This window comes from uncultured Hymenobacter sp. (assembly GCF_964243305.1).
Lineage (GTDB): Bacteria > Bacteroidota > Bacteroidia > Cytophagales > Hymenobacteraceae > Hymenobacter.
Window position 1 is genome coordinate 1 of sequence record NZ_CAXTEF010000030.1, and the last position, 55,429, is coordinate 55,429.

55 protein-coding genes and 1 tRNA gene are annotated in these 55,429 nt (G+C 61.0%); 29 read left to right on the forward strand and 27 right to left on the reverse strand.

Features of this window, described 5'->3' with window-relative positions:
* The first annotated feature begins 70 nt into the window (after nucleotides 1–70).
* Entirely contained in the window at nucleotides 71–736 is a 666-nt protein-coding gene (locus ACFE70_RS15180) for a DUF4159 domain-containing protein (RefSeq protein ID WP_375418615.1), read from the forward strand.
* A 96-nt stretch (nucleotides 737–832) separates the two neighbouring features.
* Here the strand turns inward: ACFE70_RS15180 and ACFE70_RS15185 are convergent, their stop codons facing one another.
* The 4 genes from ACFE70_RS15185 to ACFE70_RS15200 all read right to left on the reverse strand — a co-directional run bounded on the left by ACFE70_RS15185 (nucleotide 833) and on the right by ACFE70_RS15200 (nucleotide 4,564).
* Nucleotides 833–1,405 (reverse strand): 1-acyl-sn-glycerol-3-phosphate acyltransferase, encoded by a 573-nt coding sequence (locus ACFE70_RS15185; RefSeq protein ID WP_375418616.1) that lies wholly within the window; start codon nucleotides 1,403–1,405, stop codon nucleotides 833–835.
* 199 nt (nucleotides 1,406–1,604) lie between these two features.
* Nucleotides 1,605–2,405, reverse strand: a complete 801-nt coding sequence (locus tag ACFE70_RS15190) for a patatin-like phospholipase family protein (protein ID WP_375418617.1) — start codon at nucleotides 2,403–2,405, stop codon at nucleotides 1,605–1,607.
* A 248-nt stretch (nucleotides 2,406–2,653) separates the two neighbouring features.
* Nucleotides 2,654–3,502 carry an MBL fold metallo-hydrolase gene (locus tag ACFE70_RS15195; protein WP_375418618.1) on the reverse strand — a complete coding sequence of 283 codons (849 nt, stop codon included), beginning with the start codon at nucleotides 3,500–3,502 and terminating at the stop codon, nucleotides 2,654–2,656.
* Nucleotides 3,503–3,616: 114 nt separating this feature from the next.
* Nucleotides 3,617–4,564: an acetyl-CoA carboxylase carboxyltransferase subunit alpha gene (locus ACFE70_RS15200; protein ID WP_375418619.1), complete on the reverse strand. Its 948-nt coding sequence runs from the start codon at nucleotides 4,562–4,564 to the stop codon at nucleotides 3,617–3,619.
* Between the two features lie 325 nt (nucleotides 4,565–4,889).
* Here ACFE70_RS15200 and ACFE70_RS15205 point away from each other — a divergent pair.
* From ACFE70_RS15205 to ACFE70_RS15230, 6 genes are all read left to right on the forward strand, one after another.
* Nucleotides 4,890–4,963: transfer RNA gene (locus ACFE70_RS15205), tRNA-Asp, on the forward strand.
* Nucleotides 4,964–5,148: 185 nt separating this feature from the next.
* A complete protein-coding gene (locus tag ACFE70_RS15210) occupies nucleotides 5,149–5,763 on the forward strand; it encodes an RNA polymerase sigma factor (RefSeq protein ID WP_375418620.1) in 615 nt (204 codons plus the stop codon).
* Complete coding sequence (locus ACFE70_RS15215) at nucleotides 5,760–6,200, forward strand: hypothetical protein (protein WP_375418621.1); 441 nt, start codon at nucleotides 5,760–5,762, stop codon at nucleotides 6,198–6,200. The genes ACFE70_RS15210 and ACFE70_RS15215 overlap by 4 nt, the downstream gene beginning before the upstream one ends.
* 61 nt (nucleotides 6,201–6,261) lie before the next feature.
* Nucleotides 6,262–6,696 (forward strand): hypothetical protein, encoded by a 435-nt coding sequence (locus ACFE70_RS15220; RefSeq protein ID WP_375418622.1) that lies wholly within the window; start codon nucleotides 6,262–6,264, stop codon nucleotides 6,694–6,696.
* Nucleotides 6,697–6,905: 209 nt separating this feature from the next.
* On the forward strand, nucleotides 6,906–9,401 hold the full coding sequence (locus ACFE70_RS15225; RefSeq protein ID WP_375418623.1) for an outer membrane beta-barrel protein: 2,496 nt from the start codon (nucleotides 6,906–6,908) through the stop codon (nucleotides 9,399–9,401).
* A 170-nt stretch (nucleotides 9,402–9,571) separates the two neighbouring features.
* The gene (locus ACFE70_RS15230; protein ID WP_375418624.1) at nucleotides 9,572–9,712 is read left to right on the forward strand and encodes a hypothetical protein; all 141 of its coding nucleotides are present in this window, start codon (nucleotides 9,572–9,574) and stop codon (nucleotides 9,710–9,712) included.
* Nucleotides 9,713–9,969: 257 nt separating this feature from the next.
* Here ACFE70_RS15230 and ACFE70_RS15235 read toward each other — a convergent pair whose 3' ends face one another.
* The 5 genes from ACFE70_RS15235 to ACFE70_RS15255 form a co-directional block, all read right to left on the reverse strand.
* Nucleotides 9,970–11,397 (reverse strand): alpha-amylase family glycosyl hydrolase, encoded by a 1,428-nt coding sequence (locus ACFE70_RS15235; protein WP_375418625.1) that lies wholly within the window; start codon nucleotides 11,395–11,397, stop codon nucleotides 9,970–9,972.
* 82 nt (nucleotides 11,398–11,479) lie between these two features.
* Nucleotides 11,480–13,510 (reverse strand): glycoside hydrolase family 97 protein, encoded by a 2,031-nt coding sequence (locus tag ACFE70_RS15240; protein ID WP_375418626.1) that lies wholly within the window; start codon nucleotides 13,508–13,510, stop codon nucleotides 11,480–11,482.
* A gap of 168 nt (nucleotides 13,511–13,678) precedes the next feature.
* Complete coding sequence (locus ACFE70_RS15245) at nucleotides 13,679–15,070, reverse strand: alpha-amylase family glycosyl hydrolase (RefSeq protein ID WP_375418627.1); 1,392 nt, start codon at nucleotides 15,068–15,070, stop codon at nucleotides 13,679–13,681.
* Nucleotides 15,071–15,125: 55 nt separating this feature from the next.
* Nucleotides 15,126–15,419, reverse strand: coding sequence for a T9SS type A sorting domain-containing protein (locus tag ACFE70_RS15250; RefSeq protein WP_375418628.1), 294 nt, complete (start codon nucleotides 15,417–15,419; stop codon nucleotides 15,126–15,128).
* A 302-nt stretch (nucleotides 15,420–15,721) separates the two neighbouring features.
* Nucleotides 15,722–16,483, reverse strand: a complete 762-nt coding sequence (locus ACFE70_RS15255; RefSeq protein WP_375418629.1) for a T9SS type A sorting domain-containing protein — start codon at nucleotides 16,481–16,483, stop codon at nucleotides 15,722–15,724.
* Between ACFE70_RS15255 and ACFE70_RS15260 the strand changes: the two genes are divergently transcribed.
* The 5 genes from ACFE70_RS15260 to ACFE70_RS15280 all read left to right on the forward strand — a co-directional run bounded on the left by ACFE70_RS15260 (nucleotide 16,430) and on the right by ACFE70_RS15280 (nucleotide 18,740).
* Nucleotides 16,430–16,582, forward strand: coding sequence for a hypothetical protein (locus ACFE70_RS15260; RefSeq protein WP_375418630.1), 153 nt, complete (start codon nucleotides 16,430–16,432; stop codon nucleotides 16,580–16,582). The genes ACFE70_RS15255 and ACFE70_RS15260 overlap by 54 nt on opposite strands.
* A complete protein-coding gene (locus ACFE70_RS15265) occupies nucleotides 16,579–17,088 on the forward strand; it encodes a hypothetical protein (RefSeq protein WP_375418631.1) in 510 nt (169 codons plus the stop codon). The genes ACFE70_RS15260 and ACFE70_RS15265 overlap by 4 nt, the downstream gene beginning before the upstream one ends.
* Before the next feature lie 167 nt (nucleotides 17,089–17,255).
* Entirely contained in the window at nucleotides 17,256–17,384 is a 129-nt protein-coding gene (locus ACFE70_RS15270) for a hypothetical protein (RefSeq protein WP_375418632.1), read from the forward strand.
* Between the two features lie 66 nt (nucleotides 17,385–17,450).
* Complete coding sequence (locus ACFE70_RS15275) at nucleotides 17,451–17,687, forward strand: hypothetical protein (protein WP_375418633.1); 237 nt, start codon at nucleotides 17,451–17,453, stop codon at nucleotides 17,685–17,687.
* Nucleotides 17,688–17,933: 246 nt separating this feature from the next.
* The gene (locus ACFE70_RS15280; RefSeq protein ID WP_375418634.1) at nucleotides 17,934–18,740 is read left to right on the forward strand and encodes a hypothetical protein; all 807 of its coding nucleotides are present in this window, start codon (nucleotides 17,934–17,936) and stop codon (nucleotides 18,738–18,740) included.
* A gap of 268 nt (nucleotides 18,741–19,008) precedes the next feature.
* Here the strand turns inward: ACFE70_RS15280 and ACFE70_RS15285 are convergent, their stop codons facing one another.
* The 3 genes from ACFE70_RS15285 to ACFE70_RS15295 all read right to left on the reverse strand — a co-directional run bounded on the left by ACFE70_RS15285 (nucleotide 19,009) and on the right by ACFE70_RS15295 (nucleotide 22,646).
* A complete protein-coding gene (locus tag ACFE70_RS15285) occupies nucleotides 19,009–20,475 on the reverse strand; it encodes a GH1 family beta-glucosidase (protein ID WP_375418635.1) in 1,467 nt (488 codons plus the stop codon).
* A gap of 120 nt (nucleotides 20,476–20,595) precedes the next feature.
* Nucleotides 20,596–21,618: a glycosyltransferase family protein gene (locus tag ACFE70_RS15290; protein WP_375418636.1), complete on the reverse strand. Its 1,023-nt coding sequence runs from the start codon at nucleotides 21,616–21,618 to the stop codon at nucleotides 20,596–20,598.
* 104 nt (nucleotides 21,619–21,722) lie between these two features.
* Nucleotides 21,723–22,646, reverse strand: a complete 924-nt coding sequence (locus ACFE70_RS15295) for a UDP-2,3-diacylglucosamine diphosphatase (protein ID WP_375418637.1) — start codon at nucleotides 22,644–22,646, stop codon at nucleotides 21,723–21,725.
* 442 nt (nucleotides 22,647–23,088) lie between these two features.
* On the opposite strand from ACFE70_RS15295, the gene ACFE70_RS15300 reads away from it, so the two are divergent.
* Nucleotides 23,089–23,736 (forward strand): hypothetical protein, encoded by a 648-nt coding sequence (locus ACFE70_RS15300; protein ID WP_375418638.1) that lies wholly within the window; start codon nucleotides 23,089–23,091, stop codon nucleotides 23,734–23,736.
* A 51-nt stretch (nucleotides 23,737–23,787) separates the two neighbouring features.
* On the opposite strand, the gene ACFE70_RS15305 is transcribed toward ACFE70_RS15300, so the two are convergent.
* A complete protein-coding gene (locus tag ACFE70_RS15305; protein WP_375418639.1) occupies nucleotides 23,788–24,300 on the reverse strand; it encodes an NUDIX domain-containing protein in 513 nt (170 codons plus the stop codon).
* 312 nt (nucleotides 24,301–24,612) lie between these two features.
* Between ACFE70_RS15305 and ACFE70_RS15310 the strand changes: the two genes are divergently transcribed.
* Together ACFE70_RS15310 and ACFE70_RS15315 are read left to right on the forward strand one after the other, a co-directional pair.
* Nucleotides 24,613–26,058, forward strand: a complete 1,446-nt coding sequence (locus tag ACFE70_RS15310) for a DEAD/DEAH box helicase (RefSeq protein WP_375418640.1) — start codon at nucleotides 24,613–24,615, stop codon at nucleotides 26,056–26,058.
* Between the two features lie 277 nt (nucleotides 26,059–26,335).
* Nucleotides 26,336–26,845, forward strand: a complete 510-nt coding sequence (locus ACFE70_RS15315) for a hypothetical protein (RefSeq protein ID WP_375418641.1) — start codon at nucleotides 26,336–26,338, stop codon at nucleotides 26,843–26,845.
* Between the two features lie 137 nt (nucleotides 26,846–26,982).
* Here ACFE70_RS15315 and ACFE70_RS15320 read toward each other — a convergent pair whose 3' ends face one another.
* The 3 genes from ACFE70_RS15320 to ACFE70_RS15330 form a co-directional block, all read right to left on the reverse strand.
* Nucleotides 26,983–27,159 (reverse strand): hypothetical protein, encoded by a 177-nt coding sequence (locus ACFE70_RS15320; protein ID WP_375418642.1) that lies wholly within the window; start codon nucleotides 27,157–27,159, stop codon nucleotides 26,983–26,985.
* Nucleotides 27,160–28,120: 961 nt separating this feature from the next.
* On the reverse strand, nucleotides 28,121–28,957 hold the full coding sequence (locus ACFE70_RS15325; protein ID WP_375418643.1) for a helix-turn-helix domain-containing protein: 837 nt from the start codon (nucleotides 28,955–28,957) through the stop codon (nucleotides 28,121–28,123).
* 308 nt (nucleotides 28,958–29,265) lie between these two features.
* Nucleotides 29,266–31,071 (reverse strand): murein L,D-transpeptidase, encoded by a 1,806-nt coding sequence (locus ACFE70_RS15330; protein ID WP_375418644.1) that lies wholly within the window; start codon nucleotides 31,069–31,071, stop codon nucleotides 29,266–29,268.
* A 930-nt stretch (nucleotides 31,072–32,001) separates the two neighbouring features.
* Between ACFE70_RS15330 and ACFE70_RS15335 the strand changes: the two genes are divergently transcribed.
* The 6 genes from ACFE70_RS15335 (at nucleotide 32,002) to ACFE70_RS15360 (ending at nucleotide 35,217) form a co-directional block, all read left to right on the forward strand.
* Nucleotides 32,002–32,331, forward strand: coding sequence for a hypothetical protein (locus ACFE70_RS15335; RefSeq protein WP_375418645.1), 330 nt, complete (start codon nucleotides 32,002–32,004; stop codon nucleotides 32,329–32,331).
* Nucleotides 32,332–32,658: 327 nt separating this feature from the next.
* Nucleotides 32,659–32,877 carry a leukotriene A4 hydrolase C-terminal domain-containing protein gene (locus tag ACFE70_RS15340; RefSeq protein WP_375418646.1) on the forward strand — a complete coding sequence of 73 codons (219 nt, stop codon included), beginning with the start codon at nucleotides 32,659–32,661 and terminating at the stop codon, nucleotides 32,875–32,877.
* A gap of 175 nt (nucleotides 32,878–33,052) precedes the next feature.
* Nucleotides 33,053–33,940, forward strand: a complete 888-nt coding sequence (locus ACFE70_RS15345) for a cyanophycinase (protein WP_375418647.1) — start codon at nucleotides 33,053–33,055, stop codon at nucleotides 33,938–33,940.
* Between the two features lie 6 nt (nucleotides 33,941–33,946).
* Entirely contained in the window at nucleotides 33,947–34,147 is a 201-nt protein-coding gene (locus tag ACFE70_RS15350) for a type II toxin-antitoxin system HicA family toxin (protein WP_375418648.1), read from the forward strand.
* 79 nt (nucleotides 34,148–34,226) lie between these two features.
* On the forward strand, nucleotides 34,227–34,607 hold the full coding sequence (locus ACFE70_RS15355; RefSeq protein WP_375418649.1) for a helix-turn-helix domain-containing protein: 381 nt from the start codon (nucleotides 34,227–34,229) through the stop codon (nucleotides 34,605–34,607).
* 115 nt (nucleotides 34,608–34,722) lie between these two features.
* Entirely contained in the window at nucleotides 34,723–35,217 is a 495-nt protein-coding gene (locus tag ACFE70_RS15360; RefSeq protein WP_375418650.1) for a toxin-antitoxin system YwqK family antitoxin, read from the forward strand.
* 4 nt (nucleotides 35,218–35,221) lie between these two features.
* Here the strand turns inward: ACFE70_RS15360 and ACFE70_RS15365 are convergent, their stop codons facing one another.
* Nucleotides 35,222–36,169: an isoaspartyl peptidase/L-asparaginase family protein gene (locus ACFE70_RS15365; protein ID WP_375418651.1), complete on the reverse strand. Its 948-nt coding sequence runs from the start codon at nucleotides 36,167–36,169 to the stop codon at nucleotides 35,222–35,224.
* A 398-nt stretch (nucleotides 36,170–36,567) separates the two neighbouring features.
* Between ACFE70_RS15365 and ACFE70_RS15370 the strand changes: the two genes are divergently transcribed.
* The 4 genes from ACFE70_RS15370 to ACFE70_RS15385 all read left to right on the forward strand — a co-directional run bounded on the left by ACFE70_RS15370 (nucleotide 36,568) and on the right by ACFE70_RS15385 (nucleotide 39,826).
* The gene (locus tag ACFE70_RS15370; RefSeq protein WP_375418652.1) at nucleotides 36,568–37,002 is read left to right on the forward strand and encodes a DUF3127 domain-containing protein; all 435 of its coding nucleotides are present in this window, start codon (nucleotides 36,568–36,570) and stop codon (nucleotides 37,000–37,002) included.
* A 127-nt stretch (nucleotides 37,003–37,129) separates the two neighbouring features.
* Nucleotides 37,130–37,753 carry a helix-turn-helix domain-containing protein gene (locus ACFE70_RS15375; RefSeq protein ID WP_375418653.1) on the forward strand — a complete coding sequence of 208 codons (624 nt, stop codon included), beginning with the start codon at nucleotides 37,130–37,132 and terminating at the stop codon, nucleotides 37,751–37,753.
* Between the two features lie 205 nt (nucleotides 37,754–37,958).
* The gene (locus ACFE70_RS15380; protein ID WP_375418654.1) at nucleotides 37,959–39,125 is read left to right on the forward strand and encodes an SDR family oxidoreductase; all 1,167 of its coding nucleotides are present in this window, start codon (nucleotides 37,959–37,961) and stop codon (nucleotides 39,123–39,125) included.
* Between the two features lie 83 nt (nucleotides 39,126–39,208).
* Complete coding sequence (locus ACFE70_RS15385) at nucleotides 39,209–39,826, forward strand: hypothetical protein (RefSeq protein ID WP_375418655.1); 618 nt, start codon at nucleotides 39,209–39,211, stop codon at nucleotides 39,824–39,826.
* 76 nt (nucleotides 39,827–39,902) lie between these two features.
* On the opposite strand, the gene pckA is transcribed toward ACFE70_RS15385, so the two are convergent.
* Complete coding sequence (gene pckA / locus ACFE70_RS15390) at nucleotides 39,903–41,543, reverse strand: phosphoenolpyruvate carboxykinase (ATP) (protein ID WP_375418656.1); 1,641 nt, start codon at nucleotides 41,541–41,543, stop codon at nucleotides 39,903–39,905.
* 198 nt (nucleotides 41,544–41,741) lie between these two features.
* Between pckA and ACFE70_RS15395 the strand changes: the two genes are divergently transcribed.
* Nucleotides 41,742–43,343, forward strand: coding sequence for a peptide MFS transporter (locus ACFE70_RS15395; protein ID WP_375418657.1), 1,602 nt, complete (start codon nucleotides 41,742–41,744; stop codon nucleotides 43,341–43,343).
* A gap of 118 nt (nucleotides 43,344–43,461) precedes the next feature.
* Here the strand turns inward: ACFE70_RS15395 and groL are convergent, their stop codons facing one another.
* The 8 genes from groL to miaB all read right to left on the reverse strand — a co-directional run bounded on the left by groL (nucleotide 43,462) and on the right by miaB (nucleotide 51,612).
* Nucleotides 43,462–45,111, reverse strand: coding sequence for a chaperonin GroEL (groL, locus tag ACFE70_RS15400; RefSeq protein WP_375418658.1), 1,650 nt, complete (start codon nucleotides 45,109–45,111; stop codon nucleotides 43,462–43,464).
* Between the two features lie 52 nt (nucleotides 45,112–45,163).
* Nucleotides 45,164–45,454: a co-chaperone GroES gene (gene groES, locus ACFE70_RS15405; protein ID WP_375418659.1), complete on the reverse strand. Its 291-nt coding sequence runs from the start codon at nucleotides 45,452–45,454 to the stop codon at nucleotides 45,164–45,166.
* A 312-nt stretch (nucleotides 45,455–45,766) separates the two neighbouring features.
* Nucleotides 45,767–46,177: a preprotein translocase subunit SecG gene (gene secG, locus ACFE70_RS15410; RefSeq protein ID WP_375418660.1), complete on the reverse strand. Its 411-nt coding sequence runs from the start codon at nucleotides 46,175–46,177 to the stop codon at nucleotides 45,767–45,769.
* A 5-nt stretch (nucleotides 46,178–46,182) separates the two neighbouring features.
* Nucleotides 46,183–47,589 (reverse strand): hypothetical protein, encoded by a 1,407-nt coding sequence (locus tag ACFE70_RS15415; RefSeq protein WP_375418661.1) that lies wholly within the window; start codon nucleotides 47,587–47,589, stop codon nucleotides 46,183–46,185.
* 185 nt (nucleotides 47,590–47,774) lie between these two features.
* On the reverse strand, nucleotides 47,775–48,365 hold the full coding sequence (locus ACFE70_RS15420; protein WP_375418662.1) for an LptE family protein: 591 nt from the start codon (nucleotides 48,363–48,365) through the stop codon (nucleotides 47,775–47,777).
* The gene (locus tag ACFE70_RS15425) at nucleotides 48,346–49,656 is read right to left on the reverse strand and encodes a sigma-54 interaction domain-containing protein (protein WP_375418663.1); all 1,311 of its coding nucleotides are present in this window, start codon (nucleotides 49,654–49,656) and stop codon (nucleotides 48,346–48,348) included. The genes ACFE70_RS15420 and ACFE70_RS15425 overlap by 20 nt, the downstream gene beginning before the upstream one ends.
* A 26-nt stretch (nucleotides 49,657–49,682) precedes the next feature.
* Nucleotides 49,683–49,904 (reverse strand): type II toxin-antitoxin system HicB family antitoxin, encoded by a 222-nt coding sequence (locus ACFE70_RS15430; protein ID WP_375418664.1) that lies wholly within the window; start codon nucleotides 49,902–49,904, stop codon nucleotides 49,683–49,685.
* A gap of 271 nt (nucleotides 49,905–50,175) precedes the next feature.
* Entirely contained in the window at nucleotides 50,176–51,612 is a 1,437-nt protein-coding gene (gene miaB, locus ACFE70_RS15435) for a tRNA (N6-isopentenyl adenosine(37)-C2)-methylthiotransferase MiaB (RefSeq protein ID WP_375418665.1), read from the reverse strand.
* Between the two features lie 59 nt (nucleotides 51,613–51,671).
* On the opposite strand from miaB, the gene ACFE70_RS15440 reads away from it, so the two are divergent.
* Nucleotides 51,672–51,821, forward strand: a complete 150-nt coding sequence (locus tag ACFE70_RS15440) for a hypothetical protein (protein WP_375418666.1) — start codon at nucleotides 51,672–51,674, stop codon at nucleotides 51,819–51,821.
* A gap of 266 nt (nucleotides 51,822–52,087) precedes the next feature.
* Here the strand turns inward: ACFE70_RS15440 and ACFE70_RS15445 are convergent, their stop codons facing one another.
* Complete coding sequence (locus ACFE70_RS15445; protein WP_375418667.1) at nucleotides 52,088–53,656, reverse strand: alpha/beta hydrolase-fold protein; 1,569 nt, start codon at nucleotides 53,654–53,656, stop codon at nucleotides 52,088–52,090.
* A 153-nt stretch (nucleotides 53,657–53,809) separates the two neighbouring features.
* Here ACFE70_RS15445 and ACFE70_RS15450 point away from each other — a divergent pair, with 153 nt between their 5' ends.
* Together ACFE70_RS15450 and ACFE70_RS15455 are read left to right on the forward strand one after the other, a co-directional pair.
* The gene (locus ACFE70_RS15450; RefSeq protein ID WP_375418669.1) at nucleotides 53,810–54,514 is read left to right on the forward strand and encodes an alpha/beta fold hydrolase; all 705 of its coding nucleotides are present in this window, start codon (nucleotides 53,810–53,812) and stop codon (nucleotides 54,512–54,514) included.
* Between the two features lie 106 nt (nucleotides 54,515–54,620).
* Nucleotides 54,621–55,429, forward strand: an 809-nt coding sequence (locus tag ACFE70_RS15455; protein WP_375418668.1) for a RimK family alpha-L-glutamate ligase, incomplete at its 3' end; no start/stop codon positions are given.

Consider the following 55,429-nt stretch of genomic DNA (forward strand, 5'->3'; position numbering starts at 1 on the left):
GTATTAAAATCGTAATTGATAATTACAACCTCACCCTTGTTTAGACCACCGCCCCTAATTAATACAAGTTATGCTCAAATCCTTGCTGCTCACCGCCGCTCTACTTTTCTCCCTCACCGCCGCCAGTCCGCCCGCGCCCAGCTTCCGCCTAGCCAAGTTGCACTACGGCGGCGGGGGCGACTGGTACGCTAACAAAACCAGCCTGCCCAACCTCATCAGCTTCTGCAATCAGGCGCTGAAAACCAACATCGCGCCCGACGAGGCGACCGTGGAGCTGGACGCGCCGGAGCTACTCACCTACCCCTTCCTGCACATGACAGGGCACGGCAACGTGAGCTTCACCGACGCTGAGGCGCGCAATTTGCGGCGCTATTTGACGGGCGGCGGCTTCTTGCACATTGATGATAACTACGGCCTGGATAAATTTATCCGGCCCGAAATGAAGAAGGTATTTCCCGAGCTGAGCTTCGTGGAATTGCCCTTTTCGCACCCAATTTATCATCAGAAATACCAGTTCCCCAGGGGGCTGCCCAAGGTGCATGAGCACGACGGCGGGCGTCCACAAGGCTTCGGCCTGCTATATAAAGGCCGTTTGGTGTGCTTTTACACCTACGAGTGCGACCTGGGCAACGGCTGGGAAGACGTGGGCACCTATCCCGAAGACACGCCGGCCACCCACGAGGCCGCCCTGCGCATGGGCGCCAACCTAGTGGCGTATGCGCTGACGCAAGACTGAATTTCAGTTAACAATTAACAGTTAGCAGTGAACAGACCACTTATCGGCGCAGTAATGCGGTCTGTTCACTACTAACTGTTAATTGTTAACTGAAAATTACCTGACTCCCTTTTCCGGGAAGCGGCCGGTTTTGGTACGGTAAAAGGCCTTAATTTGGGCCTCGTCGACTTCGTAGTTGCCGGTGGGGTACACGGCCTCGCCGATGCCGGCTTCCTTGTTGGCGTAGTCGAGGTAGCCCAGGCGAATGGGCACGTGAGCACCGAGGGCAGCGAAATAATAGCCCTTGCGCCAGCGCGACTGGTAGGCGCGGGTGCCTTCGGGCGTGATGAGGATGACCAGCTCGTCGTGCTCGTCGAAGAGCTTGACCATGCCCTCGACGAGGCTGTTGTTTTTGCGGCGGTCGACGGGCAGCCCGCCCACGGCGCGCACCAGGCTGCCGAGCAGCCAGTGCTCGGTCCACTCCTTTTTGACGGTGAAGCGCACCGGCACGTCCATAAGGTAGAAGGCGGCCCGCGCCAGAATCAGGTCCCAGTTGCTGGTGTGGGGGGCCGCAATCATCATGCTTTTCTTGATATCGCGGTTATGAATTTCGCCCAGGTGCCAGCCGGCGACCCAGAAAACGAATTTGGCCGAGTAATACCAGAACGTGGAGGTTTTGCGGGCGGGCATGAAGGGAGGGGGTAGGCGAAAGATTGCGGGGCGAAATTGGGTAATTGTTCGGGAAGTTTCGCACAATAGAACGTCCTGCTGAGCCCCGCGAAGCATCTCGCTCGCAGCACTAATCAGCTTGACCTCACAATTGGATTTCTCAAGCAAGGTGCTTCGCGGGGCTCCGCAGGACGTTCTTTTAATGGCTCACGCACCCACCTTACAGCAGCGCCCGCAGCTCGGCGGCGCGGCTCAGGGTGTGGCGGTAGCCGATGTCGAACAGCTCCTGGCCGCGGCGGTAGCCCAGGGGGCGGTAGTGGCGCAGCTCGGGCGGCTCCAGCAGCAGGTGGCACTGGGTTTGGCGCTCCTTGGTGTTGGCGTTGATGGCCAGTTGCAGCGTGCGCTCGATGAGGCGGCGAAAGGTGTTGATGTGGGCGGCCGGGTTGATGGGATTGCAGTGCACGCCCACCACGCGCAGGCCCGGCCGGCCCAGCAGGGGCTCGACGGGCAGGTTATTAAGCAGGCCGCCATCGACGAGCTGCCGACCTTGATACTCGACGGCGCGGTAGAGAATGGGCACCGCCGACGAGGCCAGCAGCGGGGGCAGCAGCGGCCCTTCCGAGAAGTAAACCGACTCGCCGGCGCCCAGGTCGGTGGCGACCAGCGTGAGGGGCAGGCGAAGGTCGGCGAAGGTGGGGTTGCCGCCCAGGTGCGCGGCCAGCAGCCGCTCCACGGCGTCGAGGTGCAGCAGGCCGTAGCGGCTGAAGGCCGGGCGCGTGAGCCGGGCCAGGTTGGTGGCCAGCAGGAGCCGCAGAATCTCGCGGGGGGCGAAACCAGCCGCATAAAAAGTACCGGCAATGGCTCCCGACGAGACGCCCGCCAGCCGCGCCACCGGCAGCGCCAACTCGTCAAATGCGGCCAGCACCCCCAGGTGCGCAATGCCCCGCGCGCCCCCGCCCGACAAGGCCAGGCCGAGCTGCTGCTGCTGGGGTTGGGCCGGGAGGGGGGGGTAGGGAGTCATAGGGTAAAGAAACCGGCGAGAACGACCAACTCCCCTCCTTTTTTAAGGAGGGGACGCTCCTGCAAAGCAGGAGCTGGGGTGGTGCACCCCGTGGAACGACTTAGGCGGCAAACAGGGGGGTAGGGGAATTGCGGGGCGTAATCGTTCCGGCCTCGTTCAACGACGCGCACCACCCCAGTAGCCGCCGCGCGGCCACGTCCCCTTCTTAAAAACGGAGGGGAGTTGGTCGTTTAACAATTCCCTACCCCCTATAAATCCGCCAGGCCGAACGTCTCGGCCACGCGGATGCCCTTCTCCGTGTGCTGCACGGTGCAGCACTCGTGGGCCGGGTCGTGCTGGAGCACGAGCACCCAGTTTTCGTCGGCCGCGCGGCGCAGCACAACTTCTTTTTCGGCCATCGTCACCAGCGGACGCATGTCGTAGCTCATCACGTAGGGCAGGGGCACGTGCGCCGCGCTGGGCAGCAAATCGGAGAGGAAAGCCAGCGTGCGCCCTTTGTACTGGAGCACCGGCGCCATTAGCTTTTCGGTGTGGCCGTCGGCGTAGATAATCTCGCGCAGCGGTGAGAGGTCAGCGGGCAGGCCACTGGCCGGGTCAATAAATTTCAGCTGCCCACTCTCCTGAACAGGCAGAATATTCTCCTTCAGAAAGCTGGCTTTTTCGCGCGGATTGGGCTGCACGGCCCAGTTCCAATGGGCCTCGTTGCTCCAGTAGGTAGCGTTGGGAAAAGCCGTTTCCAACTTACCATCCGGAGTGCGGCGCACCGCGCCGCCGCAGTGGTCGAAGTGCAGGTGCGTGAGCAGAACGTCGGTGATGTCGGCGGCCGTGAAGCCGGCTTTTTGCAGCTCGCTTTCCAGCGTCGCGGCGCCGTGCAGGTAGAAATGCGAGCGAAACTTCTCGTCCTGCTTATCGCCAATGCCGGTGTCAATCAGCAGCAGGCGGCTGCCGTCTTCGATGAGCAGGCAGCGCAACGCCCAGGTGCACATGTTGTTGGCGTCGGGCGGGTTGAGCTTCTGCCACATGCTCCTGGGCACCACGCCGAACATGGCGCCGCCGTCGAGCTTGAAAAGGCCGGGATTGATGGTGTGCAAGTTCATATTTCATTTCACGCAGTGTCCCGCAGTGTTAAAATACGCAGTGTTCCGCAGTGTCTGACGCCCGTGCACTGCGGAACACTGCGTATTTTAACACTGCGGGACACTGCGTGAAATTTATTCGACCACAACTCCCATCGCCGAAAACTTGTCAATGCGCTGCGAGATGCGCTCCGTCGCTGGAATGGCGGCCAGCTCATTCAAGGTTTTGAGCAGCGTCTTTTTCAGCGTCTTAATCATTTCCTCGGGCGCCGTGTGGGCCCCACCGAGCGGCTCCTTGATGATACCATCAACGAGGCCCGCTTTCTGCATATCCAGGGCCGTGAGCTTGAGGGCCTCGGCGGCCTGCTCCTTGTAGTCCCAGGAGCGCCACAGGATGCTGCTGCACGACTCCGGCGAAATCACCGAGTACCAGGTATTTTCCAGCATCAGCACCCGGTCGCCGATGGCAATGCCCAGGGCGCCGCCGCTGGCGCCCTCGCCGATGATGACGCAAATCACGGGCACCCGGAGCATAAACATTTCCTTGAGGTTGCGGGCAATGGCCTCGCCCTGCCCGCGCTCTTCGGCTTCGAGGCCCGGAAAGGCGCCGGGCGTGTCGATGAGCGTGATGATGGGCACATTGAACTTCTCGGCCAGCTTCATCAGGCGCAGGGCCTTGCGATAGCCCTCGGGGTTGGGCATCCCGAAGTTGCGAAACTGCCGCTGCTTGGTGTTGTGCCCCTTTTGCTGGCCGATAATCATCACCGGCTGCCCGCCCAGCTCGGCAAAGCCGCCGACCATCGCCTTGTCGTCGGCCACGGTGCGGTCGCCGTGCAGCTCGACGAACTTGTCGGTCATGCCCTCCACGTAGTCGAGCGTGTAAGGGCGTTCGGGGTGGCGCGAGAGCTGCACCCGCTGCCAGCGCGTGAGGTTGGCGTAGGTTTCTTTCTTGAGGGCCTGAATCTTGGCCTTGAGGGCCGCGACGGCCTCCGTAACATCGACCTGGCTTTCGTCGGCCAGTTTCTGCATTTCTACGAGCTTGCCTTCGAGCGAGGCAATGGGTTGTTCAAAATCAAGAAGCATGTAGTATCGCAGATGAGGCTGATAAGGCAGATTACGCGGATGTTGGATGGGCTGGCCCGCGGGCAAGGAGCAGGAAATTGGCAATCCCTACCCCCCCGCGCCGGCCCAAGGCCGTCATACCAGGGGCGGGCGGCGGCGGGCAAAGGTAAAACATCCGCTGCGGGAGCCAGTCACGAAAACCAATCAGGCTGAAAAACAAGCCGCAAGCTCAGGAACGGGGCTGTTTTTCAGAAAAATTCTGGTAGCGGCTTGCGGCGCGGCCCCTCCCTACCCTACCTTTGCAGCACCAAAGCGGAAAACAGTCGTGTTTTTCGCCTCGGCAAACGGTTTGGTAGTTCAGTTGGTTAGAATGCCGCCCTGTCACGGCGGAGGTCGCGGGTTCGAGTCCCGTCCAGACCGCAACCGCTTAGTAAGGCGCCCATCCTGTCAGCAGGGTGGGCGCTTTATTTTTTATCTGGGTGTATCTATTGGCAGTATTGCCGCGCATCCCTGAGCTGAGTTCACAAGCGCCTTTCGGAACACGGAACCACCGCCGAACAGCGCCCTGGTGCAACATCATTTCGGCTGACTGGTCTCATGCTCCGATGAGCTACCCGCCTACCCCCCCCGCCACCGACCAGCAGCTTGTGGCGCAGGTGCTGGGGGGAAACACGGCGGCTTTTGGGCAAATCGTGCGACGCACGGAAGGGCTGGTGACGCAGCTGGTATTCAAAATGATTCGGCATCCCGCCGACCGCCCGGATATTGCGCAGGAGGTGTACTTGAAGGTTTTCAAGAGCTTAGCCGGGTTTAAGTTTCAAGCCAAACTCTCCACCTGGGTCGGCCAAATTACCTATAATACGTGCCTGCACTACCTGGAAAAGAAGCACCTGGTGCTGGTAGACCCCTCGGAGCCCGCGCCGGATGACCCGCCAGCAGAGGGCCGCCGGGCCCCGCCCGCGCTGGTCGCCAGTACGGATTACGACCCCGAAACAGCCCTGTTCGGCCAGGACCTGGCCGGCATTTTGGGCACGGCCATCGAGCAGCTGCCCCCGCTCTACCGCACCCTGGTTTCCTTGTATCACCAGCAGGAACTGAGCTACGAGGAAATTGCCCAGATAACCTCCCTGCCGGACGGAACCGTGAAAAACTACCTCTTTCGGGCGCGGAAACTGTTGAAGCAGCAACTACTGGCCCGCTATCAACGCGACGACTTATGACGAGCCCCCATCTTTCCGAACGCGCCCTTCAGGAGGCCGCGGAATCCACTTCCCGGCTGCCTACCCCCCAGGCGGCTCATTTGCGCGGCTGCCGCCAGTGCCAGGGCCGGGTAGCTACCTACCAGCAGCTGTTTACGGCCGCGGCCCGCCTGCCGCCGCCGGCTTTTGATTTCGACCTCACGGCCACCGTCCTGGCGCAGTTGCCCAGGGCCCGGCCCGCTTTTCCCTGGGTGCTCAGCGGGGTGACCGCCCTCGTGCTGGGGGTGGTGGCCGCGTTTCTGGCCCTGTTCGGTGGCGTGCTGGTGCAGGCTTTCCAGAGCTTGTCAACCGGGCCAGGGGCCGGCCTTACGGCAGTGGCTGGCGTCATCGTGGCCGGGCAATGCCTGGAGTTGCTGGCCCAGCACCGCCGGCAAATGCGCCGGCTGGCTTTTTCGTAATTTTTTTGCAACCCGAACGGCTCCGGCCGGTCACATGCGGTACTACCCCCTGGCCCGAATTATGAAAAGGTTTTTGCTGCTCCTGCTTTTCTGCCTGACCGCCTGGGGAGCTTCGGCCCAGCCTGCTCTGCTACCGGCCCTTGATGCAAATGCAGTGGAGATTGCGCGACGGGTCATTTTTCCCGCCATCGCACTTTTCCTGCTCGGCTACTTCATTTTGGCGGCCATTAAGCTGCTACTGAATTACTTATTAAAAAATAAGATAATTGATACAGCCATCATTTCGGAAAGCATTGTCGAGCGCTTGCTGCCCGGCCCGCAGGACGAACAAAACAAGGTAGTGAAATGGGTCGCGCTGCTCCTGAGCAGTGGCACGGGACTCACGGTATGCAGCTGGTACCTGCCCCTGGGCATTCACTCCGTCATCATCTTGATTTTCAGCACCGCCCTTGGCTTTCTGGCCTACTACCTCTTCCTGCGCCGCCAAACGAAGTAACCCCGCGCAACGCCTTTCTGCCTACCCCTTTTCAGCGCCTTCCTAACCACAAAGGTTGCCGCTGGCCGGGAGAGGCTCCTACCCCGACCGTCTTCCTTTTTCTATCACCTTATCTCCAAAATCCGATGAATCAGTCAGGATACTCAGCACAAGCTAATAGGTATTGCCTGGTAATTTGCATTGCACTTAACTTTATTAATCATATAGTTATGAAACAAATCAGAGAGATAGGCGCTCGGCTCCTCCTCCAGATTTTCGGACGCTTTCTGATTGCGCACCGGGGTAGGCGGCTTTGGTGGTCCGGGCTGATGGCGGTTGGCTTGTTGCCCGGTACGCTGTCCGCCCAGGCCTTGGGCGAAGTGTCCGGCACGCTGCTGGACCAGCGCACGCGCCAGCCGCTCCCTTTTGCCAACGTCTTGCTGCTGCGTCTGCCCGACTCGACTGTGGTAGCCAACACCCAAACGGCCGAAAATGGCACCTTTGTGCTGGCTAACGTCATGCTGGGCAATTACCTGCTGCGGGCCGAGGCCCTGGGCTACCGGCCCGCCCGCCGGCTCGCCACGCTGAGCGCAACTAGCCCGGCGGCCCGCCTGGGCGAGTGGCTGGTGGCCCCGGCGGCCGTGCAGCTCGGCAGCGTGGTGGTGCAGGGTGAAAAAGCAGCGATGGTCAACGAGCTGGGCAAAACCATCCTCAACGTGGGCAAGGACCTGAACAGCGCGGGCGGCACGGCGGCCGATGTACTGCAAAAAGTACCCTCCGTGGCCGTGGATGAGAACGGGCAAGTCAGCCTGCGGGGTAGCGCGGGCGTCACGCTCTACCTCGACGGCAAGCCCGCGCCCAGCAGTCTGCGCCTCGACCAGCTGCCCGCCAGCCGCCTCGAAACCATCGAGGTCATCACCAATCCGGGGGCCCGGTATTCGGCCCAGGGCGCGGGCGGCATCATCAACCTGGTGCAGAAAAAACAAACCCAGGCCGGCTGGAACGGCGACGTGCTGGCCACAGTGGGTACTCGTAATAAGTATACCGCGTCCCTCAACCTCAACCGGCGGGTAGGCAAAGTCAATTTTTACAGCAACGTAAACGGGCTAAATAATGCGTTCCAAGGCAGCTCGGCCTTGCAGCAGGTGGCCGCGGCCGACGGCCGTACCACCGGCACCGTCCAGACCGGCCGCACCGCCCGCCACCAGGCCAACGAGGCCCTCCGCCTGGGCGTGGACTATGCCTTACGCCCCGAGCAAAGCCTGACTTTAACCACCGAGTTTTACAAGAACGACCTGCGCCAGACCAGTAATTTCACGACCTTGCTCACCCGCGGCGCCGACCCAACCATCACCCTGCAAAATCAGAACTTGGAAACCGACGACCTCTACACCATCCGGGTTTCCAGCAACTACCGGCACACCTGGGCTGCCCACCCTAGCCGCGAACTGACCGCCAGCGCTACCTATACCCTGGACGGCGGCACCGTGACGAGCGAGCAGCGCGTGCTGGACGGGCCGGCTAGCTACGCCCGACAGGCGCGCCAGCAGTTCCTCGACGTGACCATTCACTTGCCCTCCGCGCAGGTGGACTATGTGCAGCCGCTGGACGAAAAGCGCCGCTGGGGGGCAGGCTTTAAGACCGACCTCATGGTGACGCCCGGCACGGCCGACTATTTGGTGCAGCCGGCAGCCGGCGCAGAATTCATTCGCCAGGAAGCCGGCTCGTACCGCTATCACTACCAACAGGTTATCCCGCAAGCCTACGGCACTTACCAGCAGAAAGCTGGCCTGTGGGACTACCAGGCGGGTCTGCGGGCTGAGTTCACGGGGCTGCAAGCCCAGGTTCGGCCTACCGGCTCGGCCAGCCAACGCATTTTCAACGTGTTTCCCTCGGCCACGGTGGCGCGCACGCTGCCCCACGACCAGCGCCTGCAGCTCAGCTACTCGCGCCGCCTGAACCGGCCCAATTTTCTGCAAATCATTGCCCTGCCTATCTATTCCGATGCTCGCAATTACGTGGTCGGCAACCCCGACCTGCGCCCCGAGTACGTCCACGTCGCGGAGCTGGGCCACCAGGTAGCGTGGCAGGCCACCACGCTCAGCACAACCTTATTTGGGCGCTTCGCCAGCCAAGCCATTCAAAGCCTGCGCACGATTGATACGCTGGCGACCCACCGCAGCGGCCAGCCCGATTTCATCGTCCGCACCAGCTACGCCAACCTGGGCCGCACGGCCAGCTACGGGCTGGAACTCTCGCTGACGCAGACCATGACGACATGGTGGAAGCTCCTGGCCAACGGCTCGTTCTACCGCAACCAGGTGACCAGCTACTCCGGCGACGGCACCCGCGCCAACTTTACCGGCACGGCTTATATCCTGAATACTTTTAGCCCGACGAAGACGCTGGCTGTGCAGCTCAGCGGCAACTACCGCGCGCCACTGGTGGTGCCGCAGGGTCGCTTGCTGGCCTTTTACGGGATTGATGTGGCCCTGCGCCAGCGCTTGCTCCACGACCGGACGGCCCTCACCCTGCGCGTCAGTGACCTCTTCAACACGCGCCGTCAGCGCACCCAACTGGGGGCCGCAGGGCTCACTGCCGACTTCCAGACCAAGTACGAAACGCGCGTAGGCTACCTGGGATTTACCTGGTTTCTGGGCACGAACAAGCCGGCCAGCACCATCGACAACCAGCCGAAAGGCGACACGGGTGGTTTCGGGGGGTAGCAGTGGAGAAAACGCGGTGCTCACTGACTTACGTGCCGGACGAGGCCTACCGGCGGCGCATCCGGCGGCGCATCCTGGTGCCTCTCAACCACAGCGAGGGCCGCGCCGTCTTCCACGGCAAGAAAGAGGGCCAGCTGCACTAATGCTACCGTGAAGGCACGGAGAACCAGTTGAGCGCGCTGGTACTGGCCGTGAACGCCTTGGTGCAGCGGCCCCTGGAGCAGTGGCAAGAAGCGGGAGGGGGCCTGAGCCCAGAGGGCGGGCGCCGCCTCTCGCCCTTGCTGCACGAACACGTCACCATGCTGAGTTAACACGAGTTCACGCTGCCCGAAGCCACCGCGGCGGGGCAACTGCACCCGTTGTGCACCCTCACCAACTGGGAAGCAGCACTCAGCAAATTGGCCCGGCGATATTTTCTGTTTCCATTCCCACCTCTGGAAGCCGGCGAGTTTGGGCTGCGCGTGGCCGACCAGACCGAGCGGATTAGGCGGATTAGGGTGACCGAGTAAGTAGGCCGCCCCGGCGGGGCAGCCTTCACGGAGCTGATTTATTCAATCCCTACCCCCCCCTATTTCTTCAGCACCACGTAGGCATAGGGGGCTAGGGAAACCTGGCTGCCCAGTGTGACGGCCCCGCCCCGCAAGGCATTGGTCCAGTTGGAGTTGGCCAGTGCAGGCGGCAGGGTATACTGAACGGTGGCGTTGCGCGTATTAACCATGACAAAGGCCTGCTCGGTGCCGGCGGTTTTGGTGAAGGCGCACACGGCGGCCGTGCTGTAGGCGGTGGGCGTGCCGCGGCGCAGGGCGGCGCTGCCGGCGCGGGCCGTGAGCAACTGCTGATAGGCCTGCGTGACGGCGGGGTTGCCATCAAAATTTATCTTCACGGAAGTAAAGGGGAAAGGAATGGCCTGCTTCATGCCGGCTTCCTGGCCGTTGTACACCATCGGCACACCCTTGTAGAGTGCTGCCACCACGAAGGCCGACATGGCGCCCGCGTCGCCGCCATACAAAGTGAACGGCGTTCCTCCGTCTTTAGCGCCGTTTTTGTCGTGGTTGGTAGTGTAGCGCACCACGTGCTGCCCGTTGGTGGCGCCAATGTACTCGCTGTTGTTGAACGCGTCGAAGCTGGTGGCGGCAGCGCCGTTGCGGTACACGGCCTGCAGGGCTTCGTAAAATGCAAAGCCGAAGGTGTAGTCGAAGCCCTCCTCCTCGTAGTGCTCTTTGCGGGTGCCTTCGGCCAGCAGCAAGAGCTTGTGGGTCTTGATATTGCGCAGCGTGTCCACGGTTTGTTCCCAGAAGTTGACGGGCTGGAAGTCGGCGAAGTCGCAGCGGAAGCCGTCCACGTTAGCCGTGAAAACCCACGATTTCATGGCCGAAATCAGGGCCTGACGCATGGGCGTACTGTCGAAATTGAGCGCGGCGACGTCATTGTAGACTTCGGTACCACTGGAGGGCGAGATAATATTGCCGGCGGCATCTTTCTGGTACCAGTCGGGATGCTCCGTAATCCAGGGGTGGTCCCGGCTCGTGTGGTTGGGTACCCAGTCCAGCATCACGCTCAGGCCGCGGGCGTGGGCCGCATCGACCAGCGTACGCAGGTCGGCCAGCGTGCCGAACTCGGGGTTCACGGCGCGGTAGTCCTGCACGGCGTAGGGCGAGTTGACAGCCTTGCTGTCCTTGCCAACCGGGTAAATCGGCATCAGGTACAGCACGTTCACGTTCAGCGCCTTAATGGCGTCGAGCCGGGCCGTGACGCCCGCGAAGTTGCCGCCCTGGCTAAAGGCACGCATGTTCACCTGGTAGATGACCGCATCCTGCCGGTCGGGCACGGCGGCGAAGGGCGTGCCGTACTGCGGGGGGGTAGGGATGCCGGGCACGACCACGACCGGCGGCAGCGGGGCGGGTGCCTCCGGCACGTCGGGCCGGCAGGCGTTCAGCAGGCCGGCGGCCAGGGCCAGGGCGAAGCTGTTTTTGATAGCGGAATGAAAAAAAGACATCAGGGGGAAGTTAAGCAGTGATTATAAATAGAAAATGATGGGGTCGCCGGGCGGTCCGGTCCGACCGCCTGCCGGCGCGCTTTCAGGCTTTTATTTTTCCTACCGGCTTGAAGCTCACGGCCGCGCCGCCGCCGGGCGCCAGCTTCAACGTCAGACTGGACTTGCTGGTGACCTTGAGCTTGCGAATCTGATAGGCCATTGGGTTCTGGTCCCAGCTCGCGCCGGGGCCGTCGGCGTAGATGGTGGCCTCGTAGCGCCGGCCGGGGGGTAGGAAATCGAGCCGGACGGTCTGGGTGCGGGCTTGCTCGTCGGTGATGCTGCCCAGGTACCACTCGGCTTTGCCTTTGGCCTGGCGCGCGGTGGTGAGGTAGTCGCCGGGCTCGGCCAGCAGAATGCGCGTGTCGTCCCAGTCGACGGGCACGTCTTTAATAAACTGGAAGGCGTCGGGGCGCTGCTCGTAGGCTTCGGGGAGGTCGGCGGCCATTTGCAGAGGGCTGTACATGGTTACGTACAGGGCCAGCTGCTTGGCCAGGGTGGTGTGGACCTGCTTGCCCTGGTTGCGGGCGGCGTTCCAGCCTTCGAGCTTGATTTGGAAGATGCCGGGCGTGTAGTCCATCGGCCCGCCCATCAGGCGGGTGAAGGGCAGGATGGTTTCGTGCTCGGGCGGGTTGCCGGTGCTCCAGGCGTTGAACTCGTTGCCGCGGGCGGCCTCCGAAGCCAGCCAGTTCGGGTAGGTGCGGTGCAGGCCGGTGGGCCGCACGGCCTCGTGCATATCGACCATAATCTGCTGGCGGGCCATGTTTTCGGCGGTGCGGTTGAAGTGGTTCACCATCCACTGCCCGTCGTGGTGCTCGCCGCGCGGGATAATGCGGCCCACGTAGCCGGTTTTCACGGCGTCGTAGCCGTGCTGCTTCATGAAGCGCAGGGCCGCATCCTGCCGCCGCTCGTAGTTCGTGACCGAGGAGCTGGTTTCGTGGTGCATCATCATTTTCACGCCCTTGCTGGCGGCGTAGGCTTGCAGCTCTTGCACGTTGAAGTCGGGGTAGGGCGTCACGAAGTCGAACACTTCCTCTTTCCAATTATTGGCCCAGTCTTCCCAGCCCACGTTCCAGCCCTCGACGAGCACGCTTTGCAGGCCGTGCTTGGCCGCGAAGTCGATGTAGCGCTTCACGTTGGCCGTGTTGGCGCCGTGGTGGCCGTTGGGCTTGAGCTTGGTCCAATCAGTATTTGCGAGCTTGATGTTGGTCGTGTCGGCGTAGTTCCAGGTGGCTTTGTTGACGTGCATCTCCCACCACACACCCACGAACTTCTGGGGCTTAATCCAGCTCGTTTCGGCGATTTTACTCGGCTCGTTCAGGTTCAGAATCAGCTTGGAGGCCAGCACGGCGGGCGCGTTGTCGGCCACCACTATCGTGCGCCAGGGCGTGTGCTCCGGCGCTTGCAGGTAGGCGGCGTTGCCGGTGGCGTCGGGCACGAGCTGGCTCGTCAGGCCAAAGGTTTTGGGGTTGACGTTCAGCATCATGGCCGGGTAGTTCACCAGCGCGGCCTCGTGGATATTGACGTACAGCCCAACATCCGACTTAAGCATGAGCGGTGTTTGCACCGTGGTGGGGGCGGCCTTGAGTTGAATCGGCTCGATGCCGGCCGTGTTCACCGCGCTCAGGCGGGAGGTAGTGTAGGTGTACTCGTTTGAGTCGTAGTCGCCGGGAATCCAGAACGCTTTATGGTCAGCCGGCAGGTTAAACTCGGTGCGCTCATCTCTGACGACGAAATACGTCAGGCTAGCCTGCTGCGGAAACTCGTAGCGAAACCCCACCCCATCGGCAAACACCCGGAACACCACGTCGAGCCGGCGCCCGTCGGCGGCCGGCTGCCGCAGGTGCACGGTGAGCTGCTGGTAGTGGTTGCGAATGTTCTTGACTTCGCCCCAGACCGGCTGCCAGGTTTCGTCCACGTCCTTGGTCTCGCTGCCCGTCACCACCAGCGGGCCGTCGAAGCCGCCGCCCCCGGCCAGCGTCAGGCCCAGGCGCGAGGGCTGGATGACCGGCTTTTGCTGGTAGGTCACGGCGTAGGTGGGCTGCCCGTTGGCGGCCAGCGCAAACGTCAGGCTCACCCGGTCGAGCTTGGCCGTCAGGGGGGGGGGTAGGGAGTTGGGCCGGGGCCCGGACGCTGGTAGCCAGCAGCCCCAGCAGTAATATTCCGCGCATGAATCAAGGTGTGGTCCGGGGCCGGCACTACCGCCGGCTTCGGTAAATAGTGCCCGAAGGCCACTTTTAAGCAATTATTTTCGCAAAACCAGGTACTGGTAGGGCTGCAACGTGAGTGGGCCGCTCACGGCCGGGGCTTGCCCGCCGAATGCGTTGCGCCAGTTCGCGCCGGCCAGGCCGGCGGGCACCGAGAACGGCTTAGGCGAGCTGCGCAGATTGACCAGCACCAGCACCAGCACCTGCTCCTTGCCCGCCGTTTTGGTAAAGGCGCACACGTCGTCGCTGCTGTAGGAAGTCAGCTCGCCGTTGCGCAGCGCGTTACTGGCGTTGCGCAGGCGAATGAGCCGCTTGTACTCGGTAGTCAGGGCTGGGTTCAGGCTCCAGTCAATGGCCTTGCGGGTGCCCATGAACGGGATTCGCTCCGGGAAACCAACTTCCTGGCCGTTATAAATCATCGGCACCGCCTTCATGTAGGCGGCCACCACGAAGGCGGCCAGCGCGCCCGGCCCGCCGCCAAACAGCTCCTGCGGCGTGCCTTCCCAGGCGTTGAGGTCGTGGTTGGTGACGTAGCGCAGCATCCGGGCCGTGGGCGGGGCGCCGCGGTAGTTGGCCGTGTTGACGGAATCTATCAGCTTGACGCTCTTGCCCTGGGCGAAAATGTCGTGCTTCATGACGTTAGCGAAGCCGAAATCGTAGCACAGCTGAAAGCCGCCTTGCAGATAATATTTCTTCTTGTCGCCTTCGGCCAGCAACAAGAGCTTGTGCTTGGGAATGGCATTCAGGCTTTTAAAGGCTTCGGCGAAAAACTCGGGGGTAGGGCCGTCGGCGTAGTTGAAGCGGTAGCCGTCAATGTTGGCGGCCAGCACCCAGTAGCGCAGGGCGCTGGTCATGGCCTGGCGCAGCTCGGGCTTGCTGAAATCGAGCTGCACGATGTCCTTCCACTCCGGGATGGGGTTGCGCATGTTGCCCTGGGCGTCGCGCACGTACCAGTCGGGGTGCTCCGTAATCCAGGCGTGGTCCCAGGAGGTGTGGTTGCCGACCCAGTCCAGCATCACGGCTAGGCCACGGGCGTGGGCACCATCCACCAAGGCGCGCAGGTCGGCTAAGGTGCCGAACTCCGGGTTCACGGCCGTGTAGTTCTGCACCGCAAACGGCGAGTCCACGGCCTTGAGCTTGCCGATGGGGAAAATTGGCATCAGATATACCACGTTCACGCCCAGCGCCTTGATGGAATCGAGCCGGGCCATCACGGCCCGGAAGGTGCCTTCCTTGCTAAAGCCGCGCATGTTGACCTGGTAAATGGTCACATTCTGGCCCTGCGGCACGCTGGTGAAGGGCCGGCCGTACTGGGCCGGGTCGCGGGAGGGGGGTAGGGATTTGACTGCGGCCGTCTGGCCGGGCAGCGGGCCGGCCACCGCCAGCCAGGCCAGCGTGAGCAGCAGGGCAGGAAGAGCTGTTTTTTTCACTAAAAAGGTAGATTAATCAGCCGGGCAATACCAAGTGCTGCCCGGCCGGCAGATGTTATTCGATGGCTACTTTGCCCGTGTAGACCCCGCCGGGCGTTGTGGCTTGCAGCAAGTAGAGCCCGGCCGCGAGGCCGCGCACGTCCAGCCCGGTCTGGCCGCTGGTCAGGGTGGCGGCGCGGTCGAGCACCACGCGGCCCTGTCCGTCGAGCAGGCGCAACCGGGCGGAACTGGCAGTGCCGGGCAGCAGCAGCGTCAGGGCGCCGTCGCTCACCGGGTTGGGGAAGATGGCGAGACGGTTAACGGAAGCCGTGGTGCTAGGAGCGGCCAGAACGCCGCAGCTCTGCGGCACGGTCTGCAAGGTCCAGTGGCCGCAGCAGGGCCACGGCGGCCAGTAACTTGACGGCTGGCTTTTTCATGGGGTGGGAGTTTGGGTGAGGAAGAAAGCGTAGGGAAGCGGTCACGAAAGGACCGCCGATGCCCGGCTGGCCAGTGCCGGCGGCGCGTTGCGGGCGCGTGGGAGCTGGTCCGGTTCTTTCTGGTAAGCGCCGGGCAGCTTAGTCGGGACCAGGAGGATTGGGCCGCCGCAGGGGGGTAGGGAATTTAGTGCGCTGGGTAAATTCCCTACCCCCCCTACTAATTGGTAAAGCCGGCTTAGCGGGTCACGGCCAGGCGGCGGGTAGCAATCCGGTCGCCAACCTGCACCTTCACCAGATAAGCGCCCGCGGCCAGCGCGCCGGTGCCGACTTTCAGCTCGTGGAAACCGGCATTCTGCCGGGTATTGAGCAGGGTGCGCACTTCACGACCCAGCAAATCAGTGACCTTGACCGCCACAGCCTGGCCGCGGCCCTGCACCTGGTACGAGATGGTCGATTCGCCCTGCGAGGGGTTGGGGAAAACGCTCATCGCCACCACGGCCTCATCGGCTTTGCGGCTGCTAAGCACGACCACGTTGATGGTAGCGGCCTGCACGCCCGGAAATTTTACCTGGTCAGTGAAATTGGGGCTAAACTCAATGTTTTTGTTGCCGTTGCCAGCAATTTCCGGAATCACGTCCGACGACCAGAAAGCGTCGCCGCTCACGTAGGCGGCCATCACGCGCACGATGGACGCGCCGGAGGGCAGGCCCAGCGCCGCGCGGTCGAACTCATACTCTAAGCCGTAGGAGCCGGCCCCGCCGCCGTTGTCGTTGCCGGGGTTGGTGGTGATGTTGCCGGTCGGGGCCAGGTAGGCTACGCGGGTGCCCGCAAACAGGCTGTACGCGCCCGTGGTTTGGGCGCCGCCCAGGGTGCTGGGTACGCCGTCGGTGGTGCTGGCGGCGCTCAGGCCGTCGCCCAGCGACTTGGCCTCGCCGGTTGTGGCGTGAGCCAGGACCCGACCCTGAACCAGCCGCAGTACGCGGCCACGCTCAACCAATCGACGCTGCGCGAAACCAACCTCAACGGCTTTGCGGCCCAGCGCGCCGCGCGCCGGGGCTACTCGGCCTTCGCCGGCCCCACCCGCCAGCAGGTGTGAACGAGGACGCTGACGGCTTCGTGGACGTGCCCCGCGTGCGCAGCCTGACCGTACATCCGCGCTTGTTTTACTACCCCTCGGCCCACGGCCAACTCGCTGCCGGCTACACCGGCAATGTGGAAAGCCGCCGCGCCGGCGCCCGCCAGGCCCTGCGCGACGAGGCCCGCAGCCTCTACTTCGTCGGCAACCGCACTCAGCGCCACACCTTCGATGCGGTTTATACCGACGACAGCGTAGCCACTGGGCGCCTCACGCTCAAGGGCACCATCACGAACTATACCCGCGCTGTTGAAACGAATAACACCGCCTTCAAGGCCCATCAAACCACCTATCACACCGAGGCCAGCTACCTGCACACCCTGGGCGCGCAGCACACGCTGGTAGCGGGCCTGAATCTGAACGGCGAGCGCCTGGGCTCCGCCGCCCTACCCCCCTGCGCAGCCTCTACATTTACCAAACCCTCGGCGCCTTCGCCCAGGACGACTGGCACCCCGCCCCGCGCTTAAACGTGCAGGCCGGCGCCTCGACCACCACAACTGCTCCGGCAACTTCCTGCTGCCGCACCTGGCCCTGCTGCTGAAGGCCAGCCCGGGACGACACCCCGCCCGGCAGCGCGCCGCTGAGCTGGCGCAACGCGCCGGCCCCTGTCGTCACGCAGGGCCTGGAAACCTACGTGCGCCTGCGCGCCGACGAAACCGAGCTGTATTTGGGCTACGTTTTCGCCGCCGCCTGCCGCCGCTACGCCCCCGCAACCCCCACGTCGAGCTGGCCGCCCGCCACAAGTTCGCCACCGTGGCCCTGACCGAGCTGAACAAGCACCTCGGCGGCGGCATCGAAGCGTCTTACACCGGCCGCCAATTCCTCTCCGATGGCCGTTCCACGCCCGGCTACTCCCATCGCCGCGGCCCTGGTCCGCTACCGCACCGGCCCCTGGACCGTGGTGCTCAACGGCGAAAACCTCTTCGACTACCATCAGACCCGCTGCGAGCAAGTCGTCCTACCCCCCTTCGGCAATCCCATCTTCCGCGAGCTGTGGGCCCCGGTCGAGGGCCGCGTATTCAAACTTTCGCTGAACTGGCGCTACAGCGGGGGTAGAGATGGATAGGAATGGCACGGGTTTCGGAGCGCTACTTCTCTACCGCAACAATCCGCGAAACAGCTCGTCCATCACCGGCCCTACCCCACCAGACCTTGGCCCCAGCAGCGCCTGACGAATATAGGTCGGGCGCGACCACCGTGCTTTTCAGTTAGTTTCTCTTTTCCCTGCCAAGCCGACGGCCCCGGCTAAAAAAGCGCTCCGTTTATATATTGGCGGCACCTACGGAACCAGCCGTAGCTATTGCCCATTTCCGTGAATAAGCAAACAATCGGTCTGCTCCTACTCGTTTTTCTAGGAGCATGTTCCCCGGATAAACCGACCGAACAACCGGCACAAACCCTAACTCCACCTTCTCAAGTAACCCTTCTGCCGTCGGCAAAGGCCATGCCTGCGGATACGCTGGCTGCCTATTCATGGGAAACGGAATTGTGCCATCACAGCGGGCGCTATAACCCGCGCAAGTATTCTAAAGAAGAGTTGGACAACGTCCAGAAGCTGCTATTTGGCAATGCGATGCTCAACACAAACACCACTGTTTACAGGCCGGATGACTTGGGCAAGGCAAACACTGACACCCTGACTGCAGAGTACACGCGCCAAATTCGGCTTTACCGCACCATGCGCGTTGTGCCGCAACCGATGTGGCTCATGCTGAAGCGACAGGCCATTCAGGAGGTGGAGGACGATTATAAAGTTCACAAATTATACGTTGCCGCTGTTGCAAATCCCGCTATTCTGCTCAACGCCTCTCCCAGCAGCTGCAAAAAATACATTGAAGGCTTGGCCACCAGCAATGACAGCCTGACGTTGAGAAATTGGCGGGGTTTTGTCGAGGAGCAGAAGCTGCGCAGTGGCAGCTCCTCGCCTTACACTGAGCGATATAACCGAGAATCCAATAGTCCTGACCACCTGCGTTACGCGAAAGTTGAACTGCTAACTTTTGGGTGGTTTAACTGCATGAACACATCTACCCAACGCGTAAAACCGACGGAGGAGATGTATCGGCAATTCTCTCAATTATTTAGCGATGTTACCACTAAGTGCGATGATGTAGAATAGCTCCTAGCGGTGGAGCACCACTTTTGACATACTTCCTACCCCGTATAGCTACTACTAATCAGCTACCTCCTACTTCCTTTCACTTCCTGTATTGCCTGCGACTTCCCCTTGCACGAAGGACGACTCGAAGCCTTTAGTGATGGTGTGCTGGCCATCATTATTTAAAATAACCAGGACCACGGGCCGGCCGACCTGAATGAGCAGGTTGGCCTTCGCCGCCAGCAGGGGGCAGGAGTTTGCCCGGCTCCTTGACTAGTGGGGCAGTTGGTCACTTTACCACGGCCGCCCTAGGAGCAGCGGCGGCCGGCACGGGCTGCCCGCTCAAAAAGTCCCGGTACCAGCGCCCGGAGTCCTTCACCGTGCGCTGCTGGGTTTCATAGTCCACCCGAATCAGCCCAAACCGCGGGCCGTAGCCTTCGGCCCATTCAAAATTATCAGTCAGCGACCAGTAGAAATAACCATCCACGGGCACGCCCTCGCGGCGGGCGCGCAGCACCTGCCCGATGGCAGCCTGCAGATAAGCCCGGCGCGCTACGTCGGGCACCTGTCCGGCCTGGAGGTGGTCGGGAAAAGCGGCGCCGCTCTCGGTCAGCACCAGCCTTGGCGCATTTGGATAAGCCGCAAATTTTTTTAACATTTGGTAAATACTCTCTGGATATACTTCCCAGTTCATTTCGGTATGCGGCACCTGCCGGCGGCGGGCCGAAACCAGCGTGGCCCACTGTAAGGGCAGCCAGGGCGTGAAGCGCACCACCTCGCGGGTGTAGTTCTGCACGCCCCAGAAGTCGAAGTCAAACTTCAGCCGCTCTTCGTCGCCGGGCCGCTGGTAGCGTGCCAAGAGCCAGCCCAGCGGCGGCAGCTCAGCCACCGGGTAGCCCAGGCCCAGGACGGGCTCCACGAAAAAGCGGTTCAGCAGGGCGTCGGCGCGGCGGGTAGCGGCCTCATCATAGGCGTTGCCGGGGCGGTGAGGCGTGAGCTGCGAGCACGAAAAGGTGGTGCCCACGCGGGCCGCGGCGGGCAGCGCGGCCCGCAACGCCCTACCCCCCTCGGCCTGGGCCAGCGTGGCGTGGTGGGCCGCCGCCAGAAACGCCCCCAGGCTGCGGCGGCCGGGCGCATGAATGCCCAGCAAATGCCCCGCCCCCACGAACACCATCGGCTCGTTGAGCACCATCCAGTGGCTCACCCGGTCGCCGAGGCGGCGGGCCAGCACCTGGGCATACTCGGCCAGCCAGCCCGTCACGTCGCGGTTGGTCCAGCCGCCGCGGGCCTGCAAGGCGGCCGGCAAATCCCAGTGAAACACCGTGAGCCAGGGGCGCAGGCCGCGGGCCAGGCAGCCATCCACGAGGCGGTCGTAGAAGTCGAGGCCGGGCTGGTTCACCGGGCCGGTGCCGGCGGGCAGCACCCGCGCCCAGGCCGCCGAGAAGCGAAAATCCGTCAGCCCCAGCCCGCGGGCCAGGTCCAGGTCCTGGGGCCAGCGGTGAAAGAAGTCGGGCCCGACGCGGGCGTGCTCGCCGCGCCGGATGGCGCCCCGGCGGCGGGTAAAGTCATCCCAGACACTCGGGCCCTTGCCCTGCTGCTGCCAGCCGCCCTCCACCTGGTAGGCGGCGCAGGCCGCGCCCCAGTGAAAATCAGCCCCAAAGTCCGCCCGCGAAAAAGGCGTCGGCGCCGAAGCCGGAAAAAAGGCGGACGCCAGCTGGCCACTAGCATTGGTCGTAAAGTCGTTGGAAGTCGGCATAAAGCAAAAAGCCGGGGCCGCGCGGCCCCTACCTCCCTGTAAGTTGGCAAACGCGACAAACTGCCGCCGGGCCGCCTGTTTCCGGTCCGGCGAACCTGGCCACGGGGTCAGAAAAACGGGTTAGCGCGGGGAGCGGGGGCTACCGCCGGCTTGCTGCTCACTCAGCAGCTGGTGAATGATAGCGGCCGTCTGGTCGGGGTAGTCAACGGGCACGGGCTGGCCGTGCCTGAGCCAGTCGGCCACGGGGTCGAGGTGCTTGTCGCGCAGGCTCTTGATTACAGGTATGCCCATTTGGGCAAGCGCAGCGGCGTTGCACTGCTGCTCATACTGGTTTTTCATGGGCACAACCAGCAGCTTCTTGCCCAGAAACAAGGCCTCGGCGGGCGTCTCGAAGCCGGCCCCGCAGAGCACGCCCGCCGAGCGGGCCAGGCTGTCGAGAAAGGCGGCCCCGCTCACCGGCTGAATCTGCACGTTGCCGTAGGTGGCCGGCTGCGGGCTGTGCTTGCTGAACACCTCCCAGCGCACCTCGCGGCTGAGGTAGCGCAGGCGCTCGACCAGCATTTCCTCTTCGTAGGCCGGCAGGTACACGGTGTAGTGGCCCTCATTGGTGGGTCGGAGCTGGCGCACCTGCTGGCGAATGACGGGCGTGCTGACCCCTGGCCCGTAGGCCTGAAAGTGAAAGCCATACTGGGCCGTGGTGGGCGCGTAGTGGCGCAGCACGGCGCGGCCGGCGGGGTCTTCCACGTCGGGGCGGGGGGCGGCGGGGTGCAGCACGGCGCTTTGGTGGCTCAAGCTCACGCAGGGCACGTGGCGGCGCTTGCAGGCCCAGGCCGATACCGGCTCGAAGTCATTGACCACCAAGTCATACTCCTCGACCGGCAGGCGCCGGATTTCCTTGATGAAGCGCGCCGAGTTGAACTGCCAGAGCGTTTTTACGAAGTCGATGCCGCCCTTTTTACCGAACACGAAGCCCATGCCGCGGGCCCGGTAGCGCATCTCGTAAGGCAGGGGCAGGTCGGCAGGCGGGCCGCTCACGAGCAGGTCGAGGCCGCCGGTGGCCTGCGCCTGGAGCAGCGGAATAACGTCGAGGGCGCGGCTGAGGTGGCCGTTGCCGGTGCCTTGAATGGCGTAGAGCACCTTCATCAGAAGGAAGAATGAGATAAGAGAAACGAGGAGTTGCCGCGCGGGAGCGCACGCGCCACGAAGGTACTCGCGCGAATGCTACGCTTCAGCCCCGGCGCTGCTCCCTACCCCCGGCCGGGCGGCGAGCCTGCTTCCGGCGCCCGCATCTCGTGCAGCAGGCTTTGCAGCAGGGCCGCCGCGTCGGCATCTACCACCTGCTCTTCCGGGCCGTCGGCGGGCGGCACATCTTGCATTCGGGCGTCGAGGTGGTAGTGGTAGAGCTGCCAGCCGGCGGCAGACGTGTACTCCAGGGCCGTCAGGTTTTCAACCCAATCGCCGGAGTTCAGGTACGTAACCACGCCCCGCGTCGTCGGCAGGGCTTTGATTTCGGGCTGGTGAATGTGGCCGCAGGCCACGTAGCGGTAGCCCTGGTCGGCGGCGATAGTGATGGCCGTCTGCTCGAAATTACTGACTACGCTCACCGCCTGCTTAACCCGGTTCTTTACCATTTTGGATAAAGCCACGCGGGGCCTTCCTAATCTGTACAACAAGAAATTAACGAGTCGATTTATTAAAATGAGTAAATCGTATCCCTTACCTCCGAGCTTGGCCAGCCAGCGCGAGTGCCGCATAGTAACGTCGAAAACATCGCCGTGAAAAAGCCAGGTGCGGCCGTGGGGCAAGTCCAGCACGAGCTTGTTGGCGAGGTGGAAGTTGCCGATTTTTAAGTCCGCGAACTTGCGCAGCAATTCGTCGTGGTTGCCGGTGAGGTAGTGGATGCGAGTGCCTTTGGCAGCCAGGCCGGCCAGGTAGCGCACCACGCGCATGTGGGCCGGCGGCCAGTAGTGTTTGGAGAACTGCCAGATGTCGACGATGTCGCCGTTGAGCACCAGCACCTGCGGCCGGATGCTCTTGAGGTAGCGCAGCAGCTCGGCGGCGTGGCAGCCGTAGGTGCCCAGGTGCACATCGGAGATGACGGCGACCTGCACCCTGCGCCGTTTGCGGGCGGCGGGGTAGGCCGGGGTCTGCTCACACGGGGCGGCGGGCACAGCAGGAGGTATGGGCAACGTAAATTCTGCTTGGTTAGAATTTTATTTTCTAGGCCCCCACCCCACGGCAGCCGCCGTGCGCGTCCTGGCCGCTGCTCCCGCGAAACGCGGAGCCCAGACTCAGAAGCAGATGCAGCCCGCCCGCCCGCCACACCATCAGCCCGAACCACTCACAGACCAGGTACTGCGCGCAGCGGCGGCAACGGGTGAGCAGGGCCGGGAAATACCTGGGCCAGGTGCGCGGGATACTCGAAAGTGCTGCCTCAAAGCTCGTTGCCGCCCGTGACCCCCACGTTACGCGCGTTTTATGATTTTACTAGGCGTGCCGCGCCCGGCCCCCTACCCCAACTTATTATAAACATAGTACAAATATGAATCTTTTGATTATAACACTAAAATACCGTCCTTTGTGTCGTATTAGCTCATTTCTACATTTTTACCCATGTCTATTTTTACCCAGTCGGCCACTTTTCTCCTATTTTGCCTGACGGCAGCTACCCGTGTTTCAGCGCAGGCCCCCGCGCCGCCGGCCAGTGCCTCACCAGCGGCGGCCACTGCGGCGCCGGTGGCGAGCGTGCCGGCTATTCCCGACTTCAAAACCGGCGTCGCCCGCAAGCGCTACCTGTTTCCGCAGAAGGAAGCCCAGGGCACCAACGTGCTGAACGTGACCAAGAACACCGACGAGGACGCCGAAAAGGACGGCACCTACACCCGCCTGAGCTACCTGCCCTACCCCCTGATGCTGACGCAGCTCGACGAGATGCGCAAGATTTACTACTGGGCCGACTCGACCTACCAGCGCCGCCTCACGGCCCTGCCCGCTGGCGGCGCATTGCAGCTGACCATCTACCGCCGGGGTGCCGCCAATGCCGACCCCTCGCTGCTCGTGCTGCAAGCGCTGACCAAAGGCGGCCAGGAAGTGTGGCGAGCCGCTCCGCGTGCCGGCAACGGCCGCTTCTGGAACCGCGACCTCTACAAGGCCGAGCAGCAGATGTCATTCGTAAAGAGCGCTGACAATCAGCCGCTCACGGTCAAGATATACGACCCGCGTCAAGGCCAGACCTACGAGTACGTGGTGCAGATGCCGTAGCGTAGCCGGGCTCCTGGCCCTTCGTCCTGCTGACGAACGACAGGGCAGGTGCTACTTGCTGAGTTGCAGCCACTGCACGGCCAGCAGCGTCTTGGCATCGCGCAGAGGCTCGGCAATGAGGGCGTCGCGGCGTAGCTCGATGCGCTTGATGCGCTCGTTTTCTTCGGCCAGCCCGCCGCCGGGGCCGGTCTGCCGGCTCACCTCGGCGTAGTACACAGTGATGACTTCGGAGCTGGTGCCGGGCGAAGGCCACAGGGCCACGATTTCTTCGAGTGTATCGACTTCGTAGCCCAGTTCTTCGTGCAGCTCGCGGCGGATGGCGGTTTCGGGGGCTTCGTCGCCGTCTATCATGCCGGCGGCCAGCTCCAGCAACTCGGCTTCGGGGCCAATGCGGTACTGCCGGGTCAGCACGTACACTTGCCGGAGGGTGTCGAAGACGAGCGCGGCCACGGCGCGGCCGGGCTCAAACCGCTCACGCTTCAACTCCACGTCGCCATCGAGCACGGTGAGCTGGCTGAGCTTGAAGTGGCCATCGTAGGCGCGGCGGCGGTCGGTAATCTGCATGGGGGTAGGGAATCGGGTAGTGAAAGGGTCAGCAACGGGCTATTTGAACTTAACCGCACAGAAAGCGGTATCTTTGCCCCAGAGGAGCCGCTGTCGGTGCGGCTCCCGGCCCGCGCTTCGGCGCTCTTATACGGGCCGGCCGTGCCCGGCGCTGCCTGCTGAGTAGCCTTTAACAAGCAAATTCCGCAGCCGCTTTTTCTCTTTTCCCGTTCGGGTTTCGCAGGTTTGCCGACGGCTGCCCCGCCCGCTGGCCGCTTTGGGTGCTCTTTTAACTTAAGAGCCTGAAGCGGTGACTACCCCCTTTATTTTTTCATGCTGTTTTCCGACCTCAATCTGATTGAGCCGTTGCTGCGTGCCCTGCACGACGAAGGCTACACCTCGCCTACCCCCATTCAGGAGCAGGCCATCCCGCACGTGCTCGATGGCAAAGACCTGCTGGGCGTGGCCCAGACTGGCACCGGCAAAACGGCGGCCTTCACGGTGCCCATCCTCCAGAACCTGCACCAGACCGCCCAGGTGAGCCGGCAGGCGCCGGGCCGCATCCGCTGCCTCGTGCTCACGCCCACCCGCGAGCTAGCCATCCAAATCGGCGAAAGCTTTACCGCCTACGGCCGCCACTTGCCCCAGCTGCGCAACACCGTCATCTTCGGCGGCGTCGGCCAGGCGCCCCAGACCAGCGCCCTGCGCCGCGGCGTGGAGGTGCTCATTGCCACGCCCGGCCGCCTACTCGACCTGATGAGCCAGGGCTTTGTCGATTTGCGCTCGGTCGAAGTATTCGTGCTCGATGAGGCCGACCGGATGCTCGACATGGGCTTCATCAACGACATTAAGCGCATTCTGCCCAAGCTGCCAGTGGCGCGCCAGACCCTGTTCTTCTCGGCCACCATGCCGGCTGCCATTCAGGAGCTGTCCTCGACCATTCTGCGTCCCAACCCGGTGCGCGTGGCCGTCACACCCGTGTCGAGCACTGCCGATACGGTGACGCAAAGTGTGTTTCTGGTCGATAAACACGACAAGCCGGCTTTGCTGGAACACTTGCTTAAGGACCAGAGCATTAAGCGGGTACTAGTGTTCAGCCGCACCAAGCACGGCGCCGACCGCGTGGTGAAGGGCCTGGCTCAGGCTCGCATTCCGGCCGAGGCCATTCACGGCAACAAGTCGCAAAACCACCGCCAGCGCGCGCTCAGCAACTTCAAATCGGGCGAAACCCGCGTGCTCGTCGCCACCGACATTGCCGCCCGCGGCATCGACGTGGACGAGCTGACCCACGTCATCAACTACGAAATTCCGAACGAGCCCGAAACCTACGTGCACCGCATCGGCCGCACCGGCCGGGCCGGGGCGTTTGGCACCGCATTTTCGTTTGTTGAAGACGAGGAGCGCGCTTATCTGCAAGATATTCAGAAGCTTATTCGCCGCCAGATTGACTTGAACGCCGACCATCCGTGGGCGAAGAACGACATCCGGCCGGTGAGCCTAAACGGCAATGAGCGCATCGTGCGCCCGAAAGGACCGGCCGGGCGCCCGGCGCGGCCCGGCCGCGCAGGCAACAGCGGCGGGAGTAGCGGGCGCAGCCTGCGCCCCGGCGGCGAAGCCGGCAGCGGTCGCTCCGGCGGCCAGAGCCACGCGCGGCCCGCAACGGCGCCGGCTGGCAGCCGCAATGCCGGCGGTGGCAGCAGCTCTGGTGGCGGCGGACGCTCTTCGGGCAGCTCCGGCAGCCGCGAGAGTGGCCGCGGCGGGCGGGGATTCTCCCGTTAAGCTTAGGTTCGGTGTAAACAGCTTTATAGCCACATAGAAGCGGCAGGCCTGGGTGCAACACCGGGGCCTGCCGCTTTTTAGTTACTCCCGCCGCCTACCCCCTCTTTCAGAAACACAGGGCGTAAAACAACACCTGACTTTTAAGCCATTATTCCACTGCCTCAGCTCGCTTTTAAGAGTGACTGCTGCTTTCAACATCGCCATAAGCTTAAACAAAATGCCTGGCTGCCGGCTTATTTGATCGCTGCTATCGTCTCACCCCTAACCTGCTATCGCCGTGGCTCAAAGCACCCTTCCCGTCATTCAGGCCCTGCGCCAGACTGCCCAGCGTCTGGCTACCGTAGCCCCCTACCAGTGGGGCCACATGGGTAGCTGCAACTGCGGCCACCTCGCTCAAACCATCACCCAGCTCACCAAGGCCGAAATCCACGCCCGCGCCATGCAGCGCTACGGCGACTGGGAGCGGCAGCTCATCGACTACTGCCCTACCAGCGGCCTGCCCATCGACCAAACCATCGATGAGATGCTGGCCCTGGGTTTTTCCCGCGCCGACCTCACGCATCTTGAGCGCCTCGCTGACCCTGCCATTCGGGCAGCCATTCCGTTCGAGCGCCGCAACGCCCTGCGCCACAACCAGCGCGACGACGTTGTGCTCTACCTGCGCGCCTGGGCCGACCTGCTAGAGCAGGACCTGCTGGCCGGCATCGAGCTGCCGGACTTCACTGCCCCCGCTCCAGCACCAGCCCAGCTACTATCACGAGAGCAGACCTTAGTGGCAGTAAGCTAGTTCCTCAGTTACGTTTCTCACACGAAGGCCCCGCCGACTATTGTAGTTGGCGGGGCCTTCGTGTGAAGAACGTAACTGGCCTGGTTCCGAGTCTGCGTTGCCAGTCTGGATCATAAGGCCCGCAACGAAGGAGTCAGCTAGTAGTTCACGTTGCTGCGCTGGGCCTCCCGATACCCTTCCGTGCGGTGAGTACGCTTGTATTCGGCATCAGCACTAGGGTTTTTCTCAGCGTCGGGAGCCTGCGAACAAGCAGAGGCAAGCAACAGCACCACACCAGCGGCTATTTGCCCGAAAAAGCGGAAAGTCATTTTCATAATGCAAAGGTAATCAGGGGGGCTTGTTATGGCAAGCATCATCCCCGTGACTACCACGACAATCCTCAGCGGCGCTAGAAGTGACGCTGGCACTACTCAGTACAGCTTGCGGGTTTAAGGGTTACAATTGTTAGTGCCTTTCACTGTTTTCTGGCTCAAAGATTGATTAAAGCAATTAAGAATAAGGAATAGTACTTATTTAAGTAAACAAGTTTGGAGTGGGTTCCTACCCACCGTAGCTGGCCTAAGTTCATTAGCAGATTTTTAGTGTTTGTCGAATAATAGATTGATTTATTGGAGTGCGCCACTGTGACAACCAATTTAGCCTGGAACCTAGCTGGCACCCTGTCTAAACAGCACAACGAGCCTTAGGAGTAATTAGAATTAAAAAAATGATTAGCCACCTCATGTTTTGAGACTATTCATGTTATACTGTCACTTCCAATTCTACTATTTAATCTGCTGATTAAAAAGTTTTTGCGTTTGAGAGTACGGGTAGGTTCGAATGTGCAGAGCACGCTTAAAAAGTATTGCACTCTACTCATCTCCTAGAGAACTTCCACTAGCGGGCTTCTTCATTCCTAGCATGGCTAAGCTTTGATTGATCGTAGTAGAGAATTCTGGTCTGCCAAACAGTATATTTCCAATAAGTCCGCTTCCAGCTGTTGCAATACGAAGACCATCCATTGGCATTCTTGACTCAGCGCAAAAGGGGCATTGCGGCTCGACTGTCTGGCCAGGAAAGATGCTTCCAACTTGCATCGCGGTCGTGAACTAAGCGCTTTGCTTACCCCTACGTACGCACACTAACAACCGGGTGGATGACCCAACCGGCACAGTAAGCTTACGCTGATACCTTAAGAAAGAGTTGAGCAGACACTGGCTACGCCAATCAAAGAGGCTTTGTATAGCGTTACTCTACGCAGTGCCAGCAGACCAGACACCAGGTAACAGGGTGGCTTCAGCTCTCGGGCTGAAAGTCAGCAAAGGAACCGTCGTGGTAGAATAATATGATGCGCCGAATAGGCTTGTCAGCTCCCCCTCGTGAGGTTGCCGGCCAGGCCGCTGGCGTGACGGACACCCTACTGGGGGGGGTAGGGAGCGGCGGGATGCTTTGGGGCTGCTGAGGTAAGCTGATGCCCTCGGGCGGCGCAGTGGGTGTAGAGACGAGGCCTGCTGGCTGCTCTGCCGGCATATTGGTCACCAGAGCGTCTGCCGCCTGCACCTCCTGGGCCGGTGAAGTAGCGCTAACGGCCTCTGCTGGGAAGTTGGCGGGTGAAGGGTTGGTGAGTGATTTTCCGGGACTGCGTGGCGTCTGCTGGCTATCAGTTGCCGGATTCGTAGTACCTGCTCGAAACTTTCGGGGCTGGCTGCTGCCGATAGGCCTGAGCAGTTGAGCCGCAGGGCCAGAAGTAACTGGGCTTACTTTAATGGCTTTAGCAATGGATGCGGGTGAGCTACCACTCTGAGCAGGCTTGTTGGCAGCCGCAACTGAGCGTTCGCCGGTCGGCGCTAAACTAGCTGCCCTGGACAACTCATCCCTACCCCCCTGATTTGAGACGAAGTCGTCGTAAAATCTTTCCTCTGAGTTATTTAGCATCGAGCCGGTTCCGCTTAGCAGCCACGGCAAAGCAACCTCCGGTAAGGCCGCCATAATGCGTTGCACTACCTCCAGACTGGCTTTGTTGCGGCCACTAAGTATATGGCTAATGATGGGACGCCCGACCTGAATGAGGTCCGCGAACTGCGTTGGCGTTAATTGCCGGAGCGCCAATAAGGCGCGAATACGCTCTACCATATCTACATTTTTCTAACTCACAAATGTAGGTCGTCAGAGGTGAACGATTCTTCGCTACCACAGTGATAACATTTGTATTAGCTATCCTAAGCTAAACAAATGTGTTGTATAATTGTAAACAGTATTCTATTGTCAACACCTTCGCGCTTATCATCCTTAGAGCGTATGCGGTGGGATTAAACACACAAAAAACCTGGCTGCGCTTGGCAGCCAGGTTCTTAGTATTGTACTCAAAAAATTGCACCTCGCGAAGACTGAGCAGCTAAAGTGGACGTTAACAATACCCAGCCAGCAACTGGCTCCAGGCTTTAGTTGAAGTACTCCCGCGCGAGTGTTTTATCGTGGCCGTAGATGTCGTCGCGGAAGTGTACGCGGCCATCGGGAGTGGCCCAGGCGGTGAAGTACACCAGGTATACGGGCAGTTTCTCCTTGACCAGAACGTACTTCTCCCGGCGTACGGCGATGGTGTCCAGAATAGTTTGCTTATCCCAGTTCGGCTTGTCGCGCAACAGGTAAGTGGCCAGTTTGATGGGCTCCTCGACGCGCACGCAGCCGTGACTGAAGTCGCGTTTAGCCTGGGCGAAAAGCTGGTCGTGCGGCGTGTCGTGGAGGTAGATATCGTTGGAGTTGGGAAAGATAAACTTCACGTCGCCCAAATCATTTTTCGGGCCTGGCCGACGGCGCACGGTGTACTTGAAATTTTTATCCGTCACCCCCGCCCAATCGATGGAAGCCGGGTCGACCGGCACCGCTTTGCGGCCCGAACCCTTGACCACCTCCATATCGAGCCGGTCGAGGTAGCTGGGGTCGGCAATAAGCTTGTCGCGCAATTCCTTATCGATGATGCTGTAGGGCACGTTCCAGTAGGGCGACAGCACCACGTATTCGAGCTTGTCGCTGAACACCGGCGTCTCGTTGAGCACCTTGCCCACGATAACATTCATGCTCATCACCTCCTTGTTCTGCTCTACTACGTGCAGCTTGTACTCGGGAATATTGACAAGTAGATAGTTTGGCTCGAAGCGCTTGGGCAGCCAGCGCCAGCGCTCCATATTAAGGATAACCTGGTCAATCCGCTCATCAATGGGCACGTTGAGCTGACGCAATGTTTCGCCGCCCACTAGACCATCGGCCTTCAAACCGGCGTCCTGCTGAAAGGACTTGACGGCGGCTACGAGGTCCGGGCCATACGCTTCGGCCCCCGCAGCGGACGCCTGGTTGCTGACGGTCCGCACGGGGGTAGGGGCACCCGCCGGGCCCACCTTCGCCGCGGCAGAAGCGGGCACTGATGCCGGGCTTTCACTGCCCATCAGGCGCTGCCGCAGTAGCGGCACCATCGCCGAGACGGTGCCAGGCTTGAGCTTGGTAGTGGCTGGCAGCACCGGCCAGCCGCCGCCGGCCTGCTGCTCCCGAAGCCCCGCCAAAGCCTTTTTCAACTGGTCATATTCGGGGTGCAGGGGTGCAAACTCATAGTAAGGATAGGTGCTCTCGCGCTCCCGCAAAATGGTCATCAAGGCGTGGTGCAGCTTGATTTTATTGTGCTTCACATCCCAGGCAATACCCTTGTTATCGCGCGGATTGGCTAGCCCCCGATAGAAGTCCGACGCCCAATTGAAGTACGTACCCGACAAGGCCACATCAATTTCGCGCTCCAGCTTGTTGCGCCGGGTGGTATCGCTGCGGACCTGCTCTAAGCTAGCAAACAACTTTGTAAAGTCCTTGACCTGGTAATCTTTAGGGTCCAGCCCCTCATCCTTGGCTTTGGCTATCACGCTGAGCATGGTCTGCGCCTGAGGCACCAGCTGGTGGTGCCGAAACCAGCCGAGCCTGAATTGCCGCTCCCGGTAAAACTTGCGGGCCCAGAGAGTCTGGTCCTTGAAGCTAGGCTCAGCCTGCATCTGCCGGATAATGTACACACTGTCGAGCCGGGGGTCCGGGTCGCCGGCCAAGCCGACCTGCACGGCCGGCGTAGTGCCGTCGCCTGCCAAGTCGGCTCCGGCCTGGGCAGTACCCGACCCCTGGTCGGTGCCGCAGGAAACCAGCGCCATCGGCAAGCTAAGCAGGCTGGCGAGCAGCAAGGTCAGCAAGGAGATGTAACGAGAGAAAAAAGACATGGAGAAAAGTCGATTATGGGAAGGGCCCTGGCGCCGCCAGCGGCCGGGCCTTGTACTGCCCGGCTGTGGTGGAGGTTGCCTTGGTCTCTAAAGAAACAGGCAACAAAAAAGCGGGCAACGCCGGTCGGAGCCGAGGGGCAAGTTACAAGAATTCAAGCTGGCTGACGCGACTCACTAACGAATTAGTCACCGCGGCCGGTTCAATTGCCGCTCACGCGCCCCCGCCCGGCAAATGCCGCTATTGTGTAGTGCTTGTCGGCAACGCCGCTGCTTCTGCATCACAGTTAGCTAGCGCCCGGCGCGGCAACCTGGCAATGGCTGGGTCCAACTCAGACCACCGGCCACCAGCCGTTTTTGTTTACCCAGTCGCAGGCCATCCTGGCGCGCACCAGGCTGCCTTGTCCAGATTCGCCCGGTAGTCACTTCACGTATGAGGCCACGGTGCAGGTGCCAGCCGGGCTACTGACGCTGATGAGCGCCAGTAGCCCGGCAGGCGCCTGCTGCCGATGGCCACCACCGCCAGCCGCGCGCCACTCCAGCTTACTTGATAACCCTAGCCGTGGGCGAGTTGGCCTTTACGCCGCTAAGTTCGCACACGGGAATACTCGCCGATTCAGCAACGATTTCCCTGGCAGCCGCCGAATTTGCTGACTTGGATAAAATGATGGTTGTGGCCGAGGAACTGTGCGGCCCCTACCAGTGGGGCCGCTACAGTCTGCTAATCCTACTCCCCTTGTTTCCTTTCAATAGGATGGATAGCCCTTGTGAAACATTTATAACATTCATTATTCTCACTGTTGCCCGCAGTCTGACCAGCATGGTAGTGCACCAGCTAACACATTTGTATTAAGAGAATGTGATTACAAATGCAAATTATAACAGCTTTTGGTTGAACGAGGGCCTCATGGTGTATCTTGAGCGCCGCATCATGTGGAACAGCTCTACGGCTGCGACTACGCCGATATGCTGCACGTGCTGGGCCGGGCGGCACTACGGCACACTATCGAGGAGCCAGGCCTTACTTCGCCCGACACCTATCTGCGGCTGCACCTCACTGGCCGCGACCCCGACGAAAGCCTAACCGAAATTGCCTACGAGCAAGGCTGCACCGCCATGCTCCTGGCGTTGGAGAGCCTGGTTGGCCGTGCCCGGCTCGACACCTTTATAGAGGAGTACTTCGCCCGGTCCCGCTTTCAGGCAGTGGACACGAATACCTTCATTGGCCACCAGCACGCTGCGCGCGGAGCTGCATGGCCCTGAGCCCGGTCTGGAGGCCCACCTAAAACTCGGCGCCTGAATTGACGGTCCCGGCCGGCCAGCCAACGCACTACCCGTCGCCTCGGCCCGGTTTGCGACCGTCGATGCGGCGCTTTCGCAGCTGGCCGCCGGCACCGCCCCCGATTTCCTACCCCTCACTGCCAATTGGAGCAGCCGAGTGGGGGCGTTTTCTGAACGGCTTGCCCGCCACCTTATCATCGGCCGACTTGGCCCGGCTTGATAATGCTTTTCACTTCACCAGTTCCTTCACCAGTTCCTTCACCAACTCCTTCACCAGCTCTGGCAACGCCGAAATCCTGGTGGCCTGGCTTGCCCCCACGCTGCGGGCGGGCAAGCCAGGCCGATGCGGCCCTGAAGCAGTTTCTGCTGCACGTGGGCCAGCGCAAATTTCTGGTGCCGCTGCGTCGGGCGCTGCTGGCGGCGCCAGGCGGCGAGCCGGCGCGGGCCAGAAAAATTTATGCCCGCGCCCGGCCCAACTATCACTCTGTGGCGACGGGTATGCTGGATGCTCTACTGGCGCAGGCTTAGATTACAAGGGGGGGTAGGGAAGTAGCGCGGACTTTATAGCCCGCGAGTTGAAAGATAACGTTAGACTAAATCTACTCAATTCGCGGACCACCAAGTCCGCGCTACTTCCCTACCCCCTCTTCTCCTGGTTCGGCGGCCCGGCTCTAGTTTTGTACTTCACCCGCTGATTTCCGTTTTGACGACTTCCTCTCCTACCCCCCCGCCGCTGGGCAAGCTCCTGGCCGTAGGCGGCAACGAAGACAAGGGCACGTACCCCAACCCACGCACGCAGCGCAAATACAACCTCAACTTTTTCGAGCTGGGCATCCTCAAGCGCATCGTGCTCGAATCGGGCAAGGCCGACCCGCGCATCGAGGTCATCACCACGGCTTCGATGATTCCGCACGAAGTGGGGCCGGTGTACGTGGCCTCCTTCGCCATGCTGGGCTGCCGCAACGTGGGCGTGCTGGACATCGGCACGCCCGACGAGGCCCGGCGGCCGGAGTACCTGACGCGGCTGCAAGCGGCCGACGTGGTGATGATGTCGGGCGGCAATCAGTCGCGGCTGCGCGAAATGTTCGGGACCACCGAGTTTCTGGAATTACTTACCCGCCGCTACTTTCAGGAGCCGGACTTCATCATCGCCGGCACGAGCGCCGGGGCGATGGCCATGTCCGAGCGCATGATTCGGGGCGGCTCGGTGCCCGACTCGTTGCTGAAAGGCGCCGTGAAGATGGGCGCCGGCCTGGGTTTGCTGCCGGCGGCCATCATCGATTCGCACTTCGTGAAGCGCGGGCGCTTCGGCCGCCTCATCGAGGCCGTGGCCCTGCACCCGCAGCTCATCGGCATCGGCCTGGGCGAAGACACCGGCGTGCTCATCACGGCCGGCAACATAGTCGAAACCGTCGGCTCCAACCTCGTCATCATCCTCGACGGCCACGACATTCAGCACAACAACGCCGCCGCCGCCAAGAAAGGCACCCCGCTCTCAGTCGAAGCCGTCAAGCTGCATGTGCTGGCCAAGGGCAACGTGTATAATATGGCAGAGCGGAAGTTTTACGCGGGGAAGAGCGTAGCGAACTAAGCTGCTATGAAAAGCAGCGAACTGCTCCGCCGCCTGTTAGCCGATGGCTGGTATAAACTCCGGCAAGACGGCAGCCACATCACGATGGCGCACCCAACCAAAAAAGCACTTACCCGGTCGGGTTATTTATCGGTCCCATCGCACGGCAGCAAAGAAGTTGGCAAAGGCTTGGCCGCAGCGCTACTGAAACAGGCGGGCCTGAAATAGTAACGCAGAACCTTTGATTAAAACAGGTAGTTTAATCACTACCTTCGTACCTCAACGGGCTAATGCGCACCTTATACCTATGAAAAAGCTGGAAATGATTGTCGAGAAAACTTCGACCGGCTACAGTGCCTACTGCGAGGCCGAGGGCGCTTACACGGCCGCCGACAGCTTTGATGAACTCAAGACAAATATTCTGGAGGTATTGAATCTATCCTTGTCAGACACCAGCCGCCAAGTGAGCCTGGCGGACATTAAAATAACCTACGACCTCAAGTCATTCTTCGACGCCTACAAAGTCATCAACGCGGCGGCCCTGGCCAAGCGCGTCGGCATGACGCAATCGTTGCTGTCCCAATACATCAGTGGCAACAAAAAGCCTTCGGCCAAGCAGACGCAACGGATTTTGGAAGGTGTGCGCAATGTGGGGCGGGAGCTGGCGGAGATGGATTTTGCTTTTTGAGTAAGCAGGCAAGCTCCAAGCATAGAAGCTAGTTTGACGACGAAATATATAAACGTTAAAAATGACTAAGTTTCAATACATATCCGTGCTGTTGCTTACCACCATAGGGTGCTCAATGGAGAACAACAAGCTAGCTTCCGACAAACAAACCAATGTGTGCATCACAACGCACAAAAATGAGTTAAAGATGACTTTTATCACCGAGCGTGACAGCAATGGAGTACAAAACGGCTTAGAAAAAGTCTTGTGGTCTAATGGCTCCCTGTGCCGATTAGGACATTATAAAAACGGCAAGAAGGATGGGCGTTTCATCTCATTTTTTCCTTTTTCGAAATTCCGACAATCGACAGAAATAGGCATAGATGAAATAGTTTACTTTAAAAATGACCTAGCTGATGGCAGGTTCTATAATTTTTATGAAAACGGCCATCTTGAACATATTCAGGACTGGAAAGCCGGACACATTTCAGGCAATGCTTATTATTTCGACACTAAGCAAAGATTAATTTGTATTGAACACTATGGGAAGAATAACAGTGTTGCTGGTTATGTATGCTATGATACGCTGGGAAATGTGAGCAAGAGACAAGGTGAAATAACATTCCGTTAATAAGTTAATAAATCTCCACAACCTCCTCCCTCGCCTCACTCCGGCTCGCCCGGTACATGCCTTCCGAGTTAAACGGCAGCGCCAGGTTGCCTTGCGCGTCCACGGCGATGAGGCCGCCTTCGCCGCCGGCCGGGGCCAGCTTGTCGTGAACGACGAGGCGGCAGGCTTCGGCCAGGTCCAGGCCGCGGTATTCTATCAGGCAGGCGATGTCGTAGGCGGCGACGGCGCGGATGAAATACTCGCCGTGCCCTGTGCAGCTGACAGCGACCCGCTTATCGGCCCAGGTGCCGGCGCCGATGAGGGGCGTGTCGCCGATGCGGGCGTAGCGCTTGTTGGTCATGCCGCCGGTGCTGGTGGCGGCGGCCAAGTGGCCGTGCTGGTCACGGGCCACGGCGCCGACGGTGCCGCGCTTCCAGTTGGGGTCGGGCGCGGCCGGGGGGGTAGGGGCCGGGGAAGCGGCGTGGTCGAGCTGGGTGCGGCCGGCGGCGAGGGCTTCTTGCAGCTGGTCGTAGCGCTGCTGGGTGAAGAAGTAGTCGGGGCCGGCCAGGGGCAGGCCGTGCTCGCGGGCCAGCTCGTCGGCCCCTGGGTAGGCCAGCAGCACGTGCTCGGTTTTTTCCAGCACGAGGCGGGCGGCGCGGATGGGATTTTTGACTTCGCGCACGCCGGCCACGGCCCCGGCCAGGCCGGTGTGGCCGGCCATGAGGGCGGCGTCCATCTCGTGGTGGCCGTCGTGGGTGAAGACGGCGCCGCGCCCGGCGTTGAAAAGTGGATTGTCTTCGAGGGTGCGGACGGCCATTTCCGTAGCGTCGAGGGCGGGGGCGCCCTGGCGGAGCAGGTCGTAGCCGGCACTGAGGGCGGCTTGCAGGCCGGCGCGGTAGGTGCGTTCGAGGTCAGGGGTGAGCGTGGCGCGCGGGATGGTACCGGCGCCGCCGTGGATGGCAATGGCGAACATGAGGGGAGGTAGAGAGTTTTGAGGTGTAAGGAGTGAGGGTTGAATTAAAAGAACGGTGGTGCCAAGAGAATAAGAACATCATGCTGAGCTTGCCGAAGCATCTCTACCGCTGTCTAACCACTGGTAAATAACGATTGGATTACTGCTGCGGTAGAGATGCTTCGGCAAGCTCAGCATGATGTTCTTTTTAGTACTGAACTTATCAGCTGATAAGGACAAACCTACGCCGGCCGCCCACCCAGCCCCTACCCCCCCTACGCGGGCAAAGCCGCCAGGGGCGCTACGACCGAGCTTTTCGGCAAAGTGAAAGGCTGGCCCTGCCCTGGCCGGCTGGCCGCGCCGCGTTTTTTTTCGTAGGTTTGGCCTAACTCCGTTTCACTCCCCAAACTCCTTAGAATATGGCTTACGACGTAACCGGCCGCCTGCATGAGATTTTCGACGAACAGCAGGTAAGCGAAAAATTCCGCAAGCGCGAGTTCGTGCTTGAAGTGCAGGAAGGCCAGTACCCTGAGCAAATCAAGTTTCAGATGGTGCAGGATAAAACTGCTTTGATTGACCCCTACAAAGTCGGCGACGAGGTAAAAGTGACCTTTAACCTGCGTGGCCGCGGCTTCAACAAAAATGGCCAGATGCTGTATTTCACCAACCTCGAAGCCTGGCGCATCGAGGCCGCCGCGGGCGGCGGCGGGCAGCAGGGCGGTGGCTACGGCGGCGGGCAGCAGCAGGCCGCGCCGGCCCCGCGCCCGGCCGCGCAGAACCAGAACCCCAACCTGCGCGCGCCGGCCCCGGCCGCCCCGATTGCCAGCGACGACGACAACGACCTGCCGTTCTAGATTGTAGCCGTAGCGCGGATGTGCCTTCCGCGAGTCAACCTTTCAGAAACACCCCGGAGCCTTCGCCTCGGGGTGTTTTTTTGCTTTGTCGGTTGCACCCCTACCCCCTGGTTTTCGTTTGAACGGTATGAACCTACGAGAGCTGATTGCGCGCGGCGAGGGCGAGGAGCTGGAGTTTAAGAAGAAGACCACGCACCCGACGCGCATCTCGCGCACGCTGGCGTCGCTGGCGAATACGCGCGGCGGGCGAGTGCTGGTGGGCGTCGATGACGATGGCCGGGTGGTGGGCGTGCGCGATGCGGAGGAGGAGATATTCGTGCTCCGCGAAGCCGCCGCCCACTACGTGGACCCGCCGCTGGAGCTGCGCTTCAAGGAAATCGAGGAAGAGGCGCGCGTGGTGGTCATCGTGACCGTGGCCGAGAGCCTGAACAAGCCGCACCGGGCGCAGGTGGCCGCCGGCGACTGGCGCGGCTACGTGCGCGTGCGCGACGAGAGCGTGCAAACCAGCGGCCTGACCGAGAAGCTGCTGGCGCGCCAGCAGCCCGCCGCGCGCTTCGAGAAAATCCCGCTCAACCGGCAAGAGCTGGCGGTGCTGGAGTATTTGAAAAACAACCCGCGCATCACATTGGGGCAATTTCAGAAGCTGGTTAATATCGGGCAGCGGCGGGCTTATCAGACATTAATAAAGCTAACCTTGCACGGGTATCTGCGGCACCACGACAAGGAAAAGGAGCCCTACTACACGCTGTAGCGCGGACTTTGTAGTCCGCGAGTAAGTGACGCCGCTGACACCAGTTTCCTCGCGGACCACGAAGTCCGCACTGTCCCATAACGGGCTTTAATTGCCTGAGCAGGGGGAAAAGGCCCGGCGCCGGTAGAACAGCAGAGCGCCGCTGGCCGTAACCAAACTACCGCGCGGTGATTGCCGCGCATCCCTACCCCTACTCTTTTCCCTTATGGCAGTCAAACTCAAGAAACTCAAAGACCAGGTGATGGTCATCACCGGCGCCTCGTCGGGCATTGGCCTGACCACGGCGCGCCTCGCGGCCAAAGCCGGCGCCCGCCTCGTGCTGGCCGCCCGCAGCGAGCAGGCCCTGCGCCAGCTCACCAACGAAATAAACCGCGCCGGCAGCCCGGCCCAGGCCGTGTACGTGGTGGCCGATGTGAGCCACAAAGGGGATGTCGAGCACATCGCGCAGGTGGCGCAGCAGCGCTTCGGCGGCTTTGACACGTGGGTGAACAACGCCGGCACGAGCGTGTACGGCCGCATTGACCAGCACACCGAGGACGACATGCGCCAAATCTTCGAGACCAACTTCTGGGGCCTTGTGCATGGCTCGATGCTGGCAGCCAGGCACTTAAAGCGCAAGGGCGGTGCCATTATCAACGTGGGCAGCATCTTGTCCGACCTGACGGCCATCCTGCAAAGCGTGTACTCGGCCAGCAAGCACGCGGTGAAGGGCTTCACCGATGGCCTGCGCATGGAGCTGGAAATGGAGGGTGCGCCGATTTCGGTCACGCTCATTCAGCCGGCGGCCATTGATACGCCCTTCACGACTAGTGCCAAAAACTACCTGGACCGCACGCCCAAGCACGCGCCGCCGGCCTACGCCCCCGATACCGTGGCGCGCGCCATCGTGCACGCAGCCCAGAAGCCGACCCGCGACGTAGTGGTGGGCGGCGGCGGCAAGGCCTTCATCAGCATGGAGCACTGGACGCCCGGCCTGCTGGATAAGTTTATGGAAACCGGCTTTGCCAAAATGGAGCACTCCGACGAGCCGCCGCGCCCGCGCGAGCAAAATGGCCTCGACCGCCCGATGGGCGCGCTCCAGGAGCGCGGCAACTACCCCGGCTACACCCGCGAAACCAGCTTCTATACCAGCGCCGTGCTCAGCCCGGTGCTGACGACGGCTGCCCTGCTCGGCGCCGGCGCCGGCCTAGCCGTGTGGCTGAACCGCTCGAAGCTTAGCAGCGGCAGCGCTGGCAATGGCCACGCCAGCGCGCAGCATGGCGAAGTGGACAGCCGCAAGGACTACGACATCAGCCTCAGCAGTGAGCCCGCGACTGCCACCGCCGGCCACGACCAGCGCTACGCCGAGGCGCGGCGCGAGGACCTGCCGTAGTTGATTTATTGATTGTCTACTTTCAGCGCCGGGTTGCTGCCTTACATCGGCAGCAACCCGGCGTTTTCGCGTATTTTTGGATTATGGCCTACAGCGACTTTACACCCGAAAAATTGATTACGGAATTTGGTGTTGATTTTCGCGCCGAGAGTCTATTTGCGGATGCTCCCGCAATTGAGCCGAGTGCCTGGCTGACAGAAGCTCTGAGTCGGGCAAATATGCTGGGTTTTGGCACGGAAAAGTCGCGCTCCGAACGGTTAGTAACTCCAGTATTAATGGAGCTAGCCAATCGCAATCAGCGCACCTTTTCAATTATTTCCGGCATTAATATGGACGCCGACGCGGCGCGGGGCTTAAATGGCGAATGCGACTTTGTGTTTTCATTTAGTCGCATCCAGGATTTTCTGATGGCCCCGGTATTTTGCATCACCGAAGCCAAACGACAGGATCTAGAGCAAGGCACTGTGCAGTGCGCGGCCCAACTGCTGGGTGCCCGCAAATTCAATGAGCGGGAAAAGCACCCGCTGCCGGTGCTTTATGGCTGTGCAACCACGGGTGTCGAATGGCGCTTCTTACGCTTCGAGAACAACGAATTTGTACTGGATGAAATCCGCTACTTAATCAGCGATAGTAGTAAGCTGTTGGGCGTGCTGCAAACTGTTATCGATTTATCTAAGCAGGCGACATTAACCAATGCTTGATTCTTATCTAATCTAACAAAGGAGCCCCGCTGATGGATGTCAGCGGGACCCTTTTGTTAGTCTGATATTCCTTTACTTACGCCGCAACCGCCACGTTCGGCGCGCCGGCCAGAATTTCTTCGTTGGCAAAATCAGCGTATTTCTTGAAATTCTCGACGAACTTCTCGGCCAGCGCAGCCGCCGTTTTATCATACGCGGTCTTATCGGCCCAGGTGCTACGGGCGTCCAGGATTTCGCTCGGTACGCCGGGCACGGTAGCGGGCACCTCGACGCCGAAGATGGGATGCGTGGTATAGTCCACGTCGGTCAGCTCACCGTTGAGGGCGGCCGTAATCATGGCGCGGGTGTAGCCGAGCTTCATGCGCGAGCCCGTGCCGTAGGCGCCGCCGGTCCAGCCGGTGTTGACGAGCCAGACGTTGATGTCCGGGTTCTCATCCATCTTCCGGCCCAGCATCTCGGCGTATTTGGTGGGATGCAGGGGTAGGAAAACCGCGCCGAAGCAGGCCGAAAAGGTGGTCTGCGGCTCCGTGACGCCCATCTCCGTGCCCGCCACCTTGGCCGTGTAGCCCGACATGAACAGGTACATGGCGTGGCTCTTATCCAGCTTGCTGATGGGTGGCAGCACCCCGAACGCATCGGCGGTGAGAAAGAAGATATTCTTCGGCGCGTCGGCCACCGACGGCTCAATGGCGTTGTCGATGTAGTGGAGGGGGTAGGCGGTGCGCGTATTTTCCGTCACCGACTTGTTGGCATAATCCACGGTGTGAGTGCCGGGCACGAAGCGCGTATTCTCGACCACCGAGCCGAAACGGATGGCGTCCCAGATTTGAGGCTCTTTTTCGCGGCTTAAATCAATGACCTTGGCGTAGCAGCCGCCCTCGAAGTTGAAGATGCCGGCATCCGGGGTCCAGCCGTGCTCGTCGTCGCCGATGAGGCCGCGGTTGGGGTCGGCCGAGAGCGTGGTTTTGCCCGTGCCCGAGAGGCCGAAAAAGATGGCCGAATCACCTTGCGCGCCCACGTTGGCCGAGCAGTGCATGGGCAGCGTGTTCATCTCGTGGGGCAAAAGATAGTTCAGGACGCTGAAAATGCCCTTTTTCATCTCGCCGGCGTAGCCCGTACCGCCGATGAGAATCATCTTCCTGGTAAAGTTGATAATGGCAAAGTTCTTCTGCCGGGTGCCATCCACGGCCGGGTCGGCCTCGAAGCCGGGCGCGCAGATAATGCTGAAGTCGGGCGCCCAGCTCGTATCCTCGCCTTCGGCGGGGCGCAGGAACATGTTGTAGCAGAACAAGTTGTGCCAGGCCTGCTCATTGACGATGCGCAGCTTGAGCCGGTAGTCCGGGTTGGCGCCGGCGAAGGCCTCGCGCACGTAGATTTCCTTACCGGCCAGATAAGCGACCATCTTCGCGTGCAACTGCTCGAACTTGTCGGGGGCGAACGGCAGGTTGATGTCGCCCCACCACACGCTATCCTCGGTGTTTTCGTCCCGCACGATAAACCGGTCCTTGGGCGAGCGGCCCGTGAACTGACCGGTATCGGCCATGAGGGCGCCGGTGTCGGTGAGCACGCCCTCGTCGTTGCGTAGCGCGTGCTCGATTAGTTCGGCGGGGGTCAGGTTGAGGTGAGCCTGGGCGGGCTCGTGGGTAAAACCCAGCGGCGCGAGGCGGTCCAGCACGGAAGTGGAAGTAGAGGCAACAGCAGTGGCGAGTTCCGTCATAAAGTGGGTGGGGGTGGGAAGGGGGTAGGGAGAATGGTGAGGCAAAAATAGGCAGGAAAGCCGGCCGTCACGAGCAAGCTCAACTATAGCCATTTTATTGCTTTGTCCCATCTAATCCCAAAACTTTCCTAGCTTTACCGTCGCCCCTTGCCGCCCGGCCGGGACAATTTAGTTGACTTCCCTACCCCCCCTCCTTTCATGCAAACCGTTCCCGTCCGCGAGCCCTCCGCCGCTGCCGCTTCCTCCTCGCATCCCCGCGGGCTCTACCTGCTCTTCGCCACCGAGATGTGGGAGCGGTTCAGCTACTACGGGATGCGGGCCGTGCTGGTGCTCTTCCTGACCAAGGCCATGATGATGGACAAGGCCTTCGCCTCCAAGTTCTTTGGCGGCTACACTAGCCTAATATTCCTGACGCCCCTCATCGGCGGCTACATTTCGGACCGCTACTGGGGCAACCGCCGCTCCATCCTCGTCGGCGGCCTGCTCATGGCGCTGGGCCAGTTCACGCTCTTCACGTCGGCTTCCAATTACGGCCCGGCCGTTACGCACCCCTTTAGCCACCAACTGCTCTACCTGGGCCTAGGCTTCATGATTCTGGGCAACGGATTCTTTAAACCCAATATCTCATCAATGGTAGGAGCACTCTACTCCAACACTGATACTCGTAAAGACGCCGCCTACACTATTTTTTACATGGGCATCAATTTAGGCTCCCTGATTGGCAATTTTATCACAAGCGCGGTTGGTGATAAAGAAGGCCACCCCGAGAGTTTTCGCTGGGCTTTCTTGGCCTGTGGTATCGCCATGATATTAAGCACAGTAGTGTTTCAGTGGGGCAAAACGAAGTATCTGCACACGCCGGAAGGTGAGCAAGTAGGCGAAACGCCCGCTACTTCGAGTGGTGTGAAAGGCATATTTGCCTTACTCCCGGTTTTGCTAGCCATTATTCTGGGAGTGCTGTACCTGGACACGGCGAAGTTCTCGATTATCGTACCCTTGCTGGTGGTGGCAACCATAGGCATTATTATACTAATTCTAACAGATAAATCGCTCACTGCCGCTGACATTCAGCGGGTGCTGGTCATTTTCATTGTCTCCTTCTTTGTAGTTTTTTTCTGGGCTGCTTTTGAACAAGCTCCTATTTCGCTCACCTTTTTCGCTGATGAGCAAATGAACCGTACTATCCTTAGCTCTATTCAATTCGGCACCGATGATGCTGGGCAGCCGAAGTACGGTTACACCTTGGCCCCCAGCTTTTTTCAGCTTTTAAATGGTCTGTTCGTCGTTATCTGCGCGCCCTTCATGGCTATGCTCTGGACGGCCCTCGGCCGACGCAATGCCGAGCCCGCCTCGCCAGTCAAGATGGCAATAGGCTTGGCCCTGCTGGCGCTGGGGTATGTGGTGATGTGCTTTTGTGTGCGGGACCTTCAGCCTGGTGTCAAGTCGAGCATGATTTATCTCTTCGTCCTCTACTTCCTACACTCCATCGGCGAACTATGCCTCTCCCCTATTGGTCTTTCGCTGGTCAATAAGTTGGCTCCCCTCAAGTTCAGTTCCCTGCTGATGGCCGTCTGGTTTCTGGCTAATGCCGGCGCCAACTACCTGGCCGGCTACATGAGCAGCCTCTACCCCGAAGCCGGCAAGCCCAACCCGCACCTGCTGGGCTTCGAAATCGACAGCCTCTACAGCTTCTTCATGGTGTTCGTGGTCTCTTCAGCCGTGGCCGCGCTGCTGCTCTTCCTGCTCAGCGGCAAGCTCGCCCGCATGATGCGGACGCCCGACTTGCCCGCCGCCACCTAACCAGTTCCCTACCCCCCTCTGAAACGAAAAAGCCCCGCTGGCATTGCCAGCGGGGCTTTCTTATTATAAATGAGCTAATTCACAGCTGCGGAATCAGCCTCATTTGCGCCATCGGCGATTACATCATGCCGCCCATGCCACCCATGCCGCCCATGCCACCGGCCCCGCCGCCACCGGCGCCGCCCTTGTCCTCCTCGGGCTCGTCGGAAATCACGGCTTCGGTCGTCAGCAGCAGGCCGGCAATCGAAGCGGCGTTTTCCAGCGCCAGGCGCGTCACCTTCGTGGGGTCGAGGATGCCGACGGCCATCAGGTTCTCGTAGCGGTCCTCACGGGCGTTGTAGCCGAAGTCGCCCTGGCCGTCGCGCACTTTCTGCACGACCACCGAGCCTTCGCCACCGGCGTTCTGCACAATCGTGCGCAGCGGCGCTTCGAGGGCCGTGCGGATGATGTTCACGCCGGTGCGCTCGTCGCCGTTCAGCGTGTCCACGGCATCCAGCGCTTCGAGGGCGCGCACGAAGGCCACGCCGCCGCCGGGTACTACGCCTTCCTCGACGGCAGCGCGGGTAGCGTGCAGGGCGTCGTCCACCCGGTCTTTCTTCTCCTTCATCTCCACTTCGGTGCTCGCGCCGATATAGAGAATGGCCACGCCACCGCTCAGCTTGGCCAGGCGCTCTTGGAGCTTCTCCTTGTCGTAGTCCGAAGTCGTAGTCTCCATCTGGGCCTTAATCTGCGCGATGCGGCCGGTGATGTTCTCCTTGTCACCCTTGCCATTGACAATCGTCGTGTTGTCTTTGTCAATGATGATTTTCTCGGCCGTACCGAGGTATTCCAAGGTGGCGTTTTCGAGCTTGTAGCCCTGCTCTTCGCTGATAACCGTGCCGCCCGTCAGGGTCGCAATATCTTCCAGCATGGCCTTGCGGCGGTCGCCGAAGCCAGGGGCTTTCACGGCCGCGATTTTCAGCGAGCCGCGCAGCTTGTTGACCACCAGCGTCGCCAGGGCCTCGCCGTCTACATCTTCTGACACAATTACCAGCGGCTTGCCAGTCTGCACCACCTGTTCCAACACCGGCAGCAGCTCCTTCATGGTGCTCACTTTCTTGTCGTAGATGAGGATGAAGGGGTTTTCCAGCTCCACTTCCATCTTCTCGGGGTTGGTCACGAAGTAGGGCGAGAGGTAGCCGCGGTCAAACTGCATCCCTTCCACCGTCTTCACTTCGGTCTCCGTGCCGCGGGCTTCCTCGACGGTGATGACGCCTTCCTTGCCCACCTTATCCATCGCGTCGGCAATCATCTGGCCGATTTCCGAGTCGTTGTTGGCCGAGATGGTGCCCACCTGAGCGATTTCCGCCGAGTTCTCAATCTTCTTCGACTGCTGCTTCAGGTTCTCGACCACGGCCTTCACCGCCTTGTCGATGCCGCGCTTGAGGTCCATCGGGTTGGCGCCGGCGGCTACGTTCTTCGAGCCGGCCGTGTAGATGGCCTGGGCCAGTACCGTGGCGGTCGTGGTGCCGTCGCCGGCCTGGTCGGCCGTCTTCGAGGCCACTTCCTTCACGAGCTGGGCGCCCATGTTCTCGATGGGGTCTTTCAGCTCGATTTCCTTGGCCACCGTCACGCCGTCCTTGGTGATGGTCGGGGCGCCGAATTTCTTGTCGATGATTACGTTACGGCCTTTCGGACCGAGGGTCACTTTTACGGCGTTAGCCAGCTTATCTACGCCGCGCTTGAGCTTGTCGCGGCCGTCGGTGTCAAATTGGATGTTCTTAGCCATTTCTGGGAGAGTGAAGAATTTGGAATGAAGAATTAAGGAGTTTTCGCTGGGCTTAGAGCACGGCAAAAATGTCCGACTCGCGCATGATGAGCAGGTCCTCGCCATCGACGGTGATTTCGGTGCCGGCGTATTTACCGTAGAGCACCTGGTCGCCCACAGCCACCTGCGGCTTGATGAGGGAGCCCGAATCGGCGGTTTTGCCTTCGCCGACGGCTACGACCTCACCGCGCTGCGGCTTCTCCTTGGCCGTGTCGGGGATGATGATGCCGGATTTGGTTTTCTCCTCGGCGGCAGCCGCCCGGATGATGACGCGGTCGGCCAGCGGTTTCATGCTAAGTGCCATGTTGGGTGAATTGGGGTTGGGAAAAGTGGAAGTAGCTGCAATTAAATTGGATTGCAAGGATGTGGCGGCCCGTCATTTCTTGTGCCAGCCCGGCGAAATCTGCCAGAAAAGGCAGCTTGGCAGACTTGGCGGCGGTCAGCTTGGCGGAACCTGTCAGGCCCACTGCCCAAAGCCGCACTGCTCGGGACCGAAGGCGGTAGCGCTGACTCCGGGCGGGCGGCCAGCGCTGGCGGCCTTTCACCCCGGCTATCAGAAAAAGCAAAGCGGCCGTTTCTGAGAAGAAACTGCCGCTTGCGGTAAGATGAGTTGGGGCTATTGACCGGCCGGGGGGGGGGTAGGAGCCGTGCCAGCCGGGCCAGTACCGGGCCGGGCCGCCCCAGCCGGGGCGCCACCAGCCGCCGGAGCGCCGCCAGCCGGGGCGGGCAGCGAAACCGGCGCAGCTGGCCGCGATTCCAAGGCTTTCTGCTGGTTCACGCTGCGCACCGGGCCGGCCGTGCCATTACCGAGCATGTGTGTGCCGAGCGAGAACACAACCAGCGCGATGGCAAAGCCCCAGGTCAGCTTTTCGAGCAAGTCGCCGGTGCGCTTGACGCCCATCAGGTTGGCCGCACCGCCCGCGCCAAACTGGCTGGACAGGCCGCCGCCCTTGGGGTTTTGGGCCAGCACCACCAGGGCCAGCAGCAAGCAAACAACCAGAATCAGAACAACCAGAGCAGTGTACATTTAAGCTAGGAAGAAGGGGTAGGCGGATTGCGCAGCAAGTCAATTTGAACCGCAAAGTACGCGCTTTTTTCCGGTTGGCGCACCATTAAAAGCTTATACACGGCAATGGCGCGCTCCGTCTTGCCTTGCCCGGCCAGGATACGGGCCAGGTTTTCGGAAGCCAAATCAGGCTCGGCGCGGGTGCTGCGCATCGACAGGTCGGCCTGTTCGGGCACGGTGAGCAAGGTCACGATACCCCGCCGCCGCTGCGGCGCGCGGCGCAAAAACGAGTCAATCAAATCCAGCGACGACGGCACCGGCGGGGCTGGTGGCGGCTGGTTGACCAGGTGCTCCAGCAGCAGCGCATCGGGCGCAAAAAACTCGCCCGCCGGTGGCAAAGTGGTGCCGGGCACATCCACATCCGCAACCGGGGCCGCCGGTAAGGCAGCTTGCAGGGCGTAGCCAAGCCGGCTGCCGCCGCCCAGCGCATACGCTAAGTCGTCGGCACCCCGGAAGGCACCGGGACCGGGCTCCGGCGGGACGGGCGCCGGACGACTCGCGGTGAACACCACGGGCTCTTCCGCCGGAAGCTCCGCCAACTGGTACGAAGTAAACTCTGCTTCCAGGGCCGGGGCACTCAGTCCGAACTCAAAGCGGGCCGTTCCGGCCTCGGCGGGCGGGCGAATGGGGGGTAGGGACGCCGCCTCGGGTTCGGCGGGCTCGTCTGTCGCGGCGGCCGGCGGCGCGGCAATAACTGGGGCGGCGTGGACGCTTTCTGCTGGCTCCGCTATTGGTTCTGGCTCCGCTCCTACTGCCGGCATAGCCTCAGTCAAGTCGGCCAACAATTCGGACGCGACGCGGGCCGGCGCCGGCGCCTCCTCCTCCGTGAGCGGCGGCACGGAAGCCAGGCCAACCTCCGGCGGACCAGCGGACGCCCCTTCTTCGGCGTTATTGTCAGGTGCGTCACCTGCTGCGGTTTCCGCGTGCGGGCTGTGACCAATCTCTTCCGCCGGCTCGGCCGCCAGAGCAGCCGTTTCAGTTCCTACCCCCTCTGCCACTGGCTCCAGCCCAGCGGCTAATGCTGCTGGCTCGGCCGCGTCGGCTGCCAGCACGGCTTCCTCAACTACCAGAGCTGATTCAACTGTCAGACTTGGCGCCGCCGGAGCGCTGCTGACACTGGCTGCAACGGGCGCGGCGGCCGGCGGCTGCGCCAGCAACTGACGCAGCAACTGGCGGTCGGTGGCGTAGGTGGCGGCCCGCCGCAAGCGCTGGCCGGCCAGCATACTGCCCTGGTCGTGCGCCGCCTTGGCTAGCAGCAGGTGCGCCGTCTGGCAATACGGAAACGCCTGAGCCAGCTGCTCTAAATCCTGCACGGCCGCGGCCGATATGGATGCGGGAGAATCAAGCAGATGCAGCAGGGCGGCGCGGGTCATGGAAAAACAGGACAGCAAAGCGCCGTCTCATAGCGTATGAGAAGAGCAGGCGACATGGGGCGGCAACGTTACTGCAAAAAGACTTAACCAGCCGCTGGCCCCCAGTCCCTACCCCCCTCCAGCTGCCAAAGGCCCGAACTCCGAACACAGCCAGTGATAAAATTAAGCCGTCAGGAAATTAACTTTTACCAGTTAGCTACCGATTTATTAAAAACATCGGTGATAATATCATTGGTAATGCGGCGAATGCCCACCTGGTCGTTATTAACCGCCGCAATATCCTGTGTCGAGGAGAAATCCCGAAAGCTTTGATACGTCTGGTCAGTATCCTGTTTGGGGTCTTTGGTATTGGTGAACCGAATCTTCACTTGAATAGTAAGCCGGTTCGAGCCCGCCAAATCCACATTATCAACCTTTTGAATGGCCGCCGGCGCGTAGTCATACGCCACAATACTACCGTCAAACTGCAAGTCCCCATCGCGCGGCACGAGTTTGAGCGTGGTGTTGCGCTGGAAATAATCCTTTAAATCTTCGGTGAAGCGCTGCGATATAAAGGAGGGCGCCAGCGACGTACTATTCTGAATTGTTTGAATAGAGAACGTCTTTACGGTCGGGTCAATATTTGTTCCTGAAAAAGAATAAACGCTACAGCTCGACAGCGGCAGTAAAAAGCTCATCATTAACCTAATAAGCACAGCGCTAACGCCAACTCTCCTGCTGCTGAAAGCCGATTTGCCGGCCAGTGACCAGCTATCCTTAAGCTTGTTCGAGGTCATATTGCTTTAATTTACGATACAGCGTGCGCTCAGAAATACCCAAATCATGCGCCGCATATTTGCGCTTGTTGTGGTGCTTTTTTAGTGCCTTGATTATCATTTCCTTTTCCTTGGCTTCCAAGGATAACGTCTCCTCTTCGGTTTCGTGGGTGATATCCTCCACGCGCTGCGCCTCTTCATCGGCGTAGGCGGGGGTAGGGTCCACGCTCAGGGTGCCAGGCGGGGAAGCAGATAAGAAATAGTCGGCCGTGGGCGCGTCATCATAAGACGTGCTGACGCCGGCTGAGGCAAACAAATGGCTGTTCTGCCGCAGCAGTTCCTGCGCCTCGTGGGGCCGGGGCGCCCCGGCCAGTTCCAGCACCATCTTCTTGAGGTCCGTCATGTCGCGGCGCATGTCAAACAGGACTTTATAGAGCAGGTCACGCTCCGAGTAGCTCGTGGCGCCGGTGGTGGTCAGGCCTTCGGTGCCGGAGCCCAGCAGCATGGGCAAGCGGCTGGTTTGCTCGGCCGGCAGGTAAGTGGCGAGGCGGCGCGCGTCCACTTCGCGCTCCAGCTCCAGGATGCTGATTTGCTCGGCTATATTCTTGAGCTGCCGGATGTTGCCCGGAAACCGAAAGCGCGTGAGCAGCTGCACCGCGTCGGGCGTCAGGCTGATAGGCCGCACCCGGTTCTTCTCCGAAAAGTCGGCCGTGAACTTGCGAAACAAGAGGTAGATATCCTCGCCCCGCTCGCGCAGCGGCGGCACCGAGATGGGCACGGTGCTGAGCCGGTAATATAAATCCTCCCGGAACTTACCGTTCTGCACGTTGGTGAGCAGGTTCACGTTCGTGGCCGCTACCACCCGCACGTCAGTCTTCTGCACCTTGCTGGAGCCCACCCGAATAAATTCGCCGTTTTCCAGTACCCGCAGCAGCCGCGCCTGCGTGCCGAGCGGCATCTCCCCAATCTCATCCAGGAAAATAGTGCCACTATTCGTGACTTCAAAATAGCCCTTGCGCGCCTCGTTAGCGCCGGTAAATGAGCCTTTTTCGTGCCCGAACAATTCCGAATCAATGGTGCCTTCGGGAATAGCGCCGCAGTTGATGGCAATAAACTGTCCGTGCTTGCGCGGCGAAAGTGCGTGAATTATTTTCGAGAACGACTCCTTGCCCGACCCGCTTTCGCCGGTAATGAGCACGGTCATATCTGTGGGCGCGACCTGCGCGGCCACCTGAATGGCATAGTTCAGCGCCGGCGCATTGCCGATAATGCCGAACCGCTGCTTGATGGATTGAATTTCTTGCTGGGTCAAGGGAAAAGCAACAGAGTGAGGGAAACTTAGGCCGCGAGTTGCAGCCGTTGGCGCGGGGCGGGAATAGGTCGGCCTAACTCGCGCGCGGTAATCAGCCATTCATCGATGATGAGAGCGACATTGCTTAGCGCTTCGGCCTGAGTAGCCCCATCGGCCAAGCAGCCCGGCAAATCAGGTACTTTTGCAATAAAAGCAGCATCCTCTTCGCTCCAGAATAGGATGATGGGATATAAGGTAGCTTCCTGCATTTTAAAGTTGGTTTATGCTATTCGCCACCGACCAATTTGCAGCGAATAAGCAATTCTCGAATCTGTTTGGCCTAATAAGGCTTCACTTTGCCGCCTGGAGCGGGTTGTAGATTAATAATTTCTTCAATTCCAGTCTTCGTATAAGTATGATGGCTACCCCGAACACGCTCCGCGAAGCCTAATGATTGCAGTAAATTGCGGAGCGCCTCAAAATTTAAATTATTGTCGCTCCGGGCACTCAGTAGTACAGATAATAGCTTCTGACGCTGACTCATACTGCCTCCCCCAGCAGCGTGCTGGCCGTGCTCGAATGCACGAACACCTGCACGTAGTCGCCCTTCCGGAAGTTTAGCTTGGGGAAAACGACAACCTGGTTCTGACTATTACGACCGCTGAGGTGCTCCTGGCTGCGCTTGGAGAAGTTCTCGACCAGCACTTCGTGCACCCGGCCCACGGCGCGGGCGTTGCGCTCGGCGCTGTGCTGCTGCTGCAAGTCGATGATTTCCTGCAAGCGGCGCTTTTTGGTTTCCAGCGGCACGTCGTCGGCGAGCTTGCGGGCGGCGAGCGTGCCGGGGCGCTCGGAGTAGAAGAACATGTAAGCCATGTCGTAGCGCACGTGCTCCATCAGGCTCTTGGTGTCCTGATGCTCGGCTTCGGTTTCCGAGCAAAAACCGGCAATCATATCGGTCGAGATAGCGCAGTCGTCGCCGAGAATGCGGCGGATGGCCACCACCCGCGCCTCGTACCAGGGCCGGTCGTAGGTGCGGTTCATCAGGCTGAGAATGCGTGAGTTACCGCTCTGCGCGGGCAGGTGAATGAACTTGCAGATGTTACGGTGCCGCGCCATCGTGTAGAGCACCTCGTCGGTGATGTCCTTGGGATGCGAGGTGGCGAAGCGCACCCGCAGTTGTGGCGAAACCAGCGCCACGCGCTCCAGCAGTTGGGCGAAGTTGACGTGCTCGGCGCCATCGGCGCTGGCCCACTTGTAGGAGTCCACGTTCTGGCCAAGCAGGGTTACTTCGCGGTAGCCAGCCGCTACTAAGTCGCTGGCTTCCTGAAGGATGCTGTGGGCGTCGCGGCTGCGCTCCCGGCCGCGGGTGAAAGGCACCACGCAGAACGAGCACATGTTGTCGCAGCCGCGCATGATGCTGATAAAGGCCGACACGCCGTTGGAGTTCAGGCGCACCGGCGTAATGTCGGCGTAGGTTTCCTCGCGGCTGAGCAGCACGTTCACGGCTTTCTGGCCGCCATCGACTTCGCGGATGAGGTTGGGCAAGTCGCGGTAGGCGTCGGGACCCACTACCAGGTCCACAAGCTTTTCTTCCTCTAAGAACTTGGCTTTCAGGCGCTCGGCCATGCAGCCGAGCACGCCTACGAGCAGACCGGGGTTACGCTTTTTGTGGCCGTTTATCTGGCTCAGGCGCATTCGCACGGTTTGCTCGGCCTTCTCGCGGATAGAGCAGGTGTTGAGCAAAACCAAATCGGCGCCTTCGAGGGTGTCAATCGTGTCGAAACCTTCGTCAAACAAGATGCTGGACACGATTTCGGAGTCCGAAAAATTCATCTGGCAGCCGTAGCTCTCGATGTAGAGCTTGCGCTGCCGGCCGGTGCGCGTGGCCGGGCTGACGCGCACCTCAGCGCTAAGCGCAGCCTCCGGGGTAGGGGCCGGAATATCTAAAAAATCAAGGGTCAGGATGGGCTGGGACATTGCTTCGCGAACTCAGGAGCGAAGAACAAAGATACGAAGCTCAAAACCCGGATGACAGAATGGCAGCCAAATTTTACACGTCTTCCCGTCCATTTTTCGCCTGGCTCAACCACCGCCGCAACCGGCTTTCTCCACTTTATTTCCCTACCCCCCTGCTCAGCCGGAAACGGCCGCCAACCGGGCGCAAAAACGGCATTGGCAAAAGCTGAACTGCGTAGGCTAAAAAGATAAGCGCCCCAATGTCAGCCGCATGGAGCTGATATTGGGACACTTACTGTTTGTCTGCCAGCCGCAGCGAGTGAGCCGCTTACTCGCTGCGGCTCTCCTTGGCTTTCTTTTTTTCATCCTTGACGGCTTTTTTTTCTTTGGTCGTCAAGGTGGGCTCTTTCTTTTTTTCTTTTCGGGCGTCCTGGGCTTTAGCCATGATGAGAGGGAGTAGAAGGTGAAGGAAAACCGGCTGGAAATGTAGGGATTTTTAACGCGCCATATCGGACGCATGTTGCGCCGGTTGGCCTTGCAGCGCCGGCAGGTACCGCCCCCGGATTACGTGCAAGTGGTGCAACTCGTGGCCGGGCAGGATGTGGAGCAGCGCCCGCACGGTAACGAAGTGGCCATTGGCCGTGCCACCGCGCGCCAGCTGCTCAGGCCCGAAGCTGCCAAACAAGGCCAGCGTGGCCATGCGCACGGCTTCGTACTCGGCCAGCACGTCACTCATGGAGCGGGCATTGGCTCCCGAAGCCGCCGCGTAGCTGTCCTGGTCGAAGGCCAGCAAGGACTGGGCGTCGCCGCGGGCGAAGCGCAGCGCGCGGTAGGCGAAGATGCGCTCGGTATCGGCGAGGTGAAGCACTACTTCTTTCAGGCTCCACTTGCCGGGGGCATAACCCTGGCCGGCCTGCTCATCGGAGAGGTTTTGCAGCAGCTCCCAGAGCTGGGCGGGCTGGGTGCGCAGCAGCGCAAGCGGGTCGGCATCGGCCGGAACGCCGTTGACGTAGCCAGCATAGAAGGGGGCGTATTCTGACTCCGCAGGGCGCATCTTAGTTGAAGTAACGGGAGTTGGAGCCGCGGGCATTGGCGCGGGCAGGGGGGGTAGAGAATCGGGGGCAGCAGGTGCCGTGGCCGTTTCAGGCTCCGCCGTAGGCGGCGAGTGCAGCAGGTGAAACTGCTTGCGCACCACGGGCAGCGGCGCGGCCAGCAGCCGGGCGGCGGGCGCGGGCTGGCCGAAGGCCCAGAGCAGAAAATCGGGCAGCACCCGGCCCCAGGTATCCTGGTGGTGATGCCCACCTTCGACCTGCACGTAGCGCATCTGCGTGTTGACGTTCAGTCCTTTGCGCTGCAACTCCTGGATTAAGTCCAGCGTGTCGTCCACAGCGTCAATCAGGCCGTTGCCGTTGCGGTCGCTGGTTTCATCGAGGGTGCCGGTTTGCAGCCAGAACTGGTGCCGGGGGTGCAACTGCCCGGCGCGCACGCGCCGGTGGGCCAGGCGGGCCGCTTCGGTGTAGCCAGGACCCACCGGATGGTCGCGCCACCAGAACGAGCCGGAAAACACGCCCGCCCGGCCAAAGTGCGCCGGGTGCTGCCAGGCCAGGTCAAAGGCCATCAGCCCGCCCAGCGAGAAGCCCGCCACCACGGCCTCGCCCGGCGCGGCGCTGACGTGGTAGCGCTGCTGTGTATAGGGCAGCAACTCTTTGATTATGAAATCAGTGTATAGACCGGCGCGGCTGCCACGGCCCCGGTAGTCGGGCAGTCCGGCCAGGCCATACTCTTGAATGCGCAACTCGGAGGCGTGAATGGCCACGAGCACGAACGGCCGCAGGGCCTGCATCCGGTAGAGAGCCGCGAGCGTGGCCGGCAGCCGCAGGCGCGCCAAATCCTGCCCATCGTTCAGATACAGCACGGGGTAGGGCGCGGGGGCGGCCGGGTCGAAGTCGGGGGGCAACAGCACGTCGAGCACCACGGGCCGGGCCAGAAACTGAGAGCTTAGCGACTCGTCGCGCAGCAGCGTGGGCGCCGCCACGGCCGCCAGGTCGGGGGTAGGAACTTCCATAGCGCCCTATAAACGGCGCGGAGCCGGGCACCGGTTAGTTTTTAAAGACGAAAAAATATAAGTTCAGCTTGACGACCGAATTTTTGCTAGCTTGCCCGCCGCTGCCGCTGCTTGCGCCGGCTTCCCCTCCCGCCTACCCCCTGCTTCTTGCCCGTGCCCGAAGAATACCGCCAGTTCTACTCCCACCACCTCGGCGGCCCGCTCGATATGCTCGTGTACGGCACCTGGGGCTACCCCGTGGTCGTCATTCCGACTTCGATGGGCCGCCACTTCGAGGCCCGCGACTTTCAGCTCGTGGCCGCCGCCCAGCCGCTCATCGACGCCGGGCGCATCAAGCTCTACTGCATCGACAGCCTGGACCGCCTGAGCTGGTATGCCAAGCACCTGCACCCCGCCCAGCGCATCCAGAACCACATCTGGTACGATCGGATGCTGAGCGAGGAGCTGGTGCCGGCGCTGCAACGCGAGTGCAATGTTGACAAAATTGGCATCGCCGGGTGCAGCTTCGGCGGCTATCAGGCGCTGAACTTCGCTTTTCGCCACCCGGAGCAGGTCGCGCACTTATTCACGATGGGCGCCGCCTTCGACATCCGCCGCTTTCTCGACGGCTACCACGACGAGAACGTGTATTTCAACAACCCGCCGGAATTCATGCCCGGCGCCGACAATCAGCATTTCCACTGGATGAACATCATCCTGGGCACCGCGCAGGATGACTTCTGCTTCGGCTCGACGATGCAGATGCACGATATTCTCAGTCATAAAGGCATTCGCCACGGCCTCGACGTGCGCCCGCACGGCGGCCACGACTGGCCGGTGTGGCGCGACCAGTTTCCGCAGTTTCTGAATTCTATTTAATTGGAGAGTAGCGCCCATTTAGCGCTGAGTTTTAGCAAAGGCGTTTTACTTTGCCGCTGAACCCTTCCTAAATTCACTTTTACCGGACTTCGCAGTCCCCTTCAGCATGAAGAAAATCGGTATTCTTTTCGGTCAGGAAAATACGTTTCCGCAGGCGTTCGTGGACCGCGTGAATCAAAAAGCGCCCGCTGGCATCACGGCCGAGTTCGTCAGCATCAGCGAGGTCGAGCAGAACGTGCCCGCAGATTACGCCGTCATCATCGACCGCATCTCGCAGGACGTGCCGTTTTACCGCGCCTACCTCAAAAACGCGGCCCTCACCGGCACAGCCGTCATCAACAATCCGTTTTGGTGGAGCGCCGACGAGAAGTTCTTCAACAATGCCCTGGCCGTGCAGCTGGGCGTGCCGGTGCCGCGCACGGTGCTGCTGCCCAGCCACGAGCGGCCCGCCGACACGAGCGAAAAATCGTTTCGCAACCTGCACATGATGAACTGGGAGGCGCTATTTGCCAAAATCGGCTTCCCCGCCTTCATGAAGCCGCACTCCGGCGGCGGCTGGAAAAGCGTGTATAAGCTCGACAATGCCGACGACTTTTTCCGCGCCTACCACGAAACCGGGCAACTGGTAATGCTCTTCCAGGAAGCCGTCGAGTTTACCGACTACTTCCGCTGCTACTGCATCGGTGGCAACGAGGTGCTCATCATGCCCTACGCGCCCGGCAACGCCCCGCACCTGCGCTACGACACGGAGATGAAAACCACCGGCCCCGCCGCCGAGCAGCTCCTGGCCACGATGAAAGACTACGTGCTCAAGCTCAACCACGGCCTGGGCTACGACTTTAACACCGTGGAGTTTGCCGTGCGCGACGGCATTCCGCTGGCTATCGACTTCGGCAACCCCGCCCCCGACGCCGA

What these genes read in the sequence shown, in the direction of transcription:
- ACFE70_RS15180 (WP_375418615.1), top strand. Translation starts at nt 71, where the DNA reads ATGCTCAAATCCTTGCTGCTCACCGCCGCTCTACTTTTCTCCCTCACC.
- ACFE70_RS15185 (WP_375418616.1), bottom strand. Translation starts at nt 1,405, where the DNA reads ATGCCCGCCCGCAAAACCTCCACGTTCTGGTATTACTCGGCCAAATTC.
- ACFE70_RS15190 (WP_375418617.1), bottom strand. Translation starts at nt 2,405, where the DNA reads ATGACTCCCTACCCCCCCCTCCCGGCCCAACCCCAGCAGCAGCAGCTC.
- ACFE70_RS15195 (WP_375418618.1), bottom strand. Translation starts at nt 3,502, where the DNA reads ATGAACTTGCACACCATCAATCCCGGCCTTTTCAAGCTCGACGGCGGC.
- ACFE70_RS15200 (WP_375418619.1), bottom strand. Translation starts at nt 4,564, where the DNA reads ATGCTTCTTGATTTTGAACAACCCATTGCCTCGCTCGAAGGCAAGCTC.
- ACFE70_RS15210 (WP_375418620.1), top strand. Translation starts at nt 5,149, where the DNA reads ATGAGCTACCCGCCTACCCCCCCCGCCACCGACCAGCAGCTTGTGGCG.
- ACFE70_RS15215 (WP_375418621.1), top strand. Translation starts at nt 5,760, where the DNA reads ATGACGAGCCCCCATCTTTCCGAACGCGCCCTTCAGGAGGCCGCGGAA.
- ACFE70_RS15220 (WP_375418622.1), top strand. Translation starts at nt 6,262, where the DNA reads ATGAAAAGGTTTTTGCTGCTCCTGCTTTTCTGCCTGACCGCCTGGGGA.
- ACFE70_RS15225 (WP_375418623.1), top strand. Translation starts at nt 6,906, where the DNA reads ATGAAACAAATCAGAGAGATAGGCGCTCGGCTCCTCCTCCAGATTTTC.
- ACFE70_RS15235 (WP_375418625.1), bottom strand. Translation starts at nt 11,397, where the DNA reads ATGTCTTTTTTTCATTCCGCTATCAAAAACAGCTTCGCCCTGGCCCTG.
- ACFE70_RS15275 (WP_375418633.1), top strand. Translation starts at nt 17,451, where the DNA reads ATGGCCGTTCCACGCCCGGCTACTCCCATCGCCGCGGCCCTGGTCCGC.
- ACFE70_RS15285 (WP_375418635.1), bottom strand. Translation starts at nt 20,475, where the DNA reads ATGCCGACTTCCAACGACTTTACGACCAATGCTAGTGGCCAGCTGGCG.
- ACFE70_RS15290 (WP_375418636.1), bottom strand. Translation starts at nt 21,618, where the DNA reads ATGAAGGTGCTCTACGCCATTCAAGGCACCGGCAACGGCCACCTCAGC.
- ACFE70_RS15300 (WP_375418638.1), top strand. Translation starts at nt 23,089, where the DNA reads ATGTCTATTTTTACCCAGTCGGCCACTTTTCTCCTATTTTGCCTGACG.
- ACFE70_RS15305 (WP_375418639.1), bottom strand. Translation starts at nt 24,300, where the DNA reads ATGCAGATTACCGACCGCCGCCGCGCCTACGATGGCCACTTCAAGCTC.
- ACFE70_RS15310 (WP_375418640.1), top strand. Translation starts at nt 24,613, where the DNA reads ATGCTGTTTTCCGACCTCAATCTGATTGAGCCGTTGCTGCGTGCCCTG.
- ACFE70_RS15320 (WP_375418642.1), bottom strand. Translation starts at nt 27,159, where the DNA reads ATGAAAATGACTTTCCGCTTTTTCGGGCAAATAGCCGCTGGTGTGGTG.
- ACFE70_RS15325 (WP_375418643.1), bottom strand. Translation starts at nt 28,957, where the DNA reads ATGGTAGAGCGTATTCGCGCCTTATTGGCGCTCCGGCAATTAACGCCA.
- ACFE70_RS15330 (WP_375418644.1), bottom strand. Translation starts at nt 31,071, where the DNA reads ATGTCTTTTTTCTCTCGTTACATCTCCTTGCTGACCTTGCTGCTCGCC.
- ACFE70_RS15350 (WP_375418648.1), top strand. Translation starts at nt 33,947, where the DNA reads ATGAAAAGCAGCGAACTGCTCCGCCGCCTGTTAGCCGATGGCTGGTAT.
- ACFE70_RS15355 (WP_375418649.1), top strand. Translation starts at nt 34,227, where the DNA reads ATGAAAAAGCTGGAAATGATTGTCGAGAAAACTTCGACCGGCTACAGT.
- ACFE70_RS15360 (WP_375418650.1), top strand. Translation starts at nt 34,723, where the DNA reads ATGGAGAACAACAAGCTAGCTTCCGACAAACAAACCAATGTGTGCATC.
- ACFE70_RS15365 (WP_375418651.1), bottom strand. Translation starts at nt 36,169, where the DNA reads ATGTTCGCCATTGCCATCCACGGCGGCGCCGGTACCATCCCGCGCGCC.
- ACFE70_RS15370 (WP_375418652.1), top strand. Translation starts at nt 36,568, where the DNA reads ATGGCTTACGACGTAACCGGCCGCCTGCATGAGATTTTCGACGAACAG.
- ACFE70_RS15375 (WP_375418653.1), top strand. Translation starts at nt 37,130, where the DNA reads ATGAACCTACGAGAGCTGATTGCGCGCGGCGAGGGCGAGGAGCTGGAG.
- ACFE70_RS15380 (WP_375418654.1), top strand. Translation starts at nt 37,959, where the DNA reads ATGGCAGTCAAACTCAAGAAACTCAAAGACCAGGTGATGGTCATCACC.
- ACFE70_RS15385 (WP_375418655.1), top strand. Translation starts at nt 39,209, where the DNA reads ATGGCCTACAGCGACTTTACACCCGAAAAATTGATTACGGAATTTGGT.
- pckA (WP_375418656.1), bottom strand. Translation starts at nt 41,543, where the DNA reads ATGACGGAACTCGCCACTGCTGTTGCCTCTACTTCCACTTCCGTGCTG.
- ACFE70_RS15395 (WP_375418657.1), top strand. Translation starts at nt 41,742, where the DNA reads ATGCAAACCGTTCCCGTCCGCGAGCCCTCCGCCGCTGCCGCTTCCTCC.
- groL (WP_375418658.1), bottom strand. Translation starts at nt 45,111, where the DNA reads ATGGCTAAGAACATCCAATTTGACACCGACGGCCGCGACAAGCTCAAG.
- groES (WP_375418659.1), bottom strand. Translation starts at nt 45,454, where the DNA reads ATGGCACTTAGCATGAAACCGCTGGCCGACCGCGTCATCATCCGGGCG.
- secG (WP_375418660.1), bottom strand. Translation starts at nt 46,177, where the DNA reads ATGTACACTGCTCTGGTTGTTCTGATTCTGGTTGTTTGCTTGCTGCTG.
- ACFE70_RS15415 (WP_375418661.1), bottom strand. Translation starts at nt 47,589, where the DNA reads ATGACCCGCGCCGCCCTGCTGCATCTGCTTGATTCTCCCGCATCCATA.
- ACFE70_RS15420 (WP_375418662.1), bottom strand. Translation starts at nt 48,365, where the DNA reads ATGACCTCGAACAAGCTTAAGGATAGCTGGTCACTGGCCGGCAAATCG.
- ACFE70_RS15430 (WP_375418664.1), bottom strand. Translation starts at nt 49,904, where the DNA reads ATGCAGGAAGCTACCTTATATCCCATCATCCTATTCTGGAGCGAAGAG.
- miaB (WP_375418665.1), bottom strand. Translation starts at nt 51,612, where the DNA reads ATGTCCCAGCCCATCCTGACCCTTGATTTTTTAGATATTCCGGCCCCT.
- ACFE70_RS15440 (WP_375418666.1), top strand. Translation starts at nt 51,672, where the DNA reads ATGGCAGCCAAATTTTACACGTCTTCCCGTCCATTTTTCGCCTGGCTC.
- ACFE70_RS15445 (WP_375418667.1), bottom strand. Translation starts at nt 53,656, where the DNA reads ATGGAAGTTCCTACCCCCGACCTGGCGGCCGTGGCGGCGCCCACGCTG.